Origin of the sequence: Geminocystis sp. CENA526 (genome assembly GCF_050753365.1) — a bacterium.
In the GTDB taxonomy this organism is placed as follows: Bacteria; Cyanobacteriota; Cyanobacteriia; order Cyanobacteriales; family Cyanobacteriaceae; genus Geminocystis.
The window spans coordinates 1-57,671 of sequence record NZ_JBLZFY010000007.1 but is presented as its reverse complement, the minus strand read 5'-3'; the positions used below and the strand labels follow the sequence as shown (position 1 = coordinate 57,671).

52 protein-coding genes (1 of these 52 running past the window's edge) are annotated in these 57,671 nt (G+C 34.3%); 34 read left to right on the top strand and 18 right to left on the bottom strand.

Features of this window, described 5'->3' with window-relative positions:
* The 3 genes from ACN4EE_RS03820 to ACN4EE_RS03810 all read left to right on the top strand — a co-directional run.
* A protein-coding gene (locus tag ACN4EE_RS03820; protein ID WP_431705072.1) for a hypothetical protein crosses the window boundary here: on the top strand, positions 1 to 200 show its 3' portion. The gene continues 58 nt to the left of window position 1, outside the view; 200 of the gene's 258 nt are visible here — the last part of the coding sequence; the start codon falls outside the window, past its left edge; its stop codon occupies positions 198 to 200.
* A gap of 133 nt (positions 201 to 333) precedes the next feature.
* The gene (locus ACN4EE_RS03815) at positions 334 to 852 is read left to right on the top strand and encodes an adenine phosphoribosyltransferase (protein WP_431705071.1); all 519 of its coding nucleotides are present in this window, start codon (positions 334 to 336) and stop codon (positions 850 to 852) included.
* A gap of 79 nt (positions 853 to 931) precedes the next feature.
* A complete protein-coding gene (locus ACN4EE_RS03810; protein WP_431705101.1) occupies positions 932 to 2,311 on the top strand; it encodes an aromatic ring-hydroxylating dioxygenase subunit alpha in 1,380 nt (459 codons plus the stop codon).
* Positions 2,312 to 2,461: 150 nt separating this feature from the next.
* On the opposite strand, the gene ACN4EE_RS03805 is transcribed toward ACN4EE_RS03810, so the two are convergent.
* Complete coding sequence (locus tag ACN4EE_RS03805) at positions 2,462 to 4,666, bottom strand: peroxidase family protein (protein WP_431705070.1); 2,205 nt, start codon at positions 4,664 to 4,666, stop codon at positions 2,462 to 2,464.
* Positions 4,667 to 5,128: 462 nt separating this feature from the next.
* Here ACN4EE_RS03805 and ACN4EE_RS03800 point away from each other — a divergent pair, with 462 nt between their 5' ends.
* Both ACN4EE_RS03800 and ACN4EE_RS03795 read left to right on the top strand, forming a co-directional pair.
* Entirely contained in the window at positions 5,129 to 6,805 is a 1,677-nt protein-coding gene (locus ACN4EE_RS03800; RefSeq protein ID WP_431705069.1) for a 2Fe-2S iron-sulfur cluster-binding protein, read from the top strand.
* Between the two features lie 106 nt (positions 6,806 to 6,911).
* Positions 6,912 to 10,133 (top strand): cyclic nucleotide-binding domain-containing protein, encoded by a 3,222-nt coding sequence (locus ACN4EE_RS03795; RefSeq protein WP_431705068.1) that lies wholly within the window; start codon positions 6,912 to 6,914, stop codon positions 10,131 to 10,133.
* A 295-nt stretch (positions 10,134 to 10,428) separates the two neighbouring features.
* Here the strand turns inward: ACN4EE_RS03795 and ACN4EE_RS03790 are convergent, their stop codons facing one another.
* Together ACN4EE_RS03790 and ACN4EE_RS03785 are read right to left on the bottom strand one after the other, a co-directional pair.
* Positions 10,429 to 11,646, bottom strand: a complete 1,218-nt coding sequence (locus tag ACN4EE_RS03790; RefSeq protein ID WP_431705067.1) for a CBS domain-containing protein — start codon at positions 11,644 to 11,646, stop codon at positions 10,429 to 10,431.
* A gap of 263 nt (positions 11,647 to 11,909) precedes the next feature.
* Positions 11,910 to 12,251, bottom strand: coding sequence for a recombinase family protein (locus ACN4EE_RS03785; protein ID WP_431705066.1), 342 nt, complete (start codon positions 12,249 to 12,251; stop codon positions 11,910 to 11,912).
* A 57-nt stretch (positions 12,252 to 12,308) separates the two neighbouring features.
* Here ACN4EE_RS03785 and ACN4EE_RS03780 point away from each other — a divergent pair, with 57 nt between their 5' ends.
* The 6 genes from ACN4EE_RS03780 (at position 12,309) to ACN4EE_RS03755 (ending at position 16,264) form a co-directional block, all read left to right on the top strand.
* Positions 12,309 to 12,872, top strand: coding sequence for an adenylate kinase (locus tag ACN4EE_RS03780; protein ID WP_431705065.1), 564 nt, complete (start codon positions 12,309 to 12,311; stop codon positions 12,870 to 12,872).
* Between the two features lie 26 nt (positions 12,873 to 12,898).
* Positions 12,899 to 13,216: a thioredoxin gene (gene trxA, locus ACN4EE_RS03775; protein ID WP_431705064.1), complete on the top strand. Its 318-nt coding sequence runs from the start codon at positions 12,899 to 12,901 to the stop codon at positions 13,214 to 13,216.
* Between the two features lie 113 nt (positions 13,217 to 13,329).
* Entirely contained in the window at positions 13,330 to 13,590 is a 261-nt protein-coding gene (locus ACN4EE_RS03770; protein ID WP_431705063.1) for a hypothetical protein, read from the top strand.
* Between the two features lie 174 nt (positions 13,591 to 13,764).
* Positions 13,765 to 14,379 carry a CP12 domain-containing protein gene (locus ACN4EE_RS03765; RefSeq protein ID WP_431705062.1) on the top strand — a complete coding sequence of 205 codons (615 nt, stop codon included), beginning with the start codon at positions 13,765 to 13,767 and terminating at the stop codon, positions 14,377 to 14,379.
* A 316-nt stretch (positions 14,380 to 14,695) separates the two neighbouring features.
* The gene (locus tag ACN4EE_RS03760; RefSeq protein WP_431705061.1) at positions 14,696 to 15,259 is read left to right on the top strand and encodes a TlpA family protein disulfide reductase; all 564 of its coding nucleotides are present in this window, start codon (positions 14,696 to 14,698) and stop codon (positions 15,257 to 15,259) included.
* A gap of 186 nt (positions 15,260 to 15,445) precedes the next feature.
* Entirely contained in the window at positions 15,446 to 16,264 is an 819-nt protein-coding gene (locus tag ACN4EE_RS03755) for a cytochrome c biogenesis CcdA family protein (protein WP_431705100.1), read from the top strand.
* Positions 16,265 to 16,324: 60 nt separating this feature from the next.
* Here ACN4EE_RS03755 and ACN4EE_RS03750 read toward each other — a convergent pair whose 3' ends face one another.
* The 5 genes from ACN4EE_RS03750 to ACN4EE_RS03730 all read right to left on the bottom strand — a co-directional run bounded on the left by ACN4EE_RS03750 (position 16,325) and on the right by ACN4EE_RS03730 (position 19,735).
* Complete coding sequence (locus tag ACN4EE_RS03750) at positions 16,325 to 16,450, bottom strand: hypothetical protein (RefSeq protein ID WP_431705060.1); 126 nt, start codon at positions 16,448 to 16,450, stop codon at positions 16,325 to 16,327.
* A 35-nt stretch (positions 16,451 to 16,485) separates the two neighbouring features.
* The gene (gene nrtS, locus ACN4EE_RS03745) at positions 16,486 to 16,719 is read right to left on the bottom strand and encodes a nitrate/nitrite transporter NrtS (RefSeq protein ID WP_431705059.1); all 234 of its coding nucleotides are present in this window, start codon (positions 16,717 to 16,719) and stop codon (positions 16,486 to 16,488) included.
* A gap of 234 nt (positions 16,720 to 16,953) precedes the next feature.
* The gene (locus tag ACN4EE_RS03740) at positions 16,954 to 17,637 is read right to left on the bottom strand and encodes a response regulator transcription factor (RefSeq protein WP_431705058.1); all 684 of its coding nucleotides are present in this window, start codon (positions 17,635 to 17,637) and stop codon (positions 16,954 to 16,956) included.
* Positions 17,630 to 19,078, bottom strand: a complete 1,449-nt coding sequence (locus tag ACN4EE_RS03735; protein WP_431705057.1) for a sensor histidine kinase — start codon at positions 19,076 to 19,078, stop codon at positions 17,630 to 17,632. Before ACN4EE_RS03735 ends, ACN4EE_RS03740 begins: the two co-directional genes overlap by 8 nt.
* Positions 19,079 to 19,123: 45 nt before the next feature.
* Positions 19,124 to 19,735: a cysteine dioxygenase family protein gene (locus ACN4EE_RS03730; RefSeq protein WP_431705056.1), complete on the bottom strand. Its 612-nt coding sequence runs from the start codon at positions 19,733 to 19,735 to the stop codon at positions 19,124 to 19,126.
* Positions 19,736 to 20,305: 570 nt separating this feature from the next.
* On the opposite strand from ACN4EE_RS03730, the gene psb29 reads away from it, so the two are divergent.
* The 4 genes from psb29 (at position 20,306) to ACN4EE_RS03710 (ending at position 25,986) form a co-directional block, all read left to right on the top strand.
* The gene (gene psb29, locus ACN4EE_RS03725; RefSeq protein ID WP_431705055.1) at positions 20,306 to 20,968 is read left to right on the top strand and encodes a photosystem II biogenesis protein Psp29; all 663 of its coding nucleotides are present in this window, start codon (positions 20,306 to 20,308) and stop codon (positions 20,966 to 20,968) included.
* Positions 20,969 to 21,079: 111 nt separating this feature from the next.
* Positions 21,080 to 22,363 carry a serine--tRNA ligase gene (gene serS, locus ACN4EE_RS03720; protein ID WP_431705054.1) on the top strand — a complete coding sequence of 428 codons (1,284 nt, stop codon included), beginning with the start codon at positions 21,080 to 21,082 and terminating at the stop codon, positions 22,361 to 22,363.
* A 318-nt stretch (positions 22,364 to 22,681) separates the two neighbouring features.
* Positions 22,682 to 23,503: a HEAT repeat domain-containing protein gene (locus ACN4EE_RS03715; protein WP_431705053.1), complete on the top strand. Its 822-nt coding sequence runs from the start codon at positions 22,682 to 22,684 to the stop codon at positions 23,501 to 23,503.
* 257 nt (positions 23,504 to 23,760) lie between these two features.
* On the top strand, positions 23,761 to 25,986 hold the full coding sequence (locus ACN4EE_RS03710; RefSeq protein WP_431705052.1) for an IMS domain-containing protein: 2,226 nt from the start codon (positions 23,761 to 23,763) through the stop codon (positions 25,984 to 25,986).
* A 161-nt stretch (positions 25,987 to 26,147) separates the two neighbouring features.
* Here the strand turns inward: ACN4EE_RS03710 and ACN4EE_RS03705 are convergent, their stop codons facing one another.
* The 4 genes from ACN4EE_RS03705 to ACN4EE_RS03690 all read right to left on the bottom strand — a co-directional run bounded on the left by ACN4EE_RS03705 (position 26,148) and on the right by ACN4EE_RS03690 (position 32,577).
* The gene (locus ACN4EE_RS03705; protein WP_431705099.1) at positions 26,148 to 26,456 is read right to left on the bottom strand and encodes a DUF3067 family protein; all 309 of its coding nucleotides are present in this window, start codon (positions 26,454 to 26,456) and stop codon (positions 26,148 to 26,150) included.
* Between the two features lie 104 nt (positions 26,457 to 26,560).
* Positions 26,561 to 29,896, bottom strand: coding sequence for a PAS domain S-box protein (locus ACN4EE_RS03700; RefSeq protein ID WP_431705051.1), 3,336 nt, complete (start codon positions 29,894 to 29,896; stop codon positions 26,561 to 26,563).
* 193 nt (positions 29,897 to 30,089) lie between these two features.
* Complete coding sequence (locus ACN4EE_RS03695; RefSeq protein WP_431705050.1) at positions 30,090 to 30,704, bottom strand: TVP38/TMEM64 family protein; 615 nt, start codon at positions 30,702 to 30,704, stop codon at positions 30,090 to 30,092.
* Between the two features lie 397 nt (positions 30,705 to 31,101).
* Complete coding sequence (locus ACN4EE_RS03690) at positions 31,102 to 32,577, bottom strand: ammonium transporter (protein WP_431705049.1); 1,476 nt, start codon at positions 32,575 to 32,577, stop codon at positions 31,102 to 31,104.
* A 218-nt stretch (positions 32,578 to 32,795) separates the two neighbouring features.
* Between ACN4EE_RS03690 and ACN4EE_RS03685 the strand changes: the two genes are divergently transcribed.
* The 3 genes from ACN4EE_RS03685 (at position 32,796) to ACN4EE_RS03675 (ending at position 37,177) form a co-directional block, all read left to right on the top strand.
* On the top strand, positions 32,796 to 34,382 hold the full coding sequence (locus ACN4EE_RS03685) for a mechanosensitive ion channel family protein (protein WP_431705048.1): 1,587 nt from the start codon (positions 32,796 to 32,798) through the stop codon (positions 34,380 to 34,382).
* Between the two features lie 230 nt (positions 34,383 to 34,612).
* Positions 34,613 to 35,449, top strand: a complete 837-nt coding sequence (locus ACN4EE_RS03680) for a pentapeptide repeat-containing protein (RefSeq protein WP_431705047.1) — start codon at positions 34,613 to 34,615, stop codon at positions 35,447 to 35,449.
* A 138-nt stretch (positions 35,450 to 35,587) separates the two neighbouring features.
* On the top strand, positions 35,588 to 37,177 hold the full coding sequence (locus ACN4EE_RS03675; protein WP_431705046.1) for an iron uptake porin: 1,590 nt from the start codon (positions 35,588 to 35,590) through the stop codon (positions 37,175 to 37,177).
* A 182-nt stretch (positions 37,178 to 37,359) separates the two neighbouring features.
* Here ACN4EE_RS03675 and ACN4EE_RS03670 read toward each other — a convergent pair whose 3' ends face one another.
* Positions 37,360 to 37,548: a hypothetical protein gene (locus tag ACN4EE_RS03670; protein ID WP_431705045.1), complete on the bottom strand. Its 189-nt coding sequence runs from the start codon at positions 37,546 to 37,548 to the stop codon at positions 37,360 to 37,362.
* Between the two features lie 115 nt (positions 37,549 to 37,663).
* Here ACN4EE_RS03670 and ACN4EE_RS03665 point away from each other — a divergent pair, with 115 nt between their 5' ends.
* The 6 genes from ACN4EE_RS03665 to ACN4EE_RS03640 all read left to right on the top strand — a co-directional run bounded on the left by ACN4EE_RS03665 (position 37,664) and on the right by ACN4EE_RS03640 (position 44,955).
* Positions 37,664 to 39,310: an NAD(P)H-quinone oxidoreductase subunit 4 gene (locus ACN4EE_RS03665; protein WP_431705044.1), complete on the top strand. Its 1,647-nt coding sequence runs from the start codon at positions 37,664 to 37,666 to the stop codon at positions 39,308 to 39,310.
* Positions 39,311 to 39,455: 145 nt separating this feature from the next.
* A complete protein-coding gene (locus tag ACN4EE_RS03660; protein ID WP_431705043.1) occupies positions 39,456 to 39,695 on the top strand; it encodes a hypothetical protein in 240 nt (79 codons plus the stop codon).
* Complete coding sequence (locus ACN4EE_RS03655; RefSeq protein ID WP_431705042.1) at positions 39,696 to 39,923, top strand: hypothetical protein; 228 nt, start codon at positions 39,696 to 39,698, stop codon at positions 39,921 to 39,923.
* Between the two features lie 368 nt (positions 39,924 to 40,291).
* On the top strand, positions 40,292 to 41,698 hold the full coding sequence (pds, locus tag ACN4EE_RS03650) for a 15-cis-phytoene desaturase (RefSeq protein WP_431705041.1): 1,407 nt from the start codon (positions 40,292 to 40,294) through the stop codon (positions 41,696 to 41,698).
* A 251-nt stretch (positions 41,699 to 41,949) separates the two neighbouring features.
* Positions 41,950 to 42,666: a DUF1997 domain-containing protein gene (locus ACN4EE_RS03645; RefSeq protein WP_431705040.1), complete on the top strand. Its 717-nt coding sequence runs from the start codon at positions 41,950 to 41,952 to the stop codon at positions 42,664 to 42,666.
* Positions 42,667 to 42,837: 171 nt separating this feature from the next.
* Entirely contained in the window at positions 42,838 to 44,955 is a 2,118-nt protein-coding gene (locus ACN4EE_RS03640; RefSeq protein WP_431705039.1) for an EAL domain-containing protein, read from the top strand.
* Between the two features lie 279 nt (positions 44,956 to 45,234).
* Here the strand turns inward: ACN4EE_RS03640 and ACN4EE_RS03635 are convergent, their stop codons facing one another.
* The gene (locus ACN4EE_RS03635) at positions 45,235 to 45,381 is read right to left on the bottom strand and encodes a hypothetical protein (RefSeq protein WP_431705038.1); all 147 of its coding nucleotides are present in this window, start codon (positions 45,379 to 45,381) and stop codon (positions 45,235 to 45,237) included.
* A 308-nt stretch (positions 45,382 to 45,689) separates the two neighbouring features.
* Here ACN4EE_RS03635 and ACN4EE_RS03630 point away from each other — a divergent pair, with 308 nt between their 5' ends.
* The 3 genes from ACN4EE_RS03630 (at position 45,690) to ACN4EE_RS03620 (ending at position 48,196) form a co-directional block, all read left to right on the top strand.
* Complete coding sequence (locus ACN4EE_RS03630) at positions 45,690 to 46,652, top strand: NAD(P)/FAD-dependent oxidoreductase (protein WP_431705037.1); 963 nt, start codon at positions 45,690 to 45,692, stop codon at positions 46,650 to 46,652.
* 229 nt (positions 46,653 to 46,881) lie between these two features.
* Positions 46,882 to 47,313: a hypothetical protein gene (locus tag ACN4EE_RS03625; RefSeq protein WP_431705036.1), complete on the top strand. Its 432-nt coding sequence runs from the start codon at positions 46,882 to 46,884 to the stop codon at positions 47,311 to 47,313.
* A 79-nt stretch (positions 47,314 to 47,392) separates the two neighbouring features.
* Positions 47,393 to 48,196 (top strand): hypothetical protein, encoded by an 804-nt coding sequence (locus ACN4EE_RS03620; protein WP_431705035.1) that lies wholly within the window; start codon positions 47,393 to 47,395, stop codon positions 48,194 to 48,196.
* Between the two features lie 48 nt (positions 48,197 to 48,244).
* Here ACN4EE_RS03620 and ACN4EE_RS03615 read toward each other — a convergent pair whose 3' ends face one another.
* A complete protein-coding gene (locus ACN4EE_RS03615) occupies positions 48,245 to 48,505 on the bottom strand; it encodes a DUF7219 family protein (protein WP_431705034.1) in 261 nt (86 codons plus the stop codon).
* A 484-nt stretch (positions 48,506 to 48,989) separates the two neighbouring features.
* On the opposite strand from ACN4EE_RS03615, the gene carB reads away from it, so the two are divergent.
* The gene (gene carB, locus ACN4EE_RS03610; RefSeq protein WP_431705033.1) at positions 48,990 to 52,235 is read left to right on the top strand and encodes a carbamoyl-phosphate synthase large subunit; all 3,246 of its coding nucleotides are present in this window, start codon (positions 48,990 to 48,992) and stop codon (positions 52,233 to 52,235) included.
* Between the two features lie 103 nt (positions 52,236 to 52,338).
* Here carB and ACN4EE_RS03605 read toward each other — a convergent pair whose 3' ends face one another.
* From ACN4EE_RS03605 to ACN4EE_RS03595, 3 genes are all read right to left on the bottom strand, one after another.
* A complete protein-coding gene (locus ACN4EE_RS03605; RefSeq protein ID WP_431705032.1) occupies positions 52,339 to 52,575 on the bottom strand; it encodes a hypothetical protein in 237 nt (78 codons plus the stop codon).
* Positions 52,553 to 52,840, bottom strand: coding sequence for a BrnT family toxin (locus ACN4EE_RS03600; RefSeq protein ID WP_431705031.1), 288 nt, complete (start codon positions 52,838 to 52,840; stop codon positions 52,553 to 52,555). Before ACN4EE_RS03600 ends, ACN4EE_RS03605 begins: the two co-directional genes overlap by 23 nt.
* Positions 52,841 to 53,189: 349 nt before the next feature.
* Positions 53,190 to 53,741, bottom strand: coding sequence for a hypothetical protein (locus ACN4EE_RS03595; RefSeq protein WP_431705030.1), 552 nt, complete (start codon positions 53,739 to 53,741; stop codon positions 53,190 to 53,192).
* A 251-nt stretch (positions 53,742 to 53,992) separates the two neighbouring features.
* Between ACN4EE_RS03595 and ACN4EE_RS03590 the strand changes: the two genes are divergently transcribed.
* From ACN4EE_RS03590 to ACN4EE_RS03565, 6 genes are all read left to right on the top strand, one after another.
* Positions 53,993 to 54,253, top strand: a complete 261-nt coding sequence (locus ACN4EE_RS03590) for a prevent-host-death family protein (protein ID WP_431705029.1) — start codon at positions 53,993 to 53,995, stop codon at positions 54,251 to 54,253.
* Positions 54,254 to 54,257: 4 nt separating this feature from the next.
* Positions 54,258 to 54,512: a type II toxin-antitoxin system RelE family toxin gene (locus ACN4EE_RS03585; RefSeq protein WP_431705028.1), complete on the top strand. Its 255-nt coding sequence runs from the start codon at positions 54,258 to 54,260 to the stop codon at positions 54,510 to 54,512.
* A gap of 256 nt (positions 54,513 to 54,768) precedes the next feature.
* On the top strand, positions 54,769 to 55,776 hold the full coding sequence (gene dcm, locus ACN4EE_RS03580; RefSeq protein ID WP_431705027.1) for a DNA (cytosine-5-)-methyltransferase: 1,008 nt from the start codon (positions 54,769 to 54,771) through the stop codon (positions 55,774 to 55,776).
* Between the two features lie 11 nt (positions 55,777 to 55,787).
* A complete protein-coding gene (locus ACN4EE_RS03575; protein WP_431705026.1) occupies positions 55,788 to 56,534 on the top strand; it encodes a BsaWI family type II restriction enzyme in 747 nt (248 codons plus the stop codon).
* A gap of 131 nt (positions 56,535 to 56,665) precedes the next feature.
* Positions 56,666 to 56,974: a hypothetical protein gene (locus ACN4EE_RS03570; RefSeq protein WP_431705025.1), complete on the top strand. Its 309-nt coding sequence runs from the start codon at positions 56,666 to 56,668 to the stop codon at positions 56,972 to 56,974.
* A gap of 8 nt (positions 56,975 to 56,982) precedes the next feature.
* The gene (locus ACN4EE_RS03565; RefSeq protein WP_431705024.1) at positions 56,983 to 57,405 is read left to right on the top strand and encodes a type II toxin-antitoxin system VapC family toxin; all 423 of its coding nucleotides are present in this window, start codon (positions 56,983 to 56,985) and stop codon (positions 57,403 to 57,405) included.
* The last annotated feature ends 266 nt before the right edge of the window (positions 57,406 to 57,671 follow it).

The following is a 57,671-nucleotide window of genomic DNA, read 5'->3' as shown; positions in this document are numbered from 1 at the left end:
AAGAAGTGCGTTTTCCCACGATACAAGAGTTTCAAAAGTGGTATAGTAACGAGTTAATACCCAAAGCTGACTCTAAAGATTTTATCAATGTACCGATTAAAAATATTCAAGGTGAATATATGGTTGTAAGACCTGCTAATATTGTTTGTATAAGAGTTGAACCTGTCTTTTTTGGTAGTGTCGATCGAGATTCTATCTAAAATGCTTCTTAGCTTAAGAATGTTATTATATTAGATATTTCCAAAAATACAGGGAAGATGCCTGTTCTACGGTGATAAAATTATAATTTCTGAAGAAGTCTATTGAATTTGCCCTCACTTATCATTAACTATTATGGATTTAAAAGCACTTATTCGAGATATACCCGATTTCCCCCAACCCGGTATTATTTTCCGAGATATAACCACTTTATTACGCAATCCCCAAGGCTTAAAATATGTCATCGATAGTTTAGCCGTACAAACAGAAAAACTCGATATATTACCAGACTATATTGTAGGGATTGAATCTAGGGGATTTATTTTTGCTCCTGCTTTAGCTTATCATCTCGATGCAGGATTTGTGCCTGTGCGTAAAAAGGGCAAATTACCCGCCAAAGTCCACTCGATCGAGTATGATTTAGAATATGGTACTGATATATTAGAAATTCATCAAGACGCTTTAATTCCCGATGCCAAAGTCATGATAGTCGATGACGTTATCGCTACGGGAGGCACTGCTAAAGCTACTGCCGATTTGTTAACAAAAATTGGTTGTAATATTGTTGCCTGTGGTTTTATTGTTGAATTAGAAGCCTTACAAGGGCGTGATAAATTACCTGATGTGCCAATGGTTACGTTAGTCAAGTATTAGTGAATAGTGAATAGTGAATAGTTGTTAATTGTTAATTCTTAATTCTTAATTCTTAATTCTCAATTCTTAATTCTTAATGATGAATATAAATAACGAAAAATTACTGCCCATTGGCGGAATAGATGAAAATAAATTTGATTATAAAGAGGTTTGGTATCCTCTTTTTTTTGTGGAAGATTTAGATAAAAATAGACCTAATTCTTTTACTTTATTAGAAGAAAAATTGGTCATTTGGTGGGATAAATTTCAAGAAAAATGGTGTGTTTTTGCAGATAAATGTCCCCATAGATTAGCTCCTTTAAGTGAGGGTAGAATTAATGAAGATGGTGTATTAGAATGCCCTTATCATGGTTGGACTTTTTCTAGTGATGGAAACTGTCAATTAATTCCTCAACAAGTAATAGGAAATAATGGAGAAAAATCTCCCCGTAGTTGTGTTAAATCCTATGCTTGTCAGGTTAAACATGGTTTATTGTTTGCTTATGCTGGAAATCCAGACAATGCTTTTTTAACTCCTTTACCTGTTATCGAACCTTTAGCAAAAAATGAAGATAATTGGGTTATATTAAACACTTTTAGGGATATTCCCTATGATGCTTTAACTTTATTAGAAAATGTGCTAGATTCTAGTCATATTCCCTATACTCATCATGGTTCAGTGGGAAATCGATCGAACGTTTCTCCTGTAGAATTAGAGGTTATTAGTGCCGATAAACAGGGTTTTAAAGGGGTATGGGAAGAAGGTCCAAGAAAGGGTAAATTAGGTACACAATATACAACTTTTATTGCCCCAAATTTAATGTGGCATGACTTGACATCAAAACAATTTGGCCGGACAATGACAGTAGTTTATGCCACGCCTATTAGTAAGGGAAAATGTCGATTATTTGCCTTATTTCCTTTTCAATTTTCATCTAAAATACCGCAATTTTTTATCAAAATAACTCCCCGTTGGTATTCCCATATTAATCAAAATGCTATCCTTGAAGATGATCAAATTTTTCTACATTATCAAGAAAGATTTTTAGCAGAATTAGGCGGTAGCGAAAAGTTTGCCCAAGCCTATTATTTACCTACTAAAGCTGATTTATTTGTCAGTGAATTAAGGAAATGGGTTAATAAATATAGTGGTGAATTATTCCCTAATCAATCTTTTCCTGATACTCCTAACCATGACGTTTTATTAGAAAGATATTATTCCCATACGGAAAAATGTGCTAGTTGTCGTCAAGCCTTAAAAACTATCAAAAATATTCGTTGGATTTTAATTATTATTACCGCTATTTTATGGTCAATCACTCCTATAATTACTCTCTATACTAACAGTTTACCTTCTTTCGTTTCGATCGTATCTTCTTCAGTAAGTATCATTAACTTATTGCTATATTTATACTTAGGAAAACTAGAGAAAAAATTTTATGAAGGACAGTCGATCGCACCTCGAAATAAATATAATTAGGGATAAAATAATGAAGATGTTGGATTATCAAAACTTACTTAATTTTTTATAGTTATCTAACTTTTAATTAATGAATTTATCTCATAATTTTGTTAAAATTTAACCTAATACCTAACATCCTAATCGATCGACTTTTTGAGCAAATCCGACTTAAACCATTGCCTCAAAAGCGATACCTTCTTCTACAAACTGAGGAAAATTCGCTAAAATACTTTGACGTTCTTCCTCCCCTACAAAAATATAAGTACCGGGTAATTGAGTGTTTTGAAAACGGTAGAAATCTTGTCCTTTGTTTGCATCTGCACCATAAGCATAAAAAGCAGTACCTTCTTCTTCAAATTGAGGGAAGTTTTGACGAATACTGACACTTTCTGCTTCATCGGCGTATAAATATGTCCCCGGTACGAGAGAGTTTTGAAAGCGATTAAACTTTACTAACTCATCGTTAGGTTCGATCGAAACCTTAAATGCTTCACCTTCTTCTACAAATGGAGGAGAAAAATTATCTCTGACACTTTGACTTTCTGTCTCATCAGCGAATAAATATGTACCGGGTTGGGCAGAGTTTTGAAAACGGGTAAAAGGATCGTCTAATACAGGTTGTTCTCCTATTAAGAATAAATTAGAATCAACTCCCCCAGCTAAACCATCCGCAGCATTTTCATTCAAAATATCCGCTAAGGTAACATTGGTAACTTCTTGTAAAAACTCCTCACTTAACATCCCAGACTCAATATAGGGATTATCTGGATTCTCAAACCAGAAACGATCGCCCAAACGATAGTTATTAAATTGTTGTTTAACAAAAATAGCATTAGTTTCTCCTAACATTCCATCCACTTCCGCTTCAGGTTCAGCTAAACCAATAATCCAAAAATCACCATTGAGAGCATTATTTTCGCTACCATAAGCCTGAATTAGTTTTTGATTTAACTCTGTATTACCTCCTGTTAACTCATTGAGGCTATTATATTCAGGTAAACCTAAACGACTTCTGATCTCATTAATCGAACTAATACCATAGTCACGGGAACGTTGAATGTTAATCGCTGGTAAATCTCTTCCTGCACCACCGCCAAACAAGAAATTACGCACAGAATCACTGATGAGAGTGTCTGTTCTTTGCGCACTCTGTTCCGAAGCACCTCTTAATAAAGCCTCAATACCAAAATCAGTATTGATACTGGTATCAAAAAAACCGCCTCTTAAATCTCTTTCTTCGAGTAAATTACCATCAGGATCAACCAGAGGGAAGGTATCACGAATTTGAGTATGTCCTAAACGAAAAGCATTGGCATTGCTTTCGGCAAAAGTCGCTGGATTTACCTCCGCACTATATCCCGTATAATTACCTAGTCCTTCTCCACCAAGTAACACTGGGAAAAACTCATTCAAAGTAATGGCTTGATATTGAGCGATATTAATGGCTCTGGCTTTTTGATAAACATACTCCGCTCGACTTAAATTTAACCCCGTAGTGGTATTAAAATTAGCAATTTCCCGATTCAAATTAGGTGTTGCTGAAATTCGATCGACCCAAAGATTATGATTTCGAGTAAAAAGATTGATAATCGCCGCCACCCCTTGATTTTCATTAACTCGTGAATCTCCACCATAGAAAAGAGTTTCTTGAGGGAAAGCACCACCATTAGCTAAATCAGGCTTACCGTCACTATTAAAAGGCAAAAACTCTCCTAAAGAATCAATGGTTTGAGTTAACAGTTTTGCCCCGGAGCCTCCATTAGTACGCAATAAATTTGCTCTTGCTTCGTTATACCCATAGAGAGGATGAAGATCCAAAAAAGGATTGACACTGGTTAAGTGTAACAAAGGGCTATCAGGACTGGGAGGGACAAAATTACCATTTTCATCAACCCCCGTGCCAATGTGTCTGCCCACGGGTATATCTGATGTAAAAACGGGATCATCTTCAGGTACGGGAATGGGAATGGGTATCGTGCCATCACGGGTTAAAGCAGTGTCTAAGGCTAAAACTTGCCCCCAGTGAACCACCATTGAACTTGCACCATTGGGACTCGGTACTACTTCATCTTGAGCTGAAACAATATTACTAATCACTCTCGGACTTGGTAGGGGATTCCCGTCCACATTAGTGGCATGAATGGCGTTAAAACCATCTTCATAGGTGTTATCAAAGTCATTAATATCCGTGGGAAATTGAGTTAAGTCCGTAATTGTATTGTTTGTAACCCTGAGAGTGACTACCCCTTGATTGGCGGGGGGAAGATTGAAGTCATAGGGGACATATCCTGCCTCTGGAGTCTCTAAATTATTCCAAGCACCATCAAAGGTTCTTAAGAATATTTCTTTATTCGTTAAATCAGGTAAAGCCATAAAATTTAATGTTTTTATTTGTGACTAGATTCTTTTAACTTGTTTCTCCTACAATAGCTATTTTTTAGAAAATAAATCACATTTTTACAAAAATTAATATTTACGAATTAAATCTTAACAATTAAGAAAATATAGATAAATTTGCTACAAATAAAAAATTATCACTATATGATTAACTTTCATAAGTTATCGTCTCAAAAGCTAATAAAATCAATAGATTTTGAGAAAAAATATATTGATTTCAGGCTACAAAAAAAATACTTGATCTTATTTAGAAAATATAAATATACTTAACTTAAAGGTAGTTTGATCAGCTATGATTTAAACCTATAACCATGATTTTATTGGAGACAATCACTCTTAAGGTATTAGAATTATATTTGTTCAATGTGTTTTTATAGGCATACCAAATAATAACAATAAACCTTTTTTTACTTAATAGAAATAAAGCTAACAAGTAATATGTTAAAACTGAAAATTATTGACATAGAAACTCCGACTAATTCTCAAACTATTGATTTAGATTTAACGGATAGTAGTCAATGTCAAGAGTGGTTTCTCGGACGTTCTTCTCGTTGTGAAATCAACCTTCCCAGTATTAAGGTTAGTCGTCTGCACGGAAGTATCTCTTATCAACAGGGAAATTACTTTTATACGGATTTAGCCAGTCGAGAGGGTTCTTTTGTCAATAATGAGAGGCTTAATGTCAATCAAAAAATTCCTCTCAAAACCAGAGATATACTCAAAATAGTGGATTTTCTCATTACAGTGGAAGTGGTGAACACAGTTAAACCACAACCTTCTAAGGAGGAGGAAGGTTTCTCTACTGCTAATATAAATAATGTTAACGGCAGTAATCAGGCAATCTCGCCTCAAGAAAATAAAACTGTTTCTAAGGCTCAAAACCAAAGCTCTGATCCCAGAGAATATATGCCTTTAGCGTTTATTACTCCCGAACAAATGACTCATTGGCAAAAGGGAGACTTAACGGTTAAATGTACTCAAATTATCGATGAAACAAAGGATGTCAAAACCTTCCGCTTTGTGGGGAAAACTCCTGTGTTATTTGATATGTACAACCCCGGACAATTTGTTACTCTCAATCTCAATATTAATGAGAAAAAGGTCAAACGTTCTTATAGTATATCTTCTACCCCTTCTCGTCCTAACTGTTTAGAAATAACTGTCAAACGAGTTCCTCCTCCTGCGGATCAACCAGATGCACCACAGGGGTTAGTGTCCAACTGGTTACACGATAATTTAAGGGTAAATGATGAGATTCTACTAAGTAATCCAGTAGGTAAATTTACTTACTTTGCTAATCCCGCCCGAAAATTGTTGTTGATTTCTGCGGGAAGTGGTATAACTCCCATGATGTCTATGTCTCGATGGGCTTTTGATACGGTGGCGGATTTAGATATTGTTTTTGTTCATAGTGCCAAAACTCCTAAAGATATTATCTATCGTGGGGAGTTAGACATGATGTCAGCAAGGCAAAAAAATTTCCGTCTAGCTTATACCATCACCAGAAATGAACCGGGTATGGCTTGGGGTGGCTATCAAGGGCGTATTAGTATCGGAATGTTGGCAAATATCGCCCCTGATTATCGAGAAAGAACGGTTTATGTTTGTGGACCTGATCCTTTCATGAAGGGGATTAAGCAGATTTTAGCTGATGATGGTTTCCCCATGGAAAATTACTATGAGGAAAGTTTTGGCGGTGCAAAGAAACCTAGTAACAAGGAAAAAGACATTAAGTCTGAACCCGTTTCTTCTAAGTCTTCCCGTACGGTTCAATCTGTGACACCTCCAAAAAAAGAGGTTTCTCCTCCCCCTGTGACATCTTCCCTGGATTCGGTCCTTAAATCCATTGTGATTTTTCAAAGTACTGGCAAAGAGGTTCATGGTGACAATGGTATAACGATTCTCGATTTAGCTGAACAAGAGGCGATCGAAATTGACTATAGTTGTCGTTCTGGTAGCTGTGGCAGTTGTCGGATTAAAAAGCTAGAGGGAGACATTGAGTATGATGGTGATCCCGATGCTTTGAACGACATGGACAAAGAAGAAGGTTACATTCTCAGTTGCATTGCCATTCCCAAAGGTAGGGTAGTGGTGGATGAAGCCGATCATGGATAAGGAAGAATTAAGAATTAAGAATTAAGAATTATTTAATTAAAGCTAAAAATTAGCGTCTCCTAACCTCTAATAAGGGATTTACTCAGATTTTTAATAGAGAAAAAAAATGTTTAATCAGACATCAGAAAAAACAATGCACACCGTAAGATGGCTTCTTACCATCGGTTGGTTTGTGCTGATTTTATCCTTTTTTTGGGATCCTTTTTCCGCTAGTTTAACAGAACCAGGACACCCCTGGAGTCCTTGGAGTATTAATCCTAGGGATTGTGTGGAAGTACAAGGGGAATGTTTACCGAATCTCCCTCAACCTATGGGCGCGCGATTATTTTGGGCAACGATCGTACCTGTAGCGATTATTGTTTTATTGGTATTAGGGCATGAAACTTGGAGAAGAGTTTGTCCTCTTTCTTTCCTCTCTCAGATTCCCCGCGCTTTGGGGATTCAAAGAAAACAAAAAACCGTCAATCCTCGCACGGGCGCGATTAGTTATCAGTTGGCAAAGGTAAAAGAAAATTCTTGGTTACAAAAAAATTCCCTTTATTTTCAATTAGCCTTATTTTACGCAGGTTTATGTATGCGGATTTTATTCGTCAACTCCGATCGCCTTTTTTTAGGTTCATTTCTGCTGTTTACCATTGCCTCAGCTATTTTAGTGGGTTATTTATACTCTGGCAAAAGTTGGTGTCACTATTTTTGTCCCATGGCACCTGTACAGATGTTTTACAATGGACCGAGGGCATTGGTGGGAAGTAAAGCCCATATTGATAGAAAACAGACTATTACTCAATCCATGTGTCGCACGGTGGATAAAGACGGTAAAGAAAAAAGCGCCTGTGTTAGTTGTAATAGCCCTTGTTTAGATATTGACATCGAGAAAACTTACTGGGAGGAAATCGATCGACCGGGCAGAAAAATGATTCAATATTCCTATATTGGCTTAATGGTAGGCTTTTACTATTACTATCTACTGTACGCAGGAAACTGGAAATATTACTATTCAGGAGCTTGGACTCGTGAACCCGATCAAGTACAAAAGATTTTCGATCCTGGTTTTTATATTTTCGGTCAAGTTATCCCCATTCCCAAATTAATTGCTGTGCCTTTGACACTGGCTATTTTCGGCATTGCTAGTTATGTGATCATTAACCAAATCGAAAAAGTTTATAAAGCCTATCGCATTCGCATTAAACAACCCCAAAGCCGTCAACAGGTTTTACACGTTATTTTCACCCTCGCCACCTTCGTCGGTTTTAACGTTTTCTTCATGTTTGGTGGTCGTCCTCAGTTGCGTTTACTGCCCATGTCCTTACAATTAATCTTTAATGGGATTGTGGTGTTTGTTAGTGCTTTATGGGTTTATGTCACCATCAAACGTACTCCTGAAGAATATTCTAAAGAATCCCTAGCTACTGGTTTACGCCGTCAATTAAGTAAACTTACCATCGATTTCTCGAAATTTTTGGGCGATCGCACCCTCGAAGACTTAAACACCGATGAGGTTTATGTATTAGCGAAAGTACTACCAAATTTCAGTAAAGATCAAGGCTTACAAGTCTATAAAGGCTTACTGAAAGAATCTTTAGAAGAAGGAAAAGTGAGTTCCTCTGATAGTTTAGAGATGTTGAGACAAGTGCGTTTCGGCTTAGGTATCAAAGACGAAGAACACTACAACATTTTAACAGAATTAGGTATCGAAAACCCTCAACTCTTAGATCCTACAGTGCTGAGAAGTCGAGAAAATTTGATTCGCCTAGAAAGCTATCGAGAAGCCTTAGAAATTCAACTCTTAGATTGTATTGAAAAGGGTTTACCCTTGCAGGAAATTTTAAACCAGAAAAATCAACAAATTCAATCCCTGCGTTTAGAATATGGTATCACTGATAAAGAAGAAAATCAGATTCTTGAGCAGATGTTTAGTGGTGATAGTGCCATTTTACACACGGCGGAAAATCTCTTAAATCAGTTAAGTAACTTGATTGCACAACAAGAAATTTTTGATGCCTATTTTAATGCCACTCAATTAAAAATTATTGCCTTTGTACGTCAAGTGACTATTTTGAATAAGCAAGAGTTAATCGTCAAGAAACTTCTTAGCATTATCGAAATTTTAGGTGATAATCCCAATGCCTTAAAAATCGCTAAAAATACCAATTCCTTAGCCTCCGATACCATATTAAAAATGTTTGAGGATTCTAGTAAGGAAATTGACTGGCAAAGTCGGTATAGTTCTAGTGTCTGGGCTTCATTATCCCATAATCCCGCCGATGATCCTTCACCAATGTCGGAATTACCCACTGGATTATTTCTCGATACCAATGACGAAGATACCAAAAACTTCCTTCTTGACTCCCTTCGAGATTTAATCACAGATTTTGATCCCTTAATACGGGCAGCCAGTTTAATGGCAATTAAGCACATTGTACCAAAAGAAGCAGAGGCGATCGCACTTTCCCTCAAAGATAACCTAGTCACAGAAGATTGGTTACTCACAGAAGTAGTTACTCAGATTCTGACTCCTGCAAACAATCAAAGCAACCCAGAAGCAATAGATAATTACATTAAAGTAAAACTCCATTCAGGTGGAAAAGTCGAAGAATTTACCTTTACTCAACCCTTAATTCGTATCGGTAGCAGTTCGATTAATGATTTAGTCATCGACGGCATGGGTATTTCTCCTCAACACGCCTTACTTTATTTAGGGGAAGATGAGGTTAATATTATCGAATTGGGTACGGCAGTGGGCTTAACTATCAATGGTAAAACCATCAAAGATACCCGTTATCCACTGAATCAGGGAGAAAAAGTCTTCTTTGGCTTATTCAATGACTTATATTTGGAAATTAACTGGCAAAATCTCTCTTCTGTCTCTCAAACAACAGACGTTACTACCCTTGATAAACTGTTACTTTTGTGGGATAACTCCTTCTTTAGCTCGATCGAGATTAACAACCTTGTGGAATTAGCCCATAGTAGCCATATTCATAACTATCCTCAAGGGGAAATCATCTGTCAACAAGACACCCTTTCTGATGCCATTTTCCTCCTCTTAGAAGGAAGTGCAGATGTGATGATTACGGATACCGAAGACACAGAGAAACTAATCAAAGTCTCAGAAATCAAAGCTGGGGAAACCATTGGAGAAATGGGGGTTATCACAAAGCAAAAACGTTCAGCTTGGGTAATCAGTGCTTCTCCTGATGCCAAATTATTAGTTATTCAAGCCCAAGACTTTGAAAATGTCCTTCGAGACAGTCAGCAACTATTGAGAAATCTAATTACCATTTTGTCCGATCGAGTTAGAAATCTTACTAGCAAGGTGAATGAGTAATAAGTAGGGTTTGCTGAAAAAGTATTTTGATGAAGAGAGGGAAAAGGGAAAAGGGAAAAGGGAAGAGTGAACAAATGACAAAAATCAAGGTTTTGAGGCTTTGTATTAAGTCATGATTACAAAGTTGTTTTAAATAAAATTTAGTAAAAAATGCTTATTTTTTGAGTAAAAATTGCGAAAACTGCTCACTTTTTTATTAACTTAAGGATGCCCCAAGCCTTCATTTTCTTAGTCTTCTGAGTTATTCAGCAAACCCTAGTTAAGATAAATTTTTTTCAACGCCCTTTCATTATCACTAGCGATGATACAGAAGTTTCTTCAATTCTTTCACATCTGCCAATGCTAAAGAAATTAATTTATTTCTTTCAATAGTATTCATTCCTGATTCATTCCCAAGAAGAGTCAGTTTATTCTCCAAGCCATTAAATCTGGAATTTAACTCTGTCTGTGCTTGAACTAAATACCCCGATGAAAAAGTATCGGCGGTTTTTGCTTTAGAGTTATTTTTCTCATTTAATGAACTTACTTGTAATTTATCTTGCTCTAAATCATTAATTAATTTAGGAGAATCTTCTATTCGATTATTTTTAAGTTCTTCCACAGTATGTTGTAAAGTTTCAATAACTCCATACATTTCCATTGGATCGAACACCCGTAGTAAGCTAGTCTGAGTGACTAATCCAAGTCCTAGTCCCCAATTCCAAGAAACAACTAAGCGTCTTACCCGTCTGCGTTCCATCTCTTGATGAGCTGTCCATAAGGAATCCTCTGGACTAAGCAAAAATAAAGGAGTACTCATCACTGCTTGGGCGGTAATTTTGCTTAAATCAAGATCAAGGGTTTTAAACTGCAACAGATCTCTTTCCGTAATAATACCAACGGGCAAACTAGACTCTTGGGGTTGTTGTTCCATAATCACAACACAACTCACATTCGCTTCCGCCATGAGTTTTGCTAAATCTATCACTTTATCTGTTAACTGCCCCTGTATAACATCTGGATTTATTACTTCCGATACTCTCCGTAATTTGAGTAAGTTACTTGGTCGTAAACAAGCCCTCAGACTTTCAGGAGAAACCACTCCGACTAATTGACCTCGATCGCCAATAATTGGTAAGTGGCGAATTTTATAACGGCGAAATAAAAATAAAACGGCAAAAATGTCCTGAAAATTTTCCTCCTGAAGTGTCACAACGGGTTTAGTCATCACCTCTTTCATCATTATTCCCTCTAAATTTGAGTTGAAAGCAATTAGGCGTACTAAATCTCGCTCGGTAAAAATCCCCTCTATTTCTTGCTCTTTCATAATTAAGACGCAGTTAGAAATGTTAGAGGAAGAAATAATATCTGAGCTGACCTTGGGAAAATTAGGAAGAGAACATCTTAGATTTTGAATTTGACTCATTAAAATGAGAGTTTCTGAGAGTAAGGTATCCCCAGTCACCCTGAGAGGAAAACGATCGATCGCATCTTCTAATAAAGGGGCTGCGATAGCTAAGTCTTTAGATACCATTTTACTCATCTTTTGTACAAAAAAATATTACAAAAAAAGAAATATAAAAATATAACTTGACATTAAACAGAGAAAAAGGTGTATAATAGACGGATGTAACAAAAAAAATCTTGAATCCCTTTATTAAATTGGACTATAGCTTTTTTTAGGTTAATGTAAATACTCAGGTTCTAACCAGAGATGTTGATGACTACTTTGATTCTAGCTGAAAGTTGGACGAACGGAGATTTATTTCCCCAGATGAAAAACTTTTGTGGATCTAACTAAGGTCTTTGAGTTCCAACACCGGATATTCTCGGAGTTTTACCATAAAGTTTATCTAAAACTCGTTTGACAGAAATCCGTTGCCATTCAGACCCCCGTTTAGTTCGATAGCCATGAAGATTGAGCCAATCAGCAATTTGCTGTAAGGATTTTCCTGATTTGTGATGTCGTCGAATCAGTTCAATGATTTCTTGTTCCGATGGGTTTTCGATCAACTCACCGTTAACAGACATTTGACCGAAGGATGGAGAACCATAGCCGGCATAGCCTCCTTCCGAGGCTTTTGCCCTTCTTCCTTGTTCTAGTCTTTCCCAAATCAAGGATACTTTCTCAGCACTCATAACGATAAAAATTAATTTAATTTACTCTAATAGTTTAACAGGAGATTAAAATTAACAATGCCCTTAATTTTTCTCGGACCTCCGGGAGCTGGTAAAAGTACCCAAGGGAAAATTCTTGCTCAACAAGGACCAATTGTGCATATTTCTACGGGGGAGCTTTTAAGGAAAGCGATTGTTGCTCAAACCCATTTGGGTAAAGAAGTGCAACCTTATGTGGAAACAGGACAATTAGTTCCAGATTATTTAATCATGGAAATAATGCGAAAGCGTTTACAGGAATCCGATACTAAACTGGGCTGGATTTTAGAGGGATGTCCCCGTACTGTCACCCAAGCTCAAAGTCTTGACCAAATTCTTTCAAGTTTAAATCAACCTCATCCCCAAGTAATCTATTTTAATACAGATACCAGTGTTGTAATCCAAAGATTATTAAATAGAGGTCGTCAAGATGATAATGAAAGAGTAATCCTTCATCACCTTCAGTTTTTCCAACGGCAAATTATTCCCGTAATTGAATTTTACCAAAAACAGAAACTTTTAGTCTCAGTTAATGGTAATCAAAGCATAAATGAGGTTACGAGTAGCTTATACTCTGCCTTACAGTTTTCGGTTTTAGCTTAAATTTATTTATTATTCAGGAAGCAAAAATGACAGCCTCTTATATTCAAGACAGTGATTTTAATGATATTGTCAATCGATCGACTTTAGTGGTAGTTGATTATACTGCCTCTTGGTGTGGTCCATGTCGCCTTATTAGTCCTTTAATTGACAAATTAGCAGATGAATACGCTGGTAAAGCTCAAATCTGCAAAATGGATGTGGATAACAACAAGGAAAATGCCAAAAAATATGGAATTCGCAGTATTCCCGCAGTCCTCTTTTTTAAAGACGGAGAAGTGGTTGAACGGGTAATCGGAAAAGCTGACTATCAAACTTTCACTCAAGCAGTGGAAAAACATCTTTAGTTGTCTTTTGTTAGACAAGGATGCTTTACCAGCCGAAGCGGAGTGCCTTTGGTATCACACAATAAATGTATTTTAATAGTAACTAATTTTCACTTAATTTTGCCGGAAGTCTTATGAGATTGATGAAAAAAAAACAAACAGTCCGATGTCCTAACTGCGGTAGTGAAAGCCAACGTTATTATTTTACCAGTGACGAAGCCATGTATCGTTCTTGTTCTGGAAGTCAAGTCATGCAAACAGAATGTGAGCACTGTGACTATTTGATGGTGATGTGTCTTCTCAATGGCAATGTTGTAGAGGCTTATGCCCCAGGAACCAATGCTTTCGCCCCTAAAATCAAACAATCTATTATCTTATCTATCATCAACAAATAAATAAGAGGTGACGAAAAAGTCAGTAAATAAATAGGCAAAATTAATTGTATATTTAGGTTGTAAAAGGGAATAGGCAATGGGATAGGGCATTGAAACAAGTTTTATTCGTTGCCTTCAGATTTATTCAGCAAACCCCAAATAATTTTAATTTAATAAATATCAGGAGCAAAAACTATGATGAAAGCCAAAGAAATAATGACCTCAAATGTGATTACCATTCGTGGTTCGGCTACGGTAGCTGAAGCGATTAAGTTGATGAAAGAGAAAGGGTTAAGATCCCTGATAGTCGAACGTCGTAATACTGATGATCCTTATGGTATTATTAGTGAAACCGACATTGTTTATAAGGTTGCCGCTTATGGACATGATCCAAAAAAAATGCGAGTTTACGAAATTATGACGAAACCTTGTATTGTTGTCTCCCCAGATTTAGGTGTTGAATATGTGGCTCGTCTTTTTGCAACTACTCGTATTCGCCGTGCTCCTGTGGTGGGAGAAGAATTATTAGGTATCGTCTCTGTTACTGATATTATGCACAAAGGAGATTTTGTTGAAAAACCGAAAGAGCTATTTCTTGAAGAACGCTTAGAAGTCGCTAGGGAAGAGGCACGGGCTATTTGTAGCGAGAAAGGCTCTACCTCTCCCGAATGCGCTGCGGCATGGGATATTGTTGAAGAGTTACAAGCAGAATCTTCACATCAGCGAGAAAGAAAACAGGAAAAAAGCTCTTTTCAGGTTTATTGTGACGCCAATCCAGACGCAGATGAGTGTCGAATCTATGAAGATTAAGTAGGTGTTGCTGAAAAAGTCTTTTGATGAAGCTAGGGAAGAGGGAAGAGGGAAAAGGGAAGAGGTAATAGGTAAGAGTTGTAGTTATTTTCTATTAATTTGGCATAACTACTGTAGAAGAGTCTAAATTTTTTTGATTTTTAAACCTGAAACCTGACATCTCCAATCAACAACTAATTCTATTTTTGCGTAACATCAGTTATAAAGATAAGTGACAAAATTTATCTAATCTCTATCTTAAATTCATGTTCTCCTCATGTTGATCCTTTTTAATAGATACAGAAGAAAAAAAATTATTAACTCAGGAGATTCGATCGTGTTTAAGAAATCTGCATCATTTTGGTTAAGTCTTTGTTTAACTAGCCTTGTTATTCCCGTTTCTTTAGTGGCTAATAACTTAAAAGTTTCTGCCTTGGAAAATAATACTGCTATTTCTCAACTTAATGCTTGTGCTGGTAAAAATCCCTGTGCTAGTAACAATCCTTGCGCGGGTAAAAACCCTTGTGCTGGTAAATCTGCTAGAAATGTAGGTGGACCTTTAGCTAAAGAATTACAAGGAAAACCTGTCGTTATAGATATTTATGCTAGTTGGTGTCCTGCTTGTAAAAATATTGCACCTACCCTTTCTCAGTTAAAACAACAATACGGTGATAAAGTTCATTTCGTTGTATTTGATGTCAGCGATAAAGCTAAAGCGGCTCAATCGGAAGCTAGAGCAAAACAATTAGGTTTAGAGAAATTCTTTAACGAAAATAAATCTCAAACTGGTAGTGTGACTATTGTTGATCCGAAAACGGGGGATATTCTCACTCAACACCGTAATAATAATAAATTAAGTGATTATACTTCAGTTTTAAATACTGCCATTTCTCAAAAATAATATTGACAAAGCTAATAGCTAAAATCTGCTAAAGCGATTTCATAAATACCTTTTTCAATCACAAAATATACAAGTTATACAGATTTAATGGTGGGCATTGTCCACCCTACTCGTCGTTTTAATTTTAGGAAATCTTTATCTCTACACATCATGACTCAAATTGAAAAAATACCCCTGGATGGAAAGATGAAAATCAAGTCTTCCCCCTCTCGCAATACTAAGAAATTCTTTTTTTATCTTGCATTAGGTTTCATTGCCCTAATTGTGGTAGTTACCCTAGGATCAGTTATTAGTCATCCCATCGAAAAATTAATCTCTTGGGTAGAAAATAGTTATCAACAATGGTTCGATCGACAAGACACTACAAACCCCTTAATTTTAATTATTCTTGCCTTTCTCGGTGGGTTAATCGCTAGTGTTTCCCCTTGTATTTTAGCTTTATTGCCAGTTAATCTTAGCTATATCGGTACTTTAAAAATTAAATCTCGTTGGGATGCTTTCAAAAAAGCTGGTTTATTTGTCTTAGGCTCGGTAGTAATTTTAAGTTTATTCGGTTTAGTCTCCTCCTTTGCTGGGGCGGTAATGGTGGAATATCGAGGTTATATAAATATAGTAGTAGGCTTAATTATGTTTGTCATGGGTTTATGGTTAATTGGAGTAATCAAAATTAATCTACCTCAAATGGAGTTAAATTTACCAAAAGCTGGTCCTTTTGGAGTGGGCTTGACTTTTGCGTTGGTAAGTTCTCCTTGTGCCAGTCCTGTATTGTTTGCAGTGTTAGCGGCGGCGGCGGCTACAGGCTCTCAAGTTGTCGCTACTTCGGCAATGGTTAGTTATGCTTTAGGTTATACGATGCTCATTTTCCTTGCTAGTTTATTCACAGGTTTAGCAAAACAGAGTCGTAATTTATTAAATTATTCTGAGGATATTATTCGCTTTGGTAGTGTCGCTTTGTTAATGACGGGTACTTACTATTTGTTTACTGGTACAAAATGGTTTTTTTGAGGTGTGATAAAAAAGTCTTTTGTTGACACTCCCACGACTGAAGTACGTGGGATTCTTGGTTCATAGAGGTTGCTTACCCTGACAGGTATTGCTACCAATCAAAATAGAGGCATCCTCTCCCCAAGCGTTTATTGCCTTAAAGACAAAAGTTCCCGTATGCCCTACGGTACTTAGAGCCTTTTTCAAAATATTGATAGCAGTTATTTAACAACCCCTAATTATTAAGAAATTTTATTGTGACTACGGCTAACACATTGACCATGAAGACTGACTCCGTAGGGTACTATATAGGTTAAAAGCCCTGCTATCCAACGCTCTCTCGTCATTTGCCCTTTCAGTAAGACTGAGCCATGGTTAATAGTAAATAAAATTGATCCTACTAGTAAGGATACTTTCAACGCCCTAGGCATTAATTCTCGATCGATTGCACACAAAAGAAAGTCTTTTAATTTCATCCCTGACAACCTATTTATTTTTTACAGATTATCACAAACTTATTGTATTTACAAAGAAAAAAATCATGACTAATATCAATTTACTTCATGGTGCGGAGGTTTTAACTCAGTTACGTCAAGAGTCTGAAAAACCCATTTTTATTAATTTGTGAAAATGACTGAAAGTCTTAACTCTTCCCTTTTCCCTACCATAACCAGTAAACTTCAATGCGTCTTCCCTTAGAAGTTACGCACTCATACTAAATTTTTTAACACATAACCTACTCCTCTGACGGTGTGAATTAACCGAGGGGATTGATTTGTTTCTAATTTGAGTCTTAATGCCCGAATATAGACTTCAATAATGTTGGATTCGCCTATGAAGTCAAAATCCCAGACATATTCAATAATTTGATTTCTAGTTAACACTTGACGGGGATGTTTTAAAAAGTATTGTAACAGATCAAATTCCTTTGCAGTTAGTTCGATCGAATCTTTACCCCTAAATACTTCTCTGGTTAAAGAATTTAAGGTTAAATCAGCAAATTGAAGAATATCAGATTTTTCGGGGAAGTGTAAATGACGCAGACGGGCGTTAATTCTTGCCAGTAATTCTTCAATACTAAAAGGCTTGGTTAAATAGTCATCCGCACCAGAATTTAAGCCTAAAACTCGATCGGGAATTTCGTCTTTAGCGGTTAATAATATGATAGGGCTTGTTATGCCTGTTTTTCGTAGTCGCAAACAAACGTCTAATCCTGAGATTTTCGGTAACATCCAATCAAGGATAATTAAATCAGGAGATGATTCCCTCACTTTTTCCAAGGCAGACATACCATCTTCCGCAGTCGTTACCTCATAGCCTTCTAACTGCAACTCCGAAGCAAGAAATTGACATAATCTTTGGTCATCTTCTACTATCAGTATATGGTTAGTCATGGGAATCTCTCCATAAGGCTAAACTTATTGTAAAAATACTGCCTTCTTGGGGTTTCGATCGAACTTTTATTGTCCCTTCCATAGCTTCAATCATACCTTTAGCAATAGCTAATCCTAAACCAGTGCCATCCCGTGAGCGAGTCATACCATCGTCAGCACGGTAAAATCGTTCAAATATTCGTGGTTGATGTGCCAAAGAAATACCGATACCATAATCTCTGATATGAATTAAAGCTCCATGGAAACTTTTTTCAAGGATAATATCAATAGGTTGAGATGGAGAAGAATATTTAAGGGCATTATCCACTAAATTAATTAAAACCTGTTGTAAACGATCTTGATCAGCACAGGTTATCACATCTTCATCAGTAATGATTAAATTAATTTTGCGCCCACTTACCTTTTGACTCATTTGGGCTACTTCCGTCACCAAAGTATTTAACATCAGAGGTTGACAACGAAAATGTAAATTACCATTATCCGCGCGTGCTAAATCCAATAAATCTTCTAACATTCTAATAGTTCTTTCCGTTTCTGCAATGGCAGTTTCTAAAGCCTGAATTTGATATGTGCTTAAATTATCACTGCGGCGCAGTAAACTTTGTAAATAACCCAAGATAGTAGTTAACGGGGTGCGTAACTCATGGGAAACATTATCTAAAAATTGCCTTTGTCGCTCCCAAGATGTCGAAAGACGAAATAACATTTCATTAAAGGCTTCTCCTAATCCAATAATCTCTTGAGGCGCTTGATTTAAGGTTAATTTTGCCCCACTTAAATCATCAGCTTTGATAGTAGAGGCAACCCTACTCATTTTTTTCAAGGGATGTAACCCCCGACTAATGGTATAAGATATGGCAATTACTAACACTGTGACTGTCACAATACTAATAAAAAATAAATGCCACAAACTATGATTTAATTTTTGTTGATCAATAGTTATATCCTGCGAAAGATAGAGTTTTCCTAGGGTATCCCCATTAACAATTAAGGGAGTGCCACATAAAACAATATCACGCCCATTAAATCTCACTACTTGCGCAGTGGTAGGCATAGGATTAATTTCTTCTATTCTTTGCAAAGAATTTTCTCGATGATGAAAAGAAGAAGATTGCCCTAATAGTTGCCCTTGGGAGTTTTTTACCCACACCATTAAGTTAGATGTTTCTAGCCGTGAAATAGCTTTTTCTATACCAGTTTCGATCGAATCTGCTTCAGTATATAATTCTAACTGTTCAGGGAAACGCATAGCTATATATTCTAAGGTTTGTTTGTGGGCTGTGACTAAATTTTGCTCCATTTGCCACCCTGCCCAAAAAGCGACACTTCCTAAACCTATCACCGATAATATCACTAATTCTAAGGTTAATTGAAATTGTAGGGATGAAGTAGGTATTTTTATTTTTGGAATGATTTTTTGTAGCCGTCTAATTAGTTTCATAATTTTTAAAATCAGTATTCTTATTAATCTGACTTTTTATTCTTTTTAAAAGTTGATGGCGGTGTTTTCTCTGGTATTGAATTGAAATCGGCTGTCATAATCTGTTTCTCCGTATAAGTTAAAACTGATAGTTGGTTGATTTCCCATCGCTTCTATATGATGAATAGCGTCTGGCATCAAACAGAGAATATCCCCTTCCGTGAGGATTTTTTCTCCCACTTTTTCGATTTTGTCAGGTTGATTCGGTTGCGGATTTCTACGCCAAAAGGTATTTTTCTCTTTGCCTTCCAATAATGCCACGATACCCCAACAGCCATGATTATGAATCGGTGATACTGTGCCTCCAGCCCATGCTACCAATTGCACGGTTAAGGGAAAGGAAGGCTCATCGTATAATGTCATTATCTCCCAACCTGTGTCTGGATTTGGTTCAAGCATGGATAAATATAACCAAGGGGATTCATTTAATAATTTTCTCATTAAAGGTATGATCAAACCTAATCTTTTCATGTCATCGGTGGTGGTTTCTAGGATGTCCTCCAAATCTGTCAAAAAACGATAAAGACGATACACAGAAGCCGTTTTAGAAGCCTTAGAGAGAGTTTTTAAAGGGTGACACTGCCCGTTATTATCCACTAACCAATCTTTTTCTTTCATATATAGGAAATAAATATATTTAGGGTTTGCTGAAAAAGTATTTTGATGAAGAGAGGGAAGAGCGGATTTGGGAAAAGGGAAGAGTGAATAGGTGACAAAATCAAGGTTTTGAGGCTTTGTATTAACTTATAATTACAAAGCTGTTTTAAATAAAATTTAGTAAAAATTGTGAAAATTGAACACTTTTCAGTTGATGTAGTATGTCCAAACCGTTGATTTTATCAGTCTTCTGATTTATTCAGCAAACCCTAATTCTTATATAGCTCTCTTAATTGAGGGTTTTTTTGTAAATTCGATCACCAAGTGCCATAGCTCGATCGAACTAAAAATATGGTATTATTATGAATAATTAGACTAAAATATTTTGATAAATTTTTGAGATTTTAGAAAATAATCCTTTTCAACATCCTAATATTAAAGCCCTCAAAAGACAATTAAAAGGTTATTATCGTTATCCTATAGGTAATTAACCCCTAATTCTTAATTCTTCATGCAATCTATAAATTAAGGATAAAGATGTGAGATAATTAAGGATTGTTAACAAAGTTATTATTTAAGCTATTATACTTCGTGGATAAACTTCGCACCGTTTCGGACACTAAAAGAAATTTTTATCAATATCACAACCGCCCCATTAACTCCATATACCGCAGAGTCGTTGAAGAATTAATGGTAGAAATGCACCTATTATCCGTCAATGTTGATTTTCGCTCCGATCCTATTTATTATTTAGGAGTATGTCAGAGTTTTACTCAATTTATGAACGGTTATACCCCAGAATCTGATAAAGACTCTATTTTTAGGGCATTATGTCAATCGATCGACAATAATCCTGATGAATACAGAGGTAAAGCAGAAACAATGCTTAACTTTGCTTCTCAAAAATCTCCTCAAGAATTAATCAACTGGTTACTATCTCCTACTGATGATAACGGTTTACAAGACGTAGCGAATCATTGGCGTTATGCTTTAGAGAATCCTAAGTTTAAATATAGTCGCTTATTTGCCATTGGGCTTTATAGTTTCTTAGCAAAAAGTGACGCAGAAATTGTTAAAAATGAAGAAAAATTTGCCGAATTAATCACTCCTTTAACTGATAAATTAAGTCTTCCTATTGATAAGTTTAAAAAAGATTTAGAGTTATATCGTAGCAATATTGAAAAAATGACTCAAATGCTCACTGTTTTAGCTGATACCCTCGAAGCTAGTAAGAAAAAAAGACAAAATAATTAAGAATTAAGAATTAGGAATTAAGAATTAAGAATTAAGAATTAACAATATTTTTATTTTAAAACATAAACAGTCTTTTAATTATTCATTATTCATTATTCATTATTCATTATCATGTTAGATTTAAAAAAAATTAGGGAAAATCCCGAAGAAGTTTTAAAATTATTACACCAACGCAATACCGACTATCAAATACAACCGATTCTTGATTTAGACAGTAAACAAAGAGAATTGCAATCCGTAAGAACAGAGTTACAAGCTAGAAGTAACGAAATCGGTAAGATTATCGGGGAAAAAATGCGTAGCGGTGCAAATCCTCAAAGTGAAGAAATCCAGACTTTAAAGGAAGAAGGCAATAACGTTAAAGCTAAGTTAGCACAGTTAGAGCCAGAAGAAAGAGAGTTAAAAGCACAACTTGATGATTTATTGTTGGAATTGCCCAATTTACCTTCTGATACCACTCCTATTGGTAAAAATGAAACAGAAAATATTGAAGTCAGACGCTGGGGAGATGAGTTTATTCCCGATGGTAGTCACATTTTACCTCACGGGGAAATCGGCGAAAAGTTAGGTATTATTGACTCAGAAAGGGCGGTAAAAGTTGCTCAAAGTCGTTTTGTGGCTTTAGTTGGTATGGGGGCGGCTTTAGAAAGGGCGCTGATTAATTTTATGCTCGATCGACAGATAGAAGCAGGATATATTGAGGTTATGCCTCCCGTTTTAATTAATAGCGTAGCACTACAAGGAACGGGGCAACTACCAAAATTTGCCGAAGAAAGTTTTAAATGTGATAACGATGATTTATGGTTAACTCCCACTGCGGAAGTGCCTGTTACGAACTTTTATAGTAAGGAAATTTTAGAAGCAGAAAAACTACCTATATATCATTGCGCCTATACCCCTTGTTTTCGCAGAGAAGCAGGAAGCTACGGGCGAGATATGCGCGGTTTAATCCGTTTACACCAGTTTAACAAAGTAGAGTTAATTAAATTAGTGCGCCCTGAAACAAGTGCCGAAGAACATGAGAAGATGGTAAATAATGCGGAGGCGATTTTACAAGCTCTCAAATTGCCCTATCGAGTTGTAGAATTATGTACAGGAGATATAGGGTTTAGTGCCGCTAAATGCTATGACTTAGAAGTATGGTTGCCTTCTGCTAATACCTATCGTGAAATTTCCAGTTGCTCAAATTGCCATGATTTCCAAGCTAGAAGGGCTGATATTCGCTTTAAGGAAAAGGGCAAAAAAGGTACTGAATATGTACACACCTTGAATGGCTCTGGTTTAGCGGTAGGGCGCACTATGGCGGCGATTTTGGAAAATTATCAACAATCAGATGGTACTGTTAAAGTGCCTGAAGTATTACAGCCTTATCTCAAAACAAATATTCTAGCCTAACGTAAAACAGGCATCTTGCCTGTGCTTTTTTGATTAATATAGGACTTCCGTACCATCGACAGTATTCTGTCATTCCGAGAGTAGCGAAGGAATCTCAATCTCTTAATTTTCAGAATAAGTGCGTAACTTCTATAAATAGACATCTTGAAGAAATCAGGAAATAAGGGTTGAATATTATTCAACCCCTACAAAGGAATAAAAAATCTTTGTGTTTATTTAGGGTTTGCTGAATAAATCAGAATTAAGAATTAAAAACTATTCAATATTCACTATTCACTATCCTCATCAAAATATTTTCTCAGCAACGACTAAATTATTATGAACACTGAAATATCAATAACTCCAGAAATAGCGATCAAAAATTTAAACCAAAAAGAAGATTTAGGCTTAAGATACTATGCCGCTTGGTGGTTAGGAAAATTTAGGGTAAAAACATCCGAAGCAATAGAAAGCCTAATTAATGCCCTCGATGATGAGGAAGATAGAGCTCCCGATGGGGGGTTTCCTCTGCGCCGAAATGCCGCTAAAGCATTGGGTAAACTAGGGGATTTGAGGGCGGTTGAGCCGTTAATTAAGTGTTTTGAGTGCGATGATTATTATGTCAGAGAATCAGCAGCCCAAGCCTTAGAAATGTTAGGAGATACTAGGGCGATTTCTCCTCTTGTCGCTTTGCTAGAAAATGCTGTTAAAGATGACAAATTAACGAATTATGCCACTGAGGTAGTCATAGGCAAACCTTATCTGAATCAACCCTACGAGGCGATTCTTGAGGCTTTAGGTACATTAAATGCCAAAAATACCCTAAATTTAATCAAGCCTTTTCTTGAGCATCCTACCCCTAAAATAGCCTATGCTAGTGCTAGGGCGATGTATCAGTTAACCCATGATGATACTTATGGGGAAATATTGGTCACTGCTCTGCAATGTGGTGAGTTACAATTACGTCGATCGGCTTTGATGGATTTAGGTTCGATCGGTTATGTAAAATCAGGGGATGCTATTATGAAAGCCTATGCAGAAAATAGTCTTAAATTAATTGCCATGAAAGGATTGCTAGAATATCAGTTAAAACAAGATGCTAGTGATGACTTATCTTCTGATAGTATTCACTTAATGAATTTTATGGATCAACTTTTATAATTTATGGAAGTTGCCAAGTTATAAAAAAAATGAAGATTTTACTGGATTTTCTTCCCCCTCTCCTTCCCCTATCCCCCTCTTATCTTCATCATTTTACATCGAACTCAGGTGATACTTGAAACCTCAAACCAATAATTAATTCTATTTTTGCGTAACATCAGAATATAAGTTAAAATTTTCTTGTCTATTACTGACTCAATGCTAAAATCTCATAATTAGCAAATTCAGTCTTCAAGCAATCTCACATAAACTCAGTCGTGCAAATTTCTTTAGATTATTATCGTATTCTCGGTGTACCTGTTGAGGCTGATTCAGATTTGATTGAACAAGCCTATAACGATCGCATTATTCAACTACCCCATAAAGGTTATACGGAATATGCCATCAATTCTCGCAAAAAAATTATTCAACAAGCATACGATGTTTTAGGAAAAGAAGACTCTCGTTTGGAGTATGAGTCCTTTTTCTTGCCTTCAGAAGTGACGAAGGAAGAATTAGAGTCGGATTCCGAAGAATCTTTGATGACGGAAGAAGACATATTGCCTGATGTTAATCTTGAGATTGAGGAAAGTTTGTTTGTTGGTGCTTTAATTATTCTTTTAGACTTGGGAGAATATGAGTTAATTCTTAGTTTAATTCAACCTTATTTGCTCGATCGCAGAGTGGTGCCACTCGATCGAGATAGCCTTAATATTTTCAGTGATAATGAAGAAGAAAAAAAGCAAATTTTTCAAGATTTTGTTTTAACAGTAGTGTTAGCAAATTTAGAATTAGCGAGAGAACAATGGCAAGAAAAACAATATGAATCTGCATCTAATTGCTTAAATAGTGCTTATAATTTATTACTAAAAGAAGATTTATTTATTGATTTAAGAAAAGAAATTAAACAAGATGTAGGCAAGATATTGCCCTATGAAATTTTAGAACTATTAACAAAAGAAGATAGCTATATTGAACATCGAAAAAAAGGAATTAATTTGTTAAAATCGATGTTAAAAGCAAGGGGCGGTATTGAAAGTACAATAGTTGATAATTCGGGATTAAATATTGATAGTTTTTTAAGATTTATTCAACAAATTAGGATTTATTTGACTGCGGAAGAACAGCAAAATATTTTTGAAGAAGAAGCTCAACGTCCCTCACCTGCGGCGGCTTATTTAGCGGCGTATGCTGGAATAGCAAAGGGTTTTACGGAAAGAAAACCAGAGTTTATTATTAGGGCAAAAAACAGTCTTATTTCTTTAACTATTCATCAAGATGTTTATTTAGAACAGTCTATTTGTGCATTATTATTAGGGCAAACTGCGGAAGCTGAATTTTCTTTAAGTCAAAGCAAAGACAAGCAGACGATTAATTATATTCAGGAAATGTCTCAAAATTCTCCTGATTTATTGCCCGGATTATGTCTTTATACAGAAAAATGGTTACAAACAGAAGTTTTTCCCCAGTTTAAAAATTTAAGTGACGAAAATCCCTCTTTACAAGATTATTTTAATAACGATCGAGTACAAAATTACTTAGAGACAATTAGTCATCCTGTATCCCCAGAAAATAATGAGGATGAGTCTTCTCCAGATTTAGAATTACCCGTTACTCCCAAAAATTCACCATCTTCTTTTATACAGTTTAATGCCTTAAAAGATCAAACGGATTATCAAGAACAAATTATCAATCAGACTTACGAATCAGAATTAGACGGGGAGATATTAGAAGAGGAGATATTGGAAGAAGAAGAAAAAGAAGGAAATATATCTTTATTGGTGAAAGGTGTAGAAGAAAATGAAGATTTATTAGAAATTGATGATTTTCTATCCTCAGTGGTAGAAGAAGAACAAACCTCTTCCAATAATGTTACTGAGAAAAAATCTGATGATTCTTCTCCCGAAAAAACTAATCATCCTCCCCAAAAACGAGATAAAACTAAGTTGCTTTTGCTGTTAATTCCCTCAGCTATTGCACTGTTATTATTTGGTGTCATCGGTGTTTTTGCTACTCGAATGTTACTTAGAGGAGATACGACTAGATTAGAAATATCTTTGTCAGAACCATTGATCGAGTTACCAACTATGAATCCTTCCCCAAATGATTTAACGACTCAGTTAAATAATGAAACAGGGCTTGAGATTATTAATCAATGGTTAAAGGCGAAGGTTAACGCCACTGGACCTGAATATAATGTCACAGAATTGAGTAAAATTTTAACTGAACCTTTATTGTCCAAATGGATAGGTAATAGTCGAGATTTGCGTAGTCGTAATGCTTATCGTCGTTATGAACATAAAGTTTCGATCGAATCCACAGAAGTTAATCCTCAAGACCCTACTAAAGGCTTTATTGTAGCCAAAGTGGAAGAAAAATCTCAATATTATCGTAATGGTGCATTAGTACCAAGTTTATCCTATCAAGATAATTTATCTATTAGATACGGTGTTATCAAAGAGGGAAATCAATGGTTAATTCAAGAAGTACAAATTATTAAGTAACAATTAACAATTAACAAGTAACAATTAACAATTAACAATTAACAATTAACAATTAACAATTAACAATTAACAACTTCTCATTATCCAATATTACTTATTACTTATTACTTATTACTTATTACTTATTACCTTCATCAAAATACTTTTTCATTACTCCCTAATTATACAATCCATTCAGAGGTTCGATCGCCCAAATCAAGAGAAAAACTAACGGCTTTACCTAAACGAGGGCGATTTTTTGCTTCTAAAATACCATTTTTTACTTGATCAATTACTCCCCAACTGGTAATATAATTAGCTATATTTTCTAAATGTTGACTATACTCTAATTCAGTCCAATGAAAGGAGGCTTGTTCTAAATATTTCCACATGATTTGAAAATATATTTTATCTTTTATTTTAATAATTTGAACGTCATAAGAATATCCCCATTTATTCTTAATTATTTCTCTTAATTCTTGTCCATTCATAACTTGAAAATTATTTATTTTTATGATGATTCTTTTATTCACTTTTCCCTTTTCCCTCTTCCCTCTCTTCATCAAAAGACTATGAAGTAAACCCTAAGTACTTTTTAATTTTTTTGAGGTAAGATTAAATGATAAGAAAATCCTTTATTAACAGCAGATTCAACAGTTAATTTAGCATCTAATTGTTCCGTTAAAATATTAATCAATCTTACTCCTAACGATCGATTATACCTCCATTGTTTGACGTTATCTGTACCTTGACCATTATCCCTAATTTTTAAATGAATATATTTTTTTTCATCTTGATATAATTCTATCATCACTTTTCCTTGTTTACTTTGATTAAAAGCGTGTTTAAAACAGTTAGTAATAATTTCATTAACGATTAATCCGCAGGGTATGGCATTTTCAATATTAATATTAATTGGTTCAGTCTCAATAGAATATTTTACTGTGCGAGGATAAGGATTATAACTGTGAAATAAAGTATCAATTAATTGAGTTAGATAATCACCAAAGTCTAAGTTAGCAAAATTATTTGATTTATATAATTTTTCGTGAATCATTGCCATACTTTGAATCCGATTTTGACTATTAGTAAAGGCTTTGATAATATTTTCATCTTCAAAATAAGTCGCTTGTAAATTTAATAAACTAGAAATAATATATAAATTATTTTTGACTCGATGATGAATTTCTTTTAACAAAATTTCCTTTTCTTCTAATGATTTTTGGATTTTAAATTCAGCTTCTTTCCGACTAGAAATATCTCTGGAAACTGCGATAATTTCTGTAATTTTTTGCGTAGAAACATCTTCGACAGGTTTGCTGGTGGTTTCTAACCAAATATAATCTCCCTGTTTACACAACATCCGATAACTATAGGTAATGCTTTCTTTTCGATCGAGCATCATCTGATAGGATTGATTATATTGAATAATATCATCTTCATCAATAAAATCTTGAGGGGATTTGTCTATTAATTCGGAAGGTTGATACCCTAATAACATTTTTACCGAAGGAGACACATACAAATAAATACCATCGGGAGAATGACGACTAATTATATCCGTTACATTATCAGCCATAAGGCGATAACGGGCTTCGCTTTCTTCTAAGGCTTGTTGACTTTTTCTCCTCTCAGAAATATCTTTAACGATGGCACAATTATAAAGTTTTTGTTGAAAATAAATTTGATAAATATTAATTTCTACTGGAATTAAAGTACCGTTTTTATGACGATGATAAGATTCCAATGTCATTTGTTTTTTTTCTTCTAATGTTTTCATAATATAAGCCCATTGTTGGTTTTCATTGTGAAATAAAGGATTAATATTTTTTACTTTCATAGTTTTTAATTCTTCTTGGCTATAGCCTAAATTTCGAGATGCCGCTTCATTAGCGTAGAAAAAGTTACTAAATCTATCTACTAGAAAAACTGAATCTCCTAATTTATCTAAGGTAAATTGAGTTAATTTTAAATTTTCTTCTAATCTTTTTTTCTCGGTAATGTCATCATAAGTCACTAAAATTCCTATCACTTCTCCTAGAGAATTATGTAAAGGTATTCGACAAATATCTATATAAATTTCTTCTCCATTAAATGTAATTTTTTCGATAATATGAAAACGGGATCGATCGTACTCCATCACCCAACGATCCCATTCCTGATATAATTGCGCTTGGGTGGGAGTAATGGGTAAATCAAAATCATTTTTTCCGATAATAGCACGGGTATCTTTATAACCTAAGACATCGGCAAAACTGCGATTACATCCTAAATAAATAGAATGACGATCTTTCCAAAAAATTCGTTGGGGTATATTATCGATAATTAAAGTGAGAAAATCCTGAGCAGATTTTAATTCTTTAGTACGTTGAGTAACTTTTTTTTCTAATTCTTGATTTAATCGAATATAAGAATTTTCGGCTTTTTTTCTTTCCGTGACATCCATAGCCATCGACATGACGATTTTTCTACCATCAGGCAAAACCCCCAACGGCACAGAATGAAAATGCCACACCCTTTGTTTACCTTGTGCCGTATTAATCATATATTCTCCCTCATCTAAAAAGTCTTTAACTTTATATAATTTCTCAAAATGAGAATTGTTGTTATTAATCTTTTTGCCGTATGCTTTTTCTATCCATTGACTAATAGTAGGAATGTCATGGAGACAGTATCCACTGATATTATTCCAAGCCTGATTAATTTGTATCACTTCTCCATCTTCCGCATGAATCATCTTAGGAAAAGGCGCATAAATAAAAGCATTACGAAAACGCATTTCACTGACTTTTAATTCTTCTTCAATTCTTTTTTCTTTGTCTATATCTTGAATGGTAGAGATAAAATATTTAGGTTTGTTTTCAATGTCTTTTACTAAGGAAACATCTAACCGAGTCCAAATATATTGTCCATTTTTTTTAATATATCTTTTCTCTAAAGAATAACTATTAATTTTCCCATTGAGACAATCTTGAACTAATTTTAAGTCTATATCTAAATCTTCTGAATAAGTAATTTCTTGGAATGTTAATTGAGTTAATTCTTCTGAATTATAGCCTAATATTTCACATAATTTATCGTTGACTTTTAATAATTTTCCTGTTAAGCTCACCCTAGCAATACCTATAAATGCTGATTCAAAGATCGATCGATATAATGCTTCATTTTCTTCTAATTTTACCGTAATTTGTCTTTGCTCAGTAATATCAATAATTGTACCAATAATATAATTTTCTTTATCAAGAATAGTCTTTCTAATGCAAATAGTTTCTAGCCAACGAATTTCATTACTATTGGGAAGACAATAACGATAGGAAAAGTGAGTTGACTTTCCTTCCCATAAAGTTAGGGATAATTTTTGCAAAAATAATAATTTATCTTCAGGGTGAATATTATCTAACCAAAAACTCAATAAAGGTTTGTGAATATCCTCATCTTTTCCTAGTATTTTTTGCGTTTCTTCATTGACATAAATTAAATTACCTAGTTTGTCTAAACGAAATATTCCTAAAGGTAAATTTTCGGCTAAATCAGCATAAATTTTTTTGATTAACTTAACTTCTGTTTGTGATTTGATTTCTTTAGTGACATCTTTAATGGTATAAAGAAGATATTTGTCTTTTTCATCATCAATATATTTAATACTAACGAGTAACCCAATATTTTCTCCTTTAATATTATCAAGAAAAATAGGGATATTTTTTAATACTTTTTTATTTTTTAGTTGTATTAAATTAATCTTTAAGGTTGGTAAAATTTGTTTAATATGCTGTTTATTTTTTATATTTTTATTAGAATATTTGAGCATTTTATTGAAGGTGGAAGAAACATAAAAAAGATTTCCATTAATATCAGTAATAACAACAGCGTCACTGATTAAATCTAATAAATGAGGAAATAATTTATGGAGATTTTCCTTAGAATTAACCATAATTGAGAATTAAGAATTAAGAATTAAGAATTAAGAATTAAGAATTAAAAACTATTAACTATAGCAATCAGGAATCATTTGTGAGAAATAAATTATTAGAAAAAAATATCGAAGATACGACTACTCTTGCCTTTTGCCTCTTTTCTTCTATGATAAGATAATTTTCACAACTCATAACTGACTGTTATATTAACTATTCATCTAAGGCTTTTTTCGCTATTTTGGTGATATAAATTGTTACGGCAACAGTAGCAATTAACCCTACAATATTTAATATTAACCTCAATGTATCGGTATTTCCAGTTGTTACTTCTAAGGCAGTTTTCGGGATTGAGCCAATATAAACATACATAATTGTACCGGGTAACATTCCTATCCATGAGGCAAAGAAATAATCTCTTAAGGATACTTTTGTCACTCCAAAGGCATAGTTTAAAAAGACGAAGGGAAAAAGAGGAGATAGCCTTGTTAAACCGACTATTTTCCAGCCTTCTTTTGCCACAGCCCGATCGATCGAGGTAAACTTAGGTTGGGATTCTATTTGTTTTTCTACCCAACCTCGCAAAAAATAACGTCCGAGGAGAAAAGCAAGGGTTGCGCCTGTTACCGATGCGATCGATACTAAGATAGAGCCTTTTACTACTCCAAAGATTAACCCTGCGCCTAAAGTTAAGGCTGAACCCGGTATTAAAAAGATCGTGGCGATGATATAAATAAGTATAAACCCCAGTACTCCCCAGATGCCCCAAAGTTCGATCGAATCCGTGAAGTTGTTGAAAAAGTTGTTAATATATTCAAATATTTCCATAGGTAAGCAAAATTAATTGTATGTTTACATTGAGAAAAGTAAGCTAAAACCCATTTAATTTACCGTTTTTATTAAGTCTTGAAAATGATTTCATTACTTAGGGTTTGCTGAATAAATCAAAAGGTTATTAAAATCAATGGTTTAGGCACACTATATTCACAAAAAAGTGTGAATTTTTGGCAATTTTTACTCAAAAACAGGGCATTTCAAATCTGATTATTCACAATATACCTGTGTACTTGTTGAAGAGATAACGCTTCAAAATCTTGATTTTTCATTCTTTAACCTGACACCTGATACCTGATGCCTGATACCTACCCTCATCAAAATACTTTTTGTGCACCCCCTAAATAAAAAAACCCGCCTTCTCAAAGACGGGGCTTAAAAATTTATTAACCTAAAGTTCAATACCAGAGCTAACTTCTCCGACACTAGAACCAAAACCACCGGCAAGAATGTCAGCTTCTTTAACAAATCCGCTATAGGCTTCCATACCGTGTTCGGAAATATCTAAACCTTTCACTTCTTCTTCGGTGTGAACTCTAATGCCTACAGTAGCTTGAAGTCCATACCATGCGGCTGTACTAAAAGCAACGGTAAATCCGCCGATGGTTAGAATACCGATAATTTGAGCGAATAATAAATTAATACCACCGCCAAATAATAGGCCTCCATCAGTAGCAAAAATACCAACTGCTAAAGTTCCCCAAATACCACAAACTAAGTGAACGGAAGTAGCACCTACAGGATCATCAATTTTTAACACTTGGTCAAAGAAAGCAACAGAGAATACGACTAAGACACCTGCGATCGCACCGATAATAACGGCACTAAAATAACCAACACTAGCACATCCAGCAGTAATACCCACTAAACCAGCTAAAATACCGTTAATAATCATGGATAAATCTGGTTTACCATCTTTTGCCCAAGACGTGGCAGTAGCTGTCACAGCACCTGCCGAAGCGGCGAGGTTAGTGGTTACAGCAATATAGGGAACATTGGCAGTGGCGGCTAATTCAGAACCGGGGTTAAAACCGAACCAACCAATCCAAAGGATTAAACACCCCAAAGTGGCGATACTCATATTGTGACCAGGTATAGCATTAACTTTACCGTCACTAGAGTATTTACCTTGACGAGGACCTAAAATCGCAGCCCCCATGAGTGCTGCCCAACCACCGACAGAGTGAACGACAGTAGAACCTGCAAAGTCACTGAAACCTAATTCATCTAACCAACCACCATTCCAGACCCAATGACCAGTGATAGGATAAGAAATACCAACTAACAAAAGACTAAAAATTAAGAAAGCATCAAAACGGATTCTTTCAGCTACCGCACCAGATACGATGGTGGCGGCGGTGGCGGCGAAGGCTACTTGGAATAAGAAAGAGATAGGAGCTGGAATTGCGGCAGGATAATTTTCATCTCCGTAGGGTGTAGCGTCACCATTAAAGAAAAATCCTTGTAAACCGATAAAGCCGTTACCCTCACCGTACATAAAACCATAACCGATCGCCCAATAAATCATGGTAGCAATGGCAAATACGATTAAGTTCTTCGCTAAAATATTAACAGCATTTTTTTGACGACAAAAACCAGTTTCTAACATAGCGAAACCAGCGTTCATGAAGATAACTAAAATAGAACACACTAACAAAAAGATGGAATCTAAAACAATTTTAACTTGATCTAAATCTTCAGGACCATCAAAACCCTGCGCCATTGCTGCGGTATTCCACACCATAACGATAATTGCCGTTAAGGGAATACAAGCCAACCAATAGGGAGAGAAGACATTTTTGATACGAGCTATAGAATTAAGTATAAAGTTTCCTTGATCTTTCGATCGAGATACTTTTCTATTCATTTTTTTTGACATCATCACCATGGATTTTTACTGGTATAGATTTGCTTCAAAACTACATAAGAATTGAGGATTTAATCTCTTAAGTCTTCAATTAACTGTTAAATATTGGTATGTTTTACTTAATAAGTTCTGTATCGAAAAATACAATTAACAATGAACAATGAACAATTAATAATTAACAATGGATAATGAATAAATTAATTCTAGCTTCTTAAAATATGTTTCCAGAATTTTGGTTTAACCTTTCTCCTCAAATTCAATCCGTTATTGTTCACTTAGGATTTTTAAGTGTGGGATTTGTAATTATCTATCTCATTTTATTTTTTATCTTACGTCCCCTTTTTCGTCAGTTAGAAAAAGATATTGCTCTGGTTACTCTCAATGTATCGGGGTATCCCCTTCTCAGTGTTTTTACAATACTTAATCTTAAATTTACATTTCGAGATTTACACTTCATCATCGATCGAAATATTCTCGAAAATATCTTTACTGTCATCATCATCATTATTATCAGTTTTTGGCTTGTCGCTCTTTTAAAACAAGTAATTATTTACTATCTGAAACAATATACTCAACAAACCGAGGTAATGTGGGATGATGTGTTATTACCTTTAGTAGAAGCCGTTATTCCCGTCATCATTTTTTTATTTGGAGGGGTTTTTTCCTTAAAAACTTTTGGCGTTGATTTAACAGGAATTTGGGTAACATTGGGGGGCGCTACTTTTATTATTGGTTTTGCCTTAAAAGATATTCTCGCTAATTTTTTCAGTGGCATTGTCTTGTTGATTGATACCCCTTTTCAATTCGGGGATGTGTTGCGTCTGGAAGATGGATCGATCGGAATGTTATGTCGTATCGGAGTTAGGGTGACACAAATTTATCTTTTTGATAATCACTGCGACGTTTATATTCCCAATAGTGTTTTACAAAATCAAAATATCACTAATTTAAGTCGTCCTACTTCTTATTTCTACTATTCTCGTACCTTAGAAATTCCTGCGAATTATGAATTAGAGTATCTGCAAAAAACTATTACCGAAGTGGTTTTAGCTCATCCTGACACTTTAGCCAATATCGAACAAAAATTGAGTTTGATCGATCGATATTACCTAGAAAATGAATCATCTGTTCAATTACAACAAGAAATTGGTAAATTAAGACTCTTAGCAGAACAACAAGTTAACGACAAACTAGAAGAAATCGAATATTCTTTAGAAGCCTTAGTGGTGACACTACAATTCGCCGAAAAAGGAGGCTTAACTTCCGAAGAAATCGCCAACATTATCCAAGAATATCAACAAGTTTTAGAGTTAATTGGTTTCAATATAGAAGAAAATCAAGATACCTTCCTTCAGGAATTTATCGAGTCTCAAGATTCAGAAGCATTAATCGAATTAGTCAGAAAATGGTATCGTCTTTGGTTGAAAGACCCCAATTTACAAGAAGAAGACCTTTACTTAATTCCCCAAGAGTGGGATCGTAAAATAAACCTGATCAAAAAAAGAACCTATCGCTTATACCAAAAAATTATTAATCCTCAATTAGAAGAAACTCGTTTAGATGATTATGTTTTAGAGTTGAGTGACTGGTTTAAATCTCGTTTTAAAGAGCGAAAAAAATGGCAAGATCCCCAAATTTGGGTGACAGCTTTAAATCATGACGAGGGATTTCTCTACTATCAATTTCAAATTAATTTTTTTGTGGATGACATTAAACTTGAATACGGTAAAAGAGGCGATCGCATTAGTAGTCAGATTTATCAAGAAGTTCTGAGGATCGTTCAACCCAATATGAAACCTGTTTAAATTTTTTACATTTTATCTGTAGAAATACTGAGAAAAAATAATTATTTATAAGATGGTTAAAGTTTAGCAAACTTTTGTAAAAAAATATACCTATATTTTAATAAAAATCGTTAGAATTAAAGAAAGATGAAAAAATCATTAAGAAAAATAAACATAAAAAAATTCTTTTATAAACTGTAAAAGTGAAGCATCTCAAATCAGATTAATTTAGCAAAAAAGGAGCAAAAACCATGTTAAGTAGCAACTATTCGATCGATATAATCACTCAATACAATCAAGGACAAAGAGAATTCCCAAAATTACAGTTGAGAAGAATTGATTTAAGAAATAGCAAATTAAAAGGTATTAATTTACAAGGCTCTGATTTAAGTTATGCGGATTTAAGAGAAGCAGATTTGAGCAATGCCAATTTAAGTCATTGTTACTTCAACGAAGCTAATTTGAGCGGTGCTAATTTGAGCGGTGCTAACTTAACGGGGGCTTACCTTATCAAAGCCTATTTAACCAAAAGCGATTTCCGAAAAGCCATTGTCAAAGAAACCTATTTTACAGGTAGTTTTCTCACTAAAGCTAATTTTATGAAAGCCGACTTATGTGGGGCTTTTTTGAATGGCGCTCACTTAAACGGTGCTATTTTTCACGGTGCATCTTATGATAACACCACTCGGTTCGATCGAGGGTTCGATCCCGTTGCCCTAGGACTTACATTAGTATCATCATTTCAAGGATCAGCAGGGAAAAAAATTACGATCGCCCAAGTTATCACTAACTTTGAGTCTATGGCAAGTATAACCAGTTGTTACTTAGGAGGCACTATCACCGCCAAAAACTTTGAAGAAAGTCGTCCCGACATCGAATGGTTACAACAATTCTCCATGGACAAAAAAGGCAAAATCACCTTTACAGGAAATCTTAACCATCAGGCAACCATGATACAACTAAAATGGTTAGAAAAATGGACTAACGCCTTCGTCAAAAAATGCTCTATCATCATTCAAGATTTACCCAATATTATTGAGGAAAAGCACCTAACAGTCGATTATTTAATCAAAAATAATGCCGCTTAAAATGCAGAAAACTCATCAAATTTATTCAAAATTGTGATTTAAAATACATCTTAACTTGTCAAAACGATCTTGATATGTTATCAATGGTTTATGACCAATATTTAAGGTGTGAGAAACTTAAAAAGTATGTTTAAATCCATGAAAAAATATTCTGTAGCAACTCCTGCGGTAATTGCTTTAGCGATGGTTGCCAACGGTATCGCGCTTAAAGATGCCAACGCCAACGAAATCAGTGCTGATGCAACTTTACAACAGATTTCCGAATATAACCAAACCCAACCTATGGGACAAGTTACCTCCGTATCTCAATTAAGAGATGTGTCTCCTACGGATTGGGCTTTTGAAGCGTTAAGAAGTTTAGTCGAGAACTATGGTTGTATTGTCGGTTATCCCGATCGAACCTTCAGAGGAAACCGTGCGTTAAGTCGTTACGAATTTGCCGCAGGTTTAAACGCTTGTATGCAACAAATGGAACGTTTAATTGCTTCTAGTCAAGGCGTACTCAGAGAAGACATCGAAAAATTAAAACGCTTAATGGCAGAATTTGAAACCGAATTAGCCGCTTTAGGTGCAAGAGTTGACAACTTAGAAGGTAGAGTTGCTTTCTTAGAAGATCACCAATTCTCCACCACCACCAAGTTAAGAGGGGAAGTAATCTTTGGTTTAACAGCTTTTGGCGAAAATAGTCGAGGAAATGCTCAAACTACCCTAAGCGATCGAGTTCGTTTAAGTTTAGATAGTTCTTTCACAGGTAAAGACAGATTAAGAGTTCGTTTAGCGGCAGGAAACGTACCCCGTATCAGAACCCAAACTGGAAATAATCTTCCTAGCACTCAGGCAAGACTGAGCTTTGAACAAAATACTCCTGATAACAATGTTATTGCGGACAAAGTATTTTATACAGCACCATTGGGCGATAAATTCAGATTTTGGGCTGGTCCTATGATGGCTGTAGATGATATTTACAGAGCTTACTCCCCCTATACTGAAAGTGGAGGCACTGGTGCTTTATCTCGTGCCATGCGTTATAACCCTGTTCTATATCGTAACGTGGGAGAAGCGGGGATAGCGGCTCAATACAAGTTCAATAGTACTTTTGACATTACTGCATCTTACTTAGCAGGTAATAATAACAGTGCGGCTGATCCCAGCAGAGGAAGTGGTTTATTCAATGGGGTTTACAGTGCAGGTGTTCAATTAGGCATCAATCCTAACAAAAATCTCGGCTTTGGTTTAGGTTATATGTTTGCTTATGACAACGCTAACAACATCGGCGGTGGCTTAACTCCCCTCGGTGCATTACCCAATCAACTCAGAGGAGTCAGAGTGGAAACTCATAACGTGGGTATTCAAGGAACATGGCGTGTAGCTGAAAAATTCAACGTTTCTGGTTGGGGTGGTTACAGTGACATCAACGATCCGGGTAGCAATGCTAATGCTGATTTATGGACTTTTGCCCTTAACTTCTCCTTACTGGACTTAATGAAAGAGGGTGCTGTATTAAACATCGGTGGTGGAATGTTACCCTATGTTGATGCAGTTGAAGGAAGAGGAGGCAAAACCGTACTTGGTGGCAGTACATCATGGATTGTAGAAGGTAATTATAGATTCCCCGTAACCGACAACATCTCTATTACCCCCGGTGTTTACGCTGTGTTCAATCCTAACCAAGATGATTCCAATAACACTGCTGTTGTGGGTGTACTCCGTACCGTATTCCAATTCTAATTATTTGTAGTGGTTGGTGGGCATTGCCCACCCTACATTTAGGTTAAAAATTGAGTTGATCAATAGACTTCTCCATTAATTAAGATTTTAAGGGCTGAAGCCCTTACTACGAAACAATTAAAAATAATTTTTGGAGATGTCTAATAGAAATTATTGCCTCAATTTTTGACCTTTTTTTATGGTTATTCTTGTATGACTTTTGTTGTGCTTTTTATAGATGCAATTAACCCAAAAGTACCGCCAATCATACCGATAATTAACCACAGTAAAAACGAATTGCCTTTAGTATCCGCCACGATCGCAGCCGTAAGACCAATTAAACAATGGAGTAGCATTAATAAAAAAATGAAGGTGGGATCAAAGTTAAACATAGTTTATAGGTATCAAAATTAAATTAAATAATATTTTTGCAAAAAAATCTTAACAAAAATTAACAAAGTACAGTAAGATAGTTACATTAAAATTAAGTCTTAATATAAAAAGAATATGATAGCGGATCAATTTCCTTGGCTCACCGCAATAATCGCCTTACCCTTTGTCGCTGCGCTATTAATTCCCATAGTGCCAGACAAAGATGGTAAAACCCTCAGATGGTACGCTTTAGGAGTCGGGTTAACAGATTTTATATTAATGTGTTACGTTTTCTGGCAACATTACGATACAACTAATGCCAGTTTACAACTTGTTGAGCAATATTCTTGGATTCCAGAATTAGGTTTAAGTTGGAGTGTTTCCGTAGATGGTTTATCTATGCCTCTAGTGTTATTAGCAGGTTTAGTCACCACTTTATCGATGTTTTCCGCTTGGCAAGTCGATCGAAAACCCCGTTTATTTTATTTCTTAATGCTATTGTTATACTCAGCACAAATTGGGGTATTTGTCGCTCAAGATATTTTATTATTATTCATCATGTGGGAATTAGAGTTAGTTCCTGTATATTTATTAGTATCCATTTGGGGTGGACAAAAAAGACGCTACGCCGCTACAAAATTCTTACTCTATACAGCCTTAGCATCTATATTTATTCTCGTAGCAGGTTTAGGTATGGCATTATACGGCGGAGGAGAAATCACCTTCGACATGGTGGCATTAGGATTAAAAGAGTATCCCATCGGGTTAGAAGTGTTACTCTACGGCGGTTTATTAATTGCCTTCGGTGTCAAATTGGCTGTTTTCCCTCTCCATACATGGCTACCTGATGCGCACGGTGAAGCCTCCTCTCCTGTGTCGATGATTTTAGCAGGTGTTTTGTTGAAAATGGGCGGTTATGGCTTAATTAGGCTAAATTTAGGCTTATTACCCGAAGCCCATGTTTATTTTGCCCCTGTGCTAGTGATTTTAGGGGTTGTAAACATAGTTTACGGTGGTTTTGCTTCTTTTGGTCAAACCAACATGAAACGCCGTCTCGCTTATTCTTCCGTGTCTCACATGGGTTTTGTGTTAATTGGTATCGCTTCCTTTACGGATTTAGGTATCAGTGGTGCAATGTTGCAAATGTTGTCTCATGGTTTAATTGCCGCCCTCTTATTCTTCCTTGCTGGGGTGACTTACGATCGAACCCATACCATGTTCTTAGATGAAATGGGAGACATCGGCAAAGCCATGCCTAAAGTATTCGCTTTATTTACTGCTGGTGCAATGGCTTCTTTAGCGTTACCCGGTATGAGTGGATTTGTGAGTGAATTAGCGGTATTTGTCGGTTTTAGTAATAGCGATGTGTATGATTCAACCTTCCGTACAGCAACAATATTTCTCAGTGCAGTGGGTTTAATCGTGACTCCTATTTATTTACTGTCAATGTTAAGACAACTATTCTACGGTACTGACAAAGTACAAATGTGTATTATTGGAGATACCGAAGAAAAAGAAAACTTCGACAACGATCCAGCAGTATGTTTTGGTACAAGTTGTGTTTTACCTAGTCAAGCGATATATGAAGATGCAAAACCAAGGGAAGTATTTATTGCGGTGTGTTTCCTGTCCTTAATTATCAGTGTGGGATTGTATCCGAAATTAGCGACTCAACTTTATGACGTGAAAACCGTTGCCGTAAATACTGAGATTCGTCAAACTTATGCCGAGATTGCACAAGTAAATACTCCAGTAGTAAGTTCGATCGCTCTTCAGAAATAGGGAATTGATTAAAATTAAATTTGTAGGGGTTGAATAAATAATATTCAACCCTTTTCAGTGTTAGATTTGAAGAAAAGTTATGACAGGTAAAATTAAGGTATAAAATAAAAACTATAAAGAATAATAATGAACAAATAATCAAGCCATGAATATTGACACTTTAAAAAATAAAATCAGATATTTGACTAATGATGAAGGGAAAAAAACCGATGTTTTAATACCCCTAGCTATGTGGGAAAATATTTTACAAAACCTTCCCTTAGAAATAGAGGAAAATAATGATAATAAAATTCAATTAATAGCCGATTTTAAACAAAGCCTCCTCGATGCTAGAGATGGTAAAACCTACCCTTTAGAAGAACTTTGGGAGAATGAAGAATCATAAATGAAAGAAATACAAATTACAGAACCTTTTAAACGTAGATTTAAGAAACTAAAGAAACGCTATCGGCAAATCAAAAAAGATATTCAACCTATTATTAATGAATTACAACAAGGAAATTTAATCGGAAATCAAATAACAGGGGTATCCCAAATAATTTATAAAGCAAGGGCAAAAAATAGCGATATTCCTATAGCAAAAGTGGAGGCTATCGGCTCATTTATCAAATAGTTTCAGGAGAAATAATTTTATTATTAATTATTTATGCCAAATCAGATCAAACTAATATTAGTGCTTCAGAGATAAAACAAATTATTAAAGAAATTAATGAGTAGAAAAAATAATATAGCAATCAGGAATCATTTATGAGAAATTTAAACTAGATTCCCCTTTATAATAAATTAGACATCTTCAAAAATACAGGCAAGATGCCTGTTTTACGGTGATAAAATCATAAATATTCATCAATAGGATTTCGATCGAACTTTAGTTTATGTAACCTAAACAGTTTAATGAAAAAATCTTAAAAAAATGTAACGAAATGTGAAGCAATGGGAGTAAAATGGTAAAGAGAAAAAATGTAGATGAGTAAAAAATAGATGCGAATTGCCATAGCAGGTGCAGGATTAGCAGGACTTTCTTGCGCAAAATATTTAGTAGATGCTGGACATACTCCGATCGTACTCGAAAGACGAGATGTTTTAGGAGGAAAAGTTGCCGCATGGAAAGACGAAGATGGAGACTGGTATGAAACTGGACTTCATATCTTTTTCGGTGCTTACCCCAATATGTTGCAATTATTCCACGAATTGGGTATTGAAGATCGTTTGCAGTGGAAAGAACACACCATGATTTTTAATCAACCTGATAAACCCGGTACTTATTCACGGTTCGATTTTCCCGATCTTCCTGCACCTGTTAATGGTTTGATTGCCATTTTGCGCAATAATGATATGTTAACGTGGGGCGAAAAAATTAAGTTTGGTTTAGGGTTGTTACCTGCGATCGTACAGGGACAACAGTATGTAGAGGAGATGGATAAATATTCTTGGTCTGAATGGATGGCAAAACAAAACATTCCTCCTAGAATCGAGAAGGAAGTTTTTATCGCTATGTCGAAGGCGTTGAACTTCATTAACCCTGATGAGATTTCCGCTACTATTCTCTTAACGGCTTTAAATCGCTTTTTACAGGAGAAAAATGGTTCAAAAATGGCGTTTTTAGATGGTTCGCCTACGGAAAGATTATGTCAACCCATTGTGGATTATGTTACGGAAAGAGGGGGGGAAGTGCGTTTAAATGCCCCTTTAAAGGAAATTTTGTTAAATGAGGACGGAAGCGTTAAGGGCTTCTTATTGCGTGGTTTAAATGGTGCTGAGGATGAAGTTTTTACGGCGGATGCTTATGTTAGTGCTATGCCTGTTGATCCTTTGAAGGTGATGTTACCTCCTGCTTGGAAAGAAATGCCCTTTTTCCAAAAATTGGAAGGTTTAGAGGGTGTACCAGTCATTAACTTACATTTATGGTTCGATCGAAAACTCACGGATATTGATCATTTATTATTCTCTCGATCGCCTTTATTGAGTGTTTATGCTGACATGAGCAACACTTGTAAAGAATACAGTAACCCCGATCGATCGATGTTAGAGTTAGTTTTAGCACCTGCGCATGATTGGATTACAAAATCTGACGAGGAAATTATCGAAGCTACGATGCAAGAGTTAAGAAAATTATTCCCTCAACACTTTACAGGAGATAATCAAGCAAAATTGTTGAAATCTCATGTAGTCAAAACCCCTCGATCGGTTTATAAAGCTACCCCCGGCAGACAAGCCTATCGCCCTTCCCAAAAAACTCCTATTAGTAATTTTTACCTTGCAGGAGATTTTACCATGCAAGAATATTTAGGAAGTATGGAAGGTGCTGTATTATCGGGTAAACGATCGGCTCAAGTAATCGCTCAAGATTATCCTGTGGGTAATGTCAAACAACCTGCTTTAGTGTAAAAAAATTAAAGATTGCTTCGTACCTCGCAATGACAAAGAAAATTAAGAATTGAGAAAGGCAAAAGGCAAAAGTAAGAAGGAATGTAGGGGTTTAATATATTAAACCCAACCCCAATCAAAAAAATATAATTACTTTCTCCCTTCTCCCCCTCTCCCCCTCTCCCCCTTTCTTTCTTTTTCACTATTCTCTATTTCCTTTCATCACCTAAATATCTAATTAATCTTGCTTACTTACTTCAACAAAGTTTTTTATGACAGATTTTAATATTCCTCCCGAAACAGAAAATTTAACCGATAATTCTCTGACTGAATCAGATATATCCTCTCAAATTCCAGTGGTTTTTCAAACTCACTTTGCAGGAATTATGGAAATGTATAGTGATATTGACACTGTAGCAAATTACCTCAACGATCATCAAGGATGGTTTGTGCGTTGTGCCATGCCCATGAAAGCCGAACCTTTTGGAGAAAATGGTTATACTTTGATTATCGGTCATTATGGTGCATTTGGCTACAATGTTGAGCCTCAAATGACGGTAATTTTAGAGCCTCCTCAAGCTAATTTCTATTATATGTATTCTGTGCCGAATCCAGAATTTACTCAAGAAGGTTATGAGGTGGACTATCATGCAAAAATGTATATAGAGTCTATCCCTTTATCTTCGGCAGGAGAGGGCATTTTAAAAGCATATCAAAAACACGGACAAAAACCTCCTTCAGAAATTACGAAGGTTAACTGGAAATTAGATTTACAAGTGAAAGTTAAGTTTCCTCGTTTTATTTATAAACTACCCCTTACTCTGATTCAGGATACGGGCGATCGAGTCTTAAGTCAAATTGTCAAACAAATTTCCCCTCGTCTGAGTTATAAAGTACAAAAAGACTTTCATTCCCGTCTCGATTTACCTATTCCCCCCAAAAATTCTCGTACTTGTAATGTTAGGGATATGGATGAAAATGACAACTAAAATCAAAGATTTAGAAACATCACACTAAATTCCCTATTTTGCTCAAAAACCTTTTTCAGCTACCCTTAAATAATTAATAGTGGATTAGTCGATAATTTTGATTTATGATTAACTTTATTATGAGCATCAATAATTAATGAAGTGTAAAAAAACAAAGGGTGACAATCTTTAATGAAAAGCAATAATTCCATTCGACATATATTAGCAGTAGAATCAGGTACTTGGAAAAAAAATTTTTTTCTTGATAAAAATACTTATTCTATAGGGCGAAATTCAACTAATTCCTTAATTATTAATCATCGAGTTATATCTCGAAATCATGCCAGTTTAATTAAAGTTATTTACACTTCTCCTAAAGATAATGAAAAGGAAAATATTTTTTGGATTGTAGATGGAGATTTGAAAGGAAATAGAAGTACTAATGGAATTTATGTCAATGGAAAACAGTGTTTCTGTCATCGTTTACAACCGGGGGATATAATTTTTATTGGCGGAGTAGAAGTTAAGGCTAAATATGACATTGTTGATTTAGAAAATAAAACTTTTTTCAGTGCTAATCCTGATAAACAAGTTTCTATTATTAATGCAGAAATTAATGATAGTGAATCCACTAATCTGATTTTACCAGTCATTGAAAATAAAGACTTAGAGAAATTTGAGTTAGTGTCAGAAGGGATTTTAATTATAGACTTAGAAACTAACAAAATTTTGACCGCTAATTCTAGTTATACTGAATTAATCGATTATTCTTTTCCTGAACTTATTAGCTCAACTATTGATGATTTATTTGTATTAGAAAAAGATATTATTCTCCATGATATGGAGATGATAAAAAATTATAATATTTGGGTGACAAAAGAATCTATACACAAACAAAAAAATGGTAATTTAGTTAATGTTTTAGTCAATTATAGTGCGGTTATTTATAATCATAAAAAGTGCTTATTTGTGTCGGTACAAAATATTAATGATTTAAAGAAAATTGAAGATGCTATTCGCTTTCAAACTAACCATGATTCTCTCACTAATTTACCCAACAAAAAATTATTTAACGAACAATTAGCATTATCTTTAGGACATAATAAAATCAAAGAGGATAATTTAGCTATTCTTAAATTACGTCTTAATCGTTGGAAATATATTGTCTCTCTCTTAGATAATGATGGTGAAACTCAATTATTACAAACTATTGTTAAACAAATTAAAAATACTCTCTTGGCAGGAGATAGTATCGCAAAATGGAGCGATGATGAATATGTAATTATGATCGAAGAAGCTAAAAATAATGATAAGATCGATCGAGTTATCAACGAGATTTTCAATAATCTTAATAAGACGTGGAATATAGGAGATAAATCATTTTTAGTAACAGGAAATTTTGGCATCAGTATTCACCCTCAAGACGGCAATGATATAGAGACATTATTGCAAAAAGCATCTCTGGCTTTAGAATCCAGTTATCATCAATCTAATCAGAATTATCAATATTATAATTCCTCTCTAGTCCAAGAAAATAAAATCTTAGATACCCTCATTTTTGATGCGGTTAAAAATAATAATATTTTGATTAAATATCATCCCATTGTTAATGTTAACAATCAAGAATCTTTTGTCTTAAATAGTAGTATGTTTCTTGAAAATAATGGTGAAGAAAATTTAACAGATATAAAAATATTAACTATCGCCTCTAGTCTTGGATTAACTTCTAATTTAATTTATGGATGGTTAAAAACTATTGCCCAAGATATAAAACAATGGGAAAAGAATGGTATTGTTATCCCCACAATTAGCATCAAAATATTAATTTCTTCTTTAATTGATAGTCAATTTGTCGATGCTTTAGTAAAATTTATTGTCGAGAATAATTTAATGAATTTACAACTAGATATTGTGTGCGATCGAGACATATCAGATATAAAATTAATAGAGGATAACCTAGTAAAATTTAAAGAAATTGGTATCTTATTTGCCTTATTTGATTTTGACGTAGTAAAACTCCATGAGATAGATAATAGTAAAGTGAAATTTACTACCCTAAAAATATCAGAATCCTTAACCAAAGACTTAGAAGATAACTCCCCAAAAAGACCATTAATTTATAGTATAATCAGTTTAGCAAATGGGTTAAATGTGAAAGTAATAGCAGAAGGTATTAAAACAGAAACGCAAAAAGATATTTTAGTTAATTTAGGTTGCGAAGAAATGCAAGGAGAATTTTTTAGCCCTCCTCTTTTAGCAGAAGAAATGACTAATTTTTATCCTAGTTTACCCTTTGAAAGTGTTTTATAGAATGAAGAATGAAGAATGAAGAATGAAGAATGAAGAATGAATTAGCTCTCCTATAATATAGCAATCAGGAATTATTTATGAGAAATCAATTATTAGTAAAAAATCTCTAAGATACTATTAATCTTCCCTTTTCTCTACCTTCATCAATCATTTATCATATTCAAAGTAAAAGAAACAATAAAAATATAGGTTGAGTTTTGTCACCCAACCTTGATAATTTAGCCAATGGCAATATGTTGTTTATTTTTTTCCTGAATAAAAATAGTATTTCAGCAATTCTTAACTAGAAGAATTGGGGTTATAGGGTGCGCATTCAAAAGGTTGTACACCAATTTCAGGTACTGATTCTTCAGGAGGGCTGAAAATGCGGGTAAAAGCCTCTGTTAAATATTTGGTCATATCTTCAAGCATTTTGATGATATTCATAACTTATTCCTCCGAATATATTGATCCCCTTATCTATATATTATGAGATATAACTGAGAAAATGAGGGAATATCTTAACAAAAATTATTATTATTTGTGGGAGATAGAATTTGCTGAAAATTATCGAATTTATTACTTAATATAATGAGACAAAATTCTTGTCAATAAAAAACTTATTTTTAGTAATTATACCTATTTTATTCTAAATTTAATCTTTTTATCTTGATCCCTATGGTTATATAGCAAATTATAAATCAAAATTAATCTATAAATTTATTCTCTTAACGTGATTCGACTATAAAAAATTTATGACTATCAAAGTAGCGGTTATTGGTGCTGGATTATCAGGTTTAACTTGTGCAAAACAGTTGCAAAATCAAGGTTTTTCTGTGGATATTTTTGATAAAGGTAGAGGAGTTGGCGGAAGAATGTCTAGTCGTAGGACATCTTGGGGTTATATTGATCATGGTACACAATACTTTACAGCTAAAAGCTCTTTATTTCAAGCATTTTTACGAGACTATGATTCTCTTATCTCTGTTTGGGAGGGAAAATTTGCCCGTTGGCGGGGAGGAGAATTAACTTTTATTTCCCCTGAAAATTGCCGTTATGTGCCTTCGATTGCTATGAATAATTTATGTAAAAATATGGGCTTAGAAGTGCGCCTCCAAACTCGAATTATTCGCTTAGAAAAGTCCACATCTTGGACATTAATTGATGAAAATGCCCAGAAATACTCAGAGTATGATTATGTGATTGTCACGGCACCTCCTTCACAAACTTATGATTTATTAAAATCTCATACGAATATTGCTAGTTCGATCGAACCTATAAAGATGTATCCTTGTTTTAGTTTAATGATTATTCCCGATACAAAACTTAACCTTCCCTTTGATGGGGTAGAGTTGCAACATCCAATTTTAGGTTGGGTTGCGGTGAATGATAGTAAGCCGTTGCGAGGAGAAAAAGGCGCTATGGTAATGCAATCTAATTTTACTTGGGCGGAGGATAATTTAGACGAAAATAGGGATATTTTAACAGAAATTATGAAGCAAAATACCGAAGATATTTTTAAGATTAAATTGACGAATAATATTTATGAATCCTTGCATTTATGGCGTTATGCTATTCCAGTTCGATCGAACGAAAAAGGTTATTATTTAGATGAGGATAATAGGATAGGTGTTTGCGGAGATTGGTGTTTAAATGGTAAAGTAGAATCAGCTTTTTTAAGTGGTTATTATTTAGCACAAAAGTTAAGTAATTTATAATCTAAGACATATTTAACTTACATTTTTTTCCTAATAGACTTCTCCATTAATTAAGATTTTAAGGGCTGAAGCCCTTACTACGAAACAATTAAAAATAATTTTTGGAGATGTCTAATATAGATGAAATTTATTTCATTGTGAGATAATAGTTTTTATCAATAATTCGCTGTGTAATAAATTCCACAGCTAACATTTTTCGTTCAATAAATTGAACTAACAAAATACAATTATGAATTTATTATTATTAGTGTTAGAAAATTGTTTAAGACTGTTTGGTTTATTTTGGATTGCAGGAGGAATTTTTGCTATTAAAACCGCAAGAGACTCTCAATTTATGGATACTTGTTTAGAACAATTAGAGCAGAAAAAAGTCGATCGATTAGTTACTAATTTTATGTTTATTGGCGGTATATTAACCCTTTTAAGTGGTATCGGTTTATTAATTAATCAAGACGCTGTGATATTTGTTTTATTAATTCTGATTATTAGTCAATTAATTTATTTTGACATCAAAAAAAAGAGATTTGCTCAAGCCATAACAGAAGAAGAAAAAGAAGAATATACCATTCAATCTAGTACTTATAATGCTTTTTTGACCAGTATTTATCTCGCTATAGCGGTTGTAATAAAAATTATTTTAGTTAGAATAATTAGTTTATAAATATACCAAAAAATTTTTTTGATTTCTAGGGTTTGAATAATATTTAACCCTTAAAATTATTATGATAGTAAGTATATCAATGAATGATTATATTAAGTTCGATCGAGCTAATAATTACATAATTTCTAATCTTATTAAACAAGAGATATTAAAGATTTATAACTTATCTAACCTTAATTTTGCCATAGAATTAAGTAAAAATGAGCAAGAATTTGTTTATAAAACTCCTGTCTGTTTACAATTAGCAAAAATTGCACAAAAATCTCCCTTATTTATAGCAGAAAATATTGTTAATCGCTTAACTTCCTCTAACTTTATAGAGTATTTTTTAGTAAGAATATCGGGTAATGGTTGGTTAGAATTTGTACTGCTCGATCGAACTTTAAACCATTGGCTTAATCAATTTTATCCTCTTAATCTACTTATTTTATACAGCACAAAAGAAGAAAAAAGTCAAGTTTCTTTTAAACATATTTATCCTCATACAAGATGTTGTTCTATTTTAAAATCTGCCCATAGGGATAATATAATAAGCCTTGATAATTTAGACTTAAAAGTTAATCAATGGAGAATAAAAACACCCAGTCTAATAGACTATCAACAATTATTTAATGGGCATAGTTACGAAAGAAAATTGATCAAAGAATTAATCATTATTAGTGAGAAAATAAATAAAAACAAAATTAACTATCATCATGCCTTAAATAATCTCAGTCAAAGAATCTTAGAGTTTGAATCATTTACTCGTATTTGGGGGGAAACCCTACAACAAAATATCAGTTTATCTCAAGCAAGATTAGGATTAATTGCCCTCAGTTTACACTATTATCAAAATATTTTTCAAGCTGAATTTAACCAAGAATTACCCCAAGAAATAGATTAATATATTTTTATATATTGAATTACCTATCACCTAAAGCCCAAAACCCTTTTATTTTTTTTCATTCAGTCCTAAATTTTTGATACTTTGTTTTAAATCCTGCCATAAATCTTTGATTTGTTTATAGGCAACTTGGGGAGGCACTTTTCCATTAGTTTCTAAGTTACAAATATAACTAACTTTTTGAGCAAATTCCTGTAAATTAGCATTAAACATGAGATTTTCTGGGGTAAATTCTCCTCGATAAGAAGTATGAGGAAAAATAAAATTCTCTTTATCCCGTTTATCTTGTTTATCTCGATCGTCCACCATAATATTTAATTATACACTCCAAAAAATAGCAATATCCTACTATAACAAATAGTTTAAGCAATTAACAATCTATTTATAAAAAGCTATTAATATCATAAAATACAACAAGAAAAAATAGTTATAATTGATACTTTTAAAGGTTAAATTTATTGATATAGATTTTCATTTTAATTTGATGAAAACTTAATAAAAAAGAAAAATGCACTGTCAATAACTAATAGTTTTCGCTTCGCACCTAGCGTCAATGAGCGTAGTATTCAATTAATTTTACCCCGACAATGAAAAACCCCAATTATTTCCATCATTTTATATTGAACTCAGGTATTTTAATGGGTTAGGGAAGAATCACAACCTCTTGCATTCTCAAGTGTCAACAAAACTAGACAAATAAATACAGAATTTATCTACGGATTAGATTAAAATGATCGAGATCACCCTTAATCGGACGATCGAGATAAACTTATAAGTTAAAACGATAAATCTTATGCCACGTCGTGAAGATATTAACAAAATTCTTATTTTAGGTTCAGGACCGATTATCATAGGACAAGCCTGTGAATTTGACTATTCTGGTACACAAGCCTGTAAAGCACTACGAGAAGAAGGCTATAAGGTGGTTTTAGTCAATTCTAACCCAGCTACCATTATGACTGATCCCGAAACCGCCGATCGAACTTATATTGAACCCATTACCCCTGAAATTGTCGAGAAAATCATCGCTAAAGAACGACCTGATGCACTTTTACCCACAATGGGAGGACAAACTGCTCTTAATACTGCCGTTGCCTTAGCTGAATCGGGTGCGTTGAATAAGTATGGAGTAGAGTTAATCGGTGCGAAGTTACCTGCTATCAAGATGGCAGAAGACAGGGAGTTATTTAAGGAAGCAATGGCGAGAATTGGTGTGCCTGTATGCCCTTCAGGTATTGCCAGTAATTGGGAAGAAGCCAAAGCCGTGGCGGAAGAAATTGGCTCGTATCCTTTAATTATACGCCCTGCTTTCACTATGGGTGGTACTGGAGGCGGTATTGCCTACAACCAAGAGGAATACGAGGAAATGGCGAAATTCGGTATTGATGCCTCTCCCATGTCACAAATTCTGGTAGAAAAATCCCTCATTGGTTGGAAAGAATATGAGTTGGAAGTAATGCGGGATATGGCGGATAATGTAGTTATTATCTGTTCGATCGAGAACATTGATCCTATGGGGGTACATACTGGGGATTCTATCACCGTTGCTCCTGCTCAAACTTTAACCGATAAAGAATATCAACGATTAAGAGACTATTCTAAGGCAATTATTCGAGAAATTGGAGTAGAAACTGGCGGTTCAAATATTCAGTTTTCCGTTAACCCCGTCAATGGTGATGTCATCGTAATTGAGATGAATCCCCGTGTATCTCGATCGAGTGCTTTAGCCTCGAAAGCTACTGGTTTCCCCATTGCCAAGTTTGCAGCTAAGTTAGCTGTCGGTTATACCCTCGATGAGATTTCTAACGATATTACCCAGAAAACCCCTGCCTCTTTTGAGCCTACCATCGACTATGTTGTAACTAAAATACCCCGTTTTGCCTTTGAAAAGTTCCCCGGTTCGTCACCTGTCCTCACTACACAAATGAAGTCGGTAGGGGAAGCTATGGCGATCGGACGTACCTTTGCTGAATCCTTCCAAAAAGCGTTAAGATCCCTTGAAACGGGTCGTTTTGGCTTTGGCTGTGACAAAAATGAGACTTTACCCACTTTATCTCAAATTAGCTCCCATTTACGCACCCCTACCCCTGAGAGAATTTTTAGCGTATATCATGCCTTAAGATTAGGGATGACGGTAGAACAAATTTACGAGTTAACGGCGATCGATCCTTGGTTTTTGCGTAAAATGCAGGAAATGGTAGAAATCGAGAAATATATGAGACGTAAGGCATTAAAAGAAATTACCGCCCCTGAAATGCGTTTCATTAAACAACACGGTTTTAGCGATCGTCAAATCGCCTTCGCCACCAAGACAACGGAAGACGAGGTGAGAGATTTCCGTAAATCTTTAGGTATTTTACCCGTTTATAAATTAGTGGATACTTGCGCCGCCGAGTTTGAAGCCTTCACTCCTTACTATTACTCCACCTACGAAGCAGGAGAAAATGAGAGTATCCCCAGTGATAAGCGCAAAGTGATGATTTTAGGAGGAGGACCTAACCGCATCGGACAGGGTATAGAATTTGATTATTGCTGTTGTCATGCTGCTTTCTCTCTCAGTGATGCAGGTTTTGAAACCATCATGGTTAACTCTAACCCCGAAACCGTATCCACCGACTATGATACCAGCGATCGACTTTACTTTGAACCCTTAACGAAGGAAGACGTTTTAAACATCATCGAAATGGAAAACCCCGAAGGCGTTATCATTCAATTTGGTGGACAAACTCCCTTAAAATTAGCAGTACCTTTGAAAAACTATCTCGCTCATCCTGATACTACCGTCACCACCAAGATTTGGGGTACTTCTCCCGATTCGATCGATACAGCAGAAGACAGAGAAAAATTTGAGGCAATCCTACACGCCTTAGACATCAAACAACCCCCCAACGGTATCGCGCGCAGTTTTGAGGAGTCGAAAGTAGTCTCCGAAAAAATCGGTTATCCTGTGGTAGTACGTCCTTCTTATGTATTGGGCGGTCGTGGTATGCGTATTGTTTATAACGAAGACGAGTTAGAACAATATATGCGCTACGCTGTGGATATTGAGCCTGATCATCCCATTTTAATCGATAAATTCCTCCAAAATGCCATCGAAGTTGATATAGATGCGCTGTGCGATGCAACGGGTAAAGTGGTCATTGGTGGTATCATGGAACATATCGAAGAAGCAGGAGTGCATTCTGGCGACTCCGCTTGTTCAATCCCTTATATTACCTTATCTGAAACGGTTGTCCATACTTTGCGTATTTGGACAGAAAAACTGGCACAATCTTTGAATGTCATTGGTTTAATGAATATTCAATACGCTGTACAAGGAGAAGATTGTTACATCCTCGAAGCCAATCCCAGAGCATCCCGTACTGTACCTTTTGTGTCGAAAGCCATAGGACGACCTTTAGCCAAAGTTGCCTCTCTCGTGATGTCGGGCAAAACCCTTGAGGAATTAGGGGTGACAGAGGAGATTATCCCCAAACATATCGCTGTTAAAGAGGCTGTATTGCCTTTCAACAAGTTTGCTGGTACAGATACCTTACTAGGTCCTGAAATGCGTAGCACGGGCGAGGTAATGGGCATAGATAGCGATTTTGGTAAGGCATTCGCTAAGGCGGAAATCGGTGCAAGTGTATTCGTACAGACTTCGGGTACTGTATTTTTATCCCTCAACGATCGAGATAAAGAGTCGATCGTACCAGTAGCGAAAGACTTGGTGGACTTAGGTTTCAATATTCTTGCTACCGAAGGCACGAAAAAGGTATTAATGGAAAATGGGGTCAAAAACGTTGAATTAGTGTTGAAACTTCATGAAGGTCGCCCTCACGTTGTGGACGTAATCAAGAATAATCAAATTCAATTCATCATTAATACTCCTAACAGCGATGAGGAAACCCAAACCGATGGGCGTAAAATTCGTCGGGCGGCGTTAGACTATAAGTTACCTATTATTACCACGATCGCAGGCGCTAAAGCAACGGTGGAGGCAATTCGATCGCTCCAGTCTGAACCTTTACAGGTTAAGGCTTTACAAGATTATTTCTAAGGCTTTTGGTGGGCATTGCCCACCCTACTGTTAAGGTAAAAATTTAGAACAATTTAAAAATTTTATTTAATAAAAAAATCGCAAATAATCATAAAACAAATAACTATAATATGGAATGATGATCCTTATTTGGAATTGCCGAAATAATAGCTCTCAACGCATTATTAACATCCTTAGAAGTCTGAAAAACTTTTGCTACATCAGCATCTAAAGTAACCGTTATTGAAATGGTTGAGGGATTAAGAGCAAAACGATTAGGTTTAGCTTTTTGATAATCGAAATCATATTCAGGAAGTAAATCTTGGTTATTATTCTTATTAAAATTTGATGTTTTTTTCATAATTTTGACGCTCTTTTTTAGTAGCTAAACGGGAACTAATAATTCTAACTTTTTGATTTCTTTCGGTAAAACAAACTAATAAAAGACGATTTTTTGAATCATGTCCGATAATGATTTCTCTATCCTCATCATTCGAGTGCCATTCATCATAAAAAATGTAAGCAAAAATATCTTGAAAAACGGTTTTAGCATCCTCAAAGGATATTCCATGTTTTTGAAAATTTGTTTTAGCTTTTTGCTCATCCCATTCAAATTCAAAATACATAACAGTTAAATTTTAACAAATTAAAAATCATTAGATTACCCATGAAAATAAATAATTTAATCATAAAAAGGGATCATATTCCTCATCGGGCTATAATCTATACTACAAATACAAAAAATTGGACGCTCAATAACAGAGACAATTCGATCGTGACCGTCTGAACCTTTACAGGTTAAGGCTTTACAGGATTATTTCTAGGCTTTTTGGTGGGCAATGCCCACCCTACTATTACTTTAGTTTTGACTCGATAAATTGAAGATGAAATAGTTTTTATTTTAGATAGGAGAAAAATAAAAAAGATAAAATAGTTAAATTATTGAGGACTAAAGTTGTGCAACATTGCATAGGTTTACTCAGTATTCTCATATCTTTCATAGGCATCCATTAAAAAAGTATAATAAGCCTCTGTCATGATCATGCACTTTGACAGACCCATCATCCACTCTAATGATGATATTAAAGTGTCTCTCTTGACTTGATCGTTAACGCTAGAATCACAACTAAAGTGTACTATTTGACTTTCATGGTTAAGATAAAAAATAGTACCATTGAAATAGCTATTTGAGTCAAAAGTAAAATAAATATTCATAGGATATTCACAGTTCTCTATTATTTTTGTAGCCCACTTGTTTTGCATTTGTGGCGAAAACTTAATATTTTGGTTCGCATAATGTTCAACAGGTGTTTGATTTGCGGTAAAATCAAAGATTATTAAACCAGAGTTTGATTGTTGTAATACAATAGCATTAAATTTACTTTTAAGTTGAATCATTTCATTGGTTACACTATCAAAAGCTGATACACACGATTCAGTACTTGCCATTGCAACGGTAAGGGGTAAAAAAGTTTGGAAAGAAAGAAGTGTTGGAGTTAGAAGTTTTACTATTTTAGTGAGTTTCATGGTTTTGTCTCTTTTTGTTAATGGGTTATTGTTTTTTACTTATATATTTACTGTAACAGATATTACAAAACAAGCAACTCAGTATTTGATCGCTAACTCGTTAATTTATTAGGGGCGATTTATGATACAGAAAGTATAATCATATTTTATCGTAGGCTCGATCGAGCAGCTCGACTTTTAGTGATCGAGCAAGAGGAAGGATCGATCAACTATAATGATTTGTTAAGATAAAATTTTAATCAGTGTTTTTTATGAACATATCTCATCAACAAGAATTTTCCATAGAATATGCGCGTGAAAATTTTAATCAAGTTATTGAAAGCGCACAAAAAGAAGCAGTAACTTTAGTACAAAATGAGCAAAAATTTTTCTTAATTAATGAGAATATTTTAGAGTCTTGGTTAGAAACTTTTGAAATATTGAAAGACCAAGAAATTTTAGAAGATATTAAGATAGCTAGAGAAGAATATCATAAGGGAGAAACTTTAACAATGGATGATATTTTTAGTTAGAAAAATGGTTTATCAGATTAGATTTTCTCAAAAAGCGAGTAAAGATATTAATAAATTATCTCCTAAACAAAAAGAAAAACTAAAAATAATTTTAGAAGAAATATTATCTATCAATCCCTATATAGGAAAACCATTAAAAGGTAATTTAAAAGGTTTATACTCTTATCGTTTAAATATCAAAGATAGAATTTTATATGAAATTATCCCCGATGATCAAACAATCTTAATTATTAGGGCAAAAAGTCATTATGGAGACTAATTTTTTATATATAGCGGTTTTCATGGTTACGAGGTACAAAATCAAATTAAAATCTGCCCGATTATAAAGATTTTAATGTGCCTCATAAGGGTAGAAATTGCTATAAATATGTTTTGTTTATAAGCTATATAGCAGAAGGTAAGATAATATTTGATGGTAGGGTCGATCGACTTCTATATATTAATTTTGAAGGTTTTTGGTGGGCATTGCACACCCTACGTTATAATTTTTGTATCACACATATTAGTTAAGAACATTGGACACAATAAGTATAAAAACTAGCATTGATTTATTTGCAGGAATAGGTGGTTTTAGAATTGCCTTAGAAAATAATGGTTTTAATTGCATTTATTCTAATGATTATAACAAGTATAGTTGTCAAACATATTCAGCTAATTTTGGAGAAATATATTGCGGTGATTTAAACGATATTTCTGCTGAAAATATCCCTAACTTTGATTTATTATGTGCTGGTTTTCCGTGTCAACCATTTTCGATCGCAGGTGTTAGTAAAAAGAAGTCTTTGGGAAAAAAACACGGATTTGAAGATGAAAAACAGGGTAATTTATTTTTTGAAATTTTAAGAATAATTGACTATCATCAACCAAAAATTGTTTTTTTAGAAAACGTAAAAAACTTGAAAAGTCATGATAAAGGAAACACTTGGCAAGTGATAAAAAATGAATTGCTAATCAGAAATTATGAGATTTTTTCAGAGATAATTGACGGGAAATATTACGTTCCTCAACATAGAGAAAGAATATTTATTGTTTGTTTTAATAAAAATATATTCCCTAATATTAATTTTGAATTTCCTAGTTTACCAAGAAAAAGATTTTATGAATTAAAAGATATTTTAGAAAACAATGTTGATGAAAAATATACATTATCCGATAAATTATGGAATTATTTACAGCAACATAAAAAAAATAGTCAAGCAAAAGGAAACGGTTTTGGTTTTGGAATTATTAATACCGAATCAGAATATACAAGAACTTTAAGTGCGAGATATTATAAAGATGGATCAGAAATATTGATTGAACAAATTAATAAAAATCCTCGCCGATTAACTCCTCGTGAATGTGCAAAATTACAAGGTTTTCCAGACGATTTTATTATTCCAGTTTCCGATGCTCAAGCCTATCGACAATTTGGTAATTCCGTTATTGTGCCAGTGGTTGATGCTATTCTGAAACAAATTAAAACTACCGTAGAGAAATATAATTTAGGTCAATCCCGACAAAAACAATTATCATTATTTTAACAAGATAAAAGATGAATATTTTAAATAAAAATGAGTTAGCAGATTTATCAAAAATCAAAAATACTTATTACATGACTCCCATTCTTAAAAAACTTGATGAGTCTATTATAAAATATGGTTTAGAAAAATCACTAGATCATCTCAATACTATTTTAAACACAGCAAAAGATGATGTAGAAATTTTATTAGATAAGAGAGTTTTAGCAGGAGAAATAAAAGATAAATCTCAAGCGAGAAAGTCTATTGCTGGAAATGCTTTTTCCCTCCTTATTAAGTATTTATTTCTTACTTTGAAAGAAAATCAGTTGATCAAAACTAATATTTTTATAACTTCTCGTCCTAAACAACATGAATTGATTAGTGATATAATCACAATAAAAGTAGATGATGAAACTCAAAAACCTGATATAGATTTAGCAATCTATAGTATCAATGAAAATAAAGAGTTAAATAAATGTTTAATTCTCTCTCTAAAAACATCTTTAAGAGAACGTGCAGGACAAACTTACAAGTGGAAATTATTATTAGAAATAGCGACTTCTGATAATCCAATTAAAGAAAAATATAATATTAGTTATGAAAGTAATAATATGCCTTTAGTTGGTTTTGCAACGGTTAATTTTTATAATGAAATTAATAATCCTCAACATCGTGGAATGTTTAAATTTTTTGATGTAGCCTTTATTGGTAAACCTTTAAATGCTGAGTTTATTAATAATTTATCTGATTTACCTCGTTTTGTTAATGAAAATCTTTAATAATTTTACTAAACTTTAACTATTAGCTTTGTCATCATAGAAGGGCATTGACAATACATAGAGTAAGAGTATATTTTACGGTAGGTTCGATCGAATATAATGGCATAAAGTAATAATTTTAGGAGAAAAAAATGTTACAGATAAATAAAAACTATGTTTTAGATGAAAATAATCAACCCATTGCGGTACAAATTTCTTTAGCGGAATTTGAACAAATAGAAGAAGTTTTAGAAAATTATCAGTTATCAAATATGATAGAAAAAAAAGAGTTTTTTAATAAAAATGATACTTTAAAATATTTAGAGCTAAAAAATAATCAACTTAATTTATCTTCAATTCCTACTATAGAAGAAATGTTAAATAAATTAGCACAAATACAACAAGAAAACCCTATTGAGTTAGACTCCATTGAAAGGGTCGATCGAGTTAATGAAATATAAGCAGATAAATGATAGAATTTTTAGTAGATACTAATGTTATTAGTGAGTTATTTAAACCTTTACCAAATCAGTTTGTAATGACATGGTTATCATCTCAAAATATTATTGGAATTAGCGTGATTTCGGTAGAAGAAATATATTATGGATTAACTTATAAAAATGCTCAAAAACAATTAAATTGGTTTAGTAATTTTCTTGATTATCGATGTCAAATTTTTGTGATTACCCCTCAAATTGCCCAAAGATGCGGAGAATTAAGAGCAAAATTGCGTCAACAAGGTATAACTAGAACTCAAGCTGATTTATTAATTGCTTCTACTGCTTATGAATATCAACTTTCGATCGTCACTCGCAATACAAAAGATTTTACTAATTGTGACATAAATATTTTTAATCCTTTTTTAGAACAAAATCCAGAAATTGAATTATAGAATCATTGGTAAATATAAAATCAATTTTGTTAATTTATTACGCAATGAAAACTAAGATAAATATAAAAGTTATAAAAGCAAGTTATAATACATAGAGTAAGAGTATATTTTATGGTAGGTTCGATCGAATATAATGGCATAAAGTAATAATTTTAGGAGAAAAAAATGTTACAGATAAATAAAAACTATGTTTTAGATGAAAATAATCAACTAATCTTACTTTTAATTATAGTATTAATTACGCTAATTATTATTTTTGAGAGTAG

Coding starts and splice junctions, on each gene's coding strand:
- ACN4EE_RS03815 (WP_431705071.1), top strand. CDS start 334: ATGGATTTAAAAGCACTTATTCGAGATATACCCGATTTCCCCCAACCC.
- ACN4EE_RS03810 (WP_431705101.1), top strand. CDS start 932: ATGAATATAAATAACGAAAAATTACTGCCCATTGGCGGAATAGATGAA.
- ACN4EE_RS03805 (WP_431705070.1), bottom strand. CDS start 4,666: ATGGCTTTACCTGATTTAACGAATAAAGAAATATTCTTAAGAACCTTT.
- ACN4EE_RS03800 (WP_431705069.1), top strand. CDS start 5,129: ATGTTAAAACTGAAAATTATTGACATAGAAACTCCGACTAATTCTCAA.
- ACN4EE_RS03795 (WP_431705068.1), top strand. CDS start 6,912: ATGTTTAATCAGACATCAGAAAAAACAATGCACACCGTAAGATGGCTT.
- ACN4EE_RS03790 (WP_431705067.1), bottom strand. CDS start 11,646: ATGGTATCTAAAGACTTAGCTATCGCAGCCCCTTTATTAGAAGATGCG.
- ACN4EE_RS03785 (WP_431705066.1), bottom strand. CDS start 12,251: ATGAGTGCTGAGAAAGTATCCTTGATTTGGGAAAGACTAGAACAAGGA.
- ACN4EE_RS03780 (WP_431705065.1), top strand. CDS start 12,309: ATGCCCTTAATTTTTCTCGGACCTCCGGGAGCTGGTAAAAGTACCCAA.
- trxA (WP_431705064.1), top strand. CDS start 12,899: ATGACAGCCTCTTATATTCAAGACAGTGATTTTAATGATATTGTCAAT.
- ACN4EE_RS03770 (WP_431705063.1), top strand. CDS start 13,330: ATGAGATTGATGAAAAAAAAACAAACAGTCCGATGTCCTAACTGCGGT.
- ACN4EE_RS03765 (WP_431705062.1), top strand. CDS start 13,765: ATGATGAAAGCCAAAGAAATAATGACCTCAAATGTGATTACCATTCGT.
- ACN4EE_RS03755 (WP_431705100.1), top strand. CDS start 15,446: ATGAAAATCAAGTCTTCCCCCTCTCGCAATACTAAGAAATTCTTTTTT.
- nrtS (WP_431705059.1), bottom strand. CDS start 16,719: ATGAAATTAAAAGACTTTCTTTTGTGTGCAATCGATCGAGAATTAATG.
- ACN4EE_RS03740 (WP_431705058.1), bottom strand. CDS start 17,637: ATGACTAACCATATACTGATAGTAGAAGATGACCAAAGATTATGTCAA.
- ACN4EE_RS03735 (WP_431705057.1), bottom strand. CDS start 19,078: ATGAAACTAATTAGACGGCTACAAAAAATCATTCCAAAAATAAAAATA.
- ACN4EE_RS03730 (WP_431705056.1), bottom strand. CDS start 19,735: ATGAAAGAAAAAGATTGGTTAGTGGATAATAACGGGCAGTGTCACCCT.
- serS (WP_431705054.1), top strand. CDS start 21,080: ATGTTAGATTTAAAAAAAATTAGGGAAAATCCCGAAGAAGTTTTAAAA.
- ACN4EE_RS03715 (WP_431705053.1), top strand. CDS start 22,682: ATGAACACTGAAATATCAATAACTCCAGAAATAGCGATCAAAAATTTA.
- ACN4EE_RS03705 (WP_431705099.1), bottom strand. CDS start 26,456: ATGAATGGACAAGAATTAAGAGAAATAATTAAGAATAAATGGGGATAT.
- ACN4EE_RS03700 (WP_431705051.1), bottom strand. CDS start 29,896: ATGGTTAATTCTAAGGAAAATCTCCATAAATTATTTCCTCATTTATTA.
- ACN4EE_RS03695 (WP_431705050.1), bottom strand. CDS start 30,704: ATGGAAATATTTGAATATATTAACAACTTTTTCAACAACTTCACGGAT.
- ACN4EE_RS03690 (WP_431705049.1), bottom strand. CDS start 32,577: ATGAATAGAAAAGTATCTCGATCGAAAGATCAAGGAAACTTTATACTT.
- ACN4EE_RS03685 (WP_431705048.1), top strand. CDS start 32,796: ATGTTTCCAGAATTTTGGTTTAACCTTTCTCCTCAAATTCAATCCGTT.
- ACN4EE_RS03680 (WP_431705047.1), top strand. CDS start 34,613: ATGTTAAGTAGCAACTATTCGATCGATATAATCACTCAATACAATCAA.
- ACN4EE_RS03675 (WP_431705046.1), top strand. CDS start 35,588: ATGAAAAAATATTCTGTAGCAACTCCTGCGGTAATTGCTTTAGCGATG.
- ACN4EE_RS03670 (WP_431705045.1), bottom strand. CDS start 37,548: ATGTTTAACTTTGATCCCACCTTCATTTTTTTATTAATGCTACTCCAT.
- ACN4EE_RS03665 (WP_431705044.1), top strand. CDS start 37,664: ATGATAGCGGATCAATTTCCTTGGCTCACCGCAATAATCGCCTTACCC.
- ACN4EE_RS03660 (WP_431705043.1), top strand. CDS start 39,456: ATGAATATTGACACTTTAAAAAATAAAATCAGATATTTGACTAATGAT.
- ACN4EE_RS03655 (WP_431705042.1), top strand. CDS start 39,696: ATGAAAGAAATACAAATTACAGAACCTTTTAAACGTAGATTTAAGAAA.
- pds (WP_431705041.1), top strand. CDS start 40,292: ATGCGAATTGCCATAGCAGGTGCAGGATTAGCAGGACTTTCTTGCGCA.
- ACN4EE_RS03645 (WP_431705040.1), top strand. CDS start 41,950: ATGACAGATTTTAATATTCCTCCCGAAACAGAAAATTTAACCGATAAT.
- ACN4EE_RS03640 (WP_431705039.1), top strand. CDS start 42,838: ATGAAAAGCAATAATTCCATTCGACATATATTAGCAGTAGAATCAGGT.
- ACN4EE_RS03635 (WP_431705038.1), bottom strand. CDS start 45,381: ATGAATATCATCAAAATGCTTGAAGATATGACCAAATATTTAACAGAG.
- ACN4EE_RS03630 (WP_431705037.1), top strand. CDS start 45,690: ATGACTATCAAAGTAGCGGTTATTGGTGCTGGATTATCAGGTTTAACT.
- ACN4EE_RS03625 (WP_431705036.1), top strand. CDS start 46,882: ATGAATTTATTATTATTAGTGTTAGAAAATTGTTTAAGACTGTTTGGT.
- ACN4EE_RS03620 (WP_431705035.1), top strand. CDS start 47,393: ATGAATGATTATATTAAGTTCGATCGAGCTAATAATTACATAATTTCT.
- ACN4EE_RS03615 (WP_431705034.1), bottom strand. CDS start 48,505: ATGGTGGACGATCGAGATAAACAAGATAAACGGGATAAAGAGAATTTT.
- carB (WP_431705033.1), top strand. CDS start 48,990: ATGCCACGTCGTGAAGATATTAACAAAATTCTTATTTTAGGTTCAGGA.
- ACN4EE_RS03605 (WP_431705032.1), bottom strand. CDS start 52,575: ATGAAAAAAACATCAAATTTTAATAAGAATAATAACCAAGATTTACTT.
- ACN4EE_RS03600 (WP_431705031.1), bottom strand. CDS start 52,840: ATGTATTTTGAATTTGAATGGGATGAGCAAAAAGCTAAAACAAATTTT.
- ACN4EE_RS03595 (WP_431705030.1), bottom strand. CDS start 53,741: ATGAAACTCACTAAAATAGTAAAACTTCTAACTCCAACACTTCTTTCT.
- ACN4EE_RS03590 (WP_431705029.1), top strand. CDS start 53,993: ATGAACATATCTCATCAACAAGAATTTTCCATAGAATATGCGCGTGAA.
- ACN4EE_RS03585 (WP_431705028.1), top strand. CDS start 54,258: ATGGTTTATCAGATTAGATTTTCTCAAAAAGCGAGTAAAGATATTAAT.
- ACN4EE_RS03575 (WP_431705026.1), top strand. CDS start 55,788: ATGAATATTTTAAATAAAAATGAGTTAGCAGATTTATCAAAAATCAAA.
- ACN4EE_RS03570 (WP_431705025.1), top strand. CDS start 56,666: ATGTTACAGATAAATAAAAACTATGTTTTAGATGAAAATAATCAACCC.
- ACN4EE_RS03565 (WP_431705024.1), top strand. CDS start 56,983: ATGATAGAATTTTTAGTAGATACTAATGTTATTAGTGAGTTATTTAAA.